The following is a 54,977-nucleotide window of genomic DNA, read 5'->3' as shown; positions in this document are numbered from 1 at the left end:
ACGGACGGAATTTTCGCTCCACTCACGTGTCGAATTCCTCGAGCAGGCGGTTTTTCCGGTAGAAATCGCACAGTTCGGCGAGCGCCGGATGGGAAAGGGCGCGGCCGAGATAGTCGCGGATGCGCGGCAAGTGCTTCAGATATTGCGGCTTGCCATCGCGCCGGTCGAGGCGGACGAAGATGCCGAGTATCTTCGAATTGCGCTGCGCCGCCATGATGGCATAAGCTTCTCGGAAGGCCGCCTCGTCGAAGTTGCCAGCGGCATGGCGGGCGGCGACATAGGCATCGATGGTGCTGTGTTCGAGATCTTCGGCAACGGTTACCCGCGCGTCCATGGCGAGCGAGGCGACGTCATAGGCAACCGGGCCAATCAGCGCATCCTGGAAATCGATGATGCCGAGCCGGTCGTGGCCCTTGCGGTCGCCGCGCCAGATGATGTTGGGCGAATGGTAGTCGCGCAGGACCAGCCCGTATTGCTTGTCCGCGAGGCGATCGAAAACAGAGTTCCAGGCGGCACGGTAGCCTTCGCGCAGCGCTTCGGACGCCGGCGCGCCTGTGACAGCCGGCACATACCAGTCGACCAGCAGCTCGACCTCGATCATCAAGGCGTCGCGATCGAAAGGCGGCACGTCGTGGAAGACGGCGGGGGCAGCCTCCATGTGATCGGGAAAATGTTTCCCGTGAATCATTGCCAGCACTTCGGCGGCGGCAGCATAGCGCTCGGCGATGGGATTGCCATCCGGGTCGAGGAAGGCACCATTGCCGAGGTGTTCGAGGAGCAAAAAGCCCCGGTCGAGATCCTGGGCAACGATGCCGGGCACCGAGACACCGCCTGCGGCGAGCGCCCGGTCAATGCCAACGAAAGCTGTCACCGACTGCGCCGTGTGGGCGATTTCGGCGTAGGGCTTGCCATCGCGCACCGGTGGCCCGAGCACCAGCCGTGGCGAGTTCATCAGCACCAGCGGATCGCTGCCGTCGCGTGCGACCGTTTCGTAAGCTCGGGCCGAGGCGTCGCCCATGAAACGGGCGCGGCGAGCCTCGCCCCAGCCGGAGGCGACGAGAAATGCACGCGTGGCAAGCGAGCGGGCAACACGATCGAAGGCGGTACCTGTGCCCGATATCGTCACTCTGCGGCCATCGCCCTGATGGTCGAGCGCCACGCGCAGGCTGGTCGCGGGCATGGCGTCCGCCGCGCGCTCGGGCCATTCGACCAGCGCCACGCCAGAGGAGATTGCTTCATCAAAACCGAGTTCTTCAAGCTCGTCGGCCGAAGACAGTCGATACAGATCGAAATGATGGACAGGCAGCGGCGTGTCGTAGCTCTGCACCAGCGTGAAGGTCGGGCTCGGCACCTCGTGCATCGGGTCGTCGGCCAGCGCGCGGATCAGGCCACGCGCCAATGTCGTCTTGCCCGCCCCCAGATCGCCGTCGAGCAGAAGCACGTCGCCGGCTTTGAGCGCCAGCGCCAGGTCCTCGCCCAGCCGCGTGGTCGCGACATCGTCGGGGAGGAAAAGCTCCAGCGATCTGGCCGTCATCAAAGGTGCTACTCCGCCGCGACGCGGACGCCGGCGGGCACGTCTGGGAACAGGCAGACGACAGTGGTGCCGAGGTCCTTGCCGCTGTCGATGCGGACCGAGCCGCCATGCAGTTCGACGAAGCTCTTGACGATCGACAGGCCGAGGCCGGCACCGCGCTTGCGGCCGCCATTGACGCGGGATTCAAAGCGCTGGAACATCGTGTCGAGCACTTCCGGCGGCATGCCGGGACCGTCGTCATGAATCGAGAACTCGACGCCCTCGGCACGCTGGCGACAGGCGAGCGTGATGGTGCTCGCGGCGGGCGCGTAATTCACGGCATTGCTGAGCAGATTGTAGAGGATCTGGCGCACGCGCGTTTCGTCGCCATTGAAGCTCTTGGGCGCGCTTCTGGTGTCGATGGCAAGCTTGATCGAATGCTCTTCCAGCCGGTCGGCGACGAGGTCGGCTGCGGCCTCGATGGAGCGATCGACATGCACCTCGGCGATCTCGAGCTGCATGATGCCGGCATCGACGGTGGCGAGGTCGAGGATGTCGTTGACGATGGTCAAAAGCACGCCCGACGACGAGCCAATATGCTCGACATATTCGCGCTGGCGCTGCGACAGCGGCCCGGTGCCGGGCAGCGACAGCAGCTCGGTGAAGCCGATGATATTGGTGAGCGGCGAACGCAGCTCGTAGGAAACGTGCTGGACGAACTCGTTCTTGATCTGGTCGGCGCGTTGCAGCGCCTCGTTTTTGTCCTTCAGTGCGCGCTCGACATTGACGCTGTCGGTGACGTCGACAAAGGTCAGCATCACCTGGCCGTTGGGCAGGTGGATGACGGCGTGCTGAAGCACCGAACCGTTCCTGAGTTCGGTCTGGCCGTGGCGATCGCTGCGCTCGTCGAAGCCGGTGACGGCAGCGACGAAATCACCCCAAGGGCTATTTTCGGCGCGCGTGTCGCATTCGGCGCGAATGGCCGAGATATGCGTGCTCTGGCGAAGCGCATCAGGCGAGACGCCCCAGAGCTGGCCGAAGGCCGGATTGAACAGGCGGATACGGCCGTCGGGACCAAAAACGACCACGCCTTCGGCGAGATTATCGAGCGTTTCGCCCTGCACGCGCACCGCTGTTGTGTAGCGGCTTTCGAGATCGATCTTCTCGGTCAGGTTCTCAAACACCCAGGTCACGCCGCCCTTGGGCTGCGGGTTGGCGACGACGCGGATGGTGCGGCCATCGGGTAGATGCCACAGATGCTCCTGCGGATCGACGGTGCGATAGGCGGAAAGAAGGTTCTCCTTCCAGCGGCGCCATTCCGGCTGCTCCGGCAGCTTGCGTTCGCTGCGCAGCCGGTCGAGCAGCAGCGCATTGTCGGGCGCGCTCGAGATGTAACCGGCGTCGAGGTCCCAGAGCTTCTGGAAGGCATTGTTGTAGAAGCGCAGCTTCTGGTTGGCGTCGAAGGTGGCAACAGCGGTCGCGACCTGATCGAGCGTGTCAGCGTGGCTGCGCACGACCTGGCTGTATTCCTCGCGGATGGCTTCGGCAGCGCTCATGTCGGCAGCGATGCCGGCCGAGCCTTCCTTGCCAACGACGTCCGTCACGGCGAACATCTTGCGGTCACCGTCGATGACTGTCGACAGCGTCTGCTGGAACACAGGCCGCGAGATGTGCTGCTGGGCGATTGCTTCGCGGGACTGGGTACCCAGAAACTCCTTGCCGTCTCGGATGGCTGCGGCGGAATCCACTGCTTCGACGGCTCTGGCAAAAGCCTTGTTGACCCATTTCAGACGTCCATCGGCGTCGCGCATCCAAAACGGCATGTCGACTGCGTCGATCAGGGCGACCAGCGTTTCGAATTCCGAGCTGAGGCGCTGGTTGTCGAGTTTCAGCCGCGCCTGGCCACGCTGTGCCTCGGAAATCGAAATGAACCGGACGATGACATGGGCGCCGCTCTTGCGTCCCTGGACTTCAAGAGCTGCGCCAGCATGGGTCTCGGCGATCAATTCGAAAGCGGTGCCCTTGTCGCGCAGGGCAGCGATGGCGTTTTCGAGTGCTGCCGCCGAACGCGGCATCAGCCAGCGGCCAAAGCCGAGAAAGGCTGCGCGTTCGTCCGGCGCTCCGGTATCGATCGGCAGCGAACCTACCAGTTCAGGCTTCTTGTTTTCGCTGGCCCAGACAATGACGCGCTGGTCGCGCAGATTGAGCAGGGCTTCGGAACGTTGCAACGAAGCGTTGAGGTCGGCAACGCGTCCGCGAAGCTCGGCATTCTCCGCGCCGGTACGCGCTTTTTCGCGGATCAGCGCGACGGCAGAGATCAAGGCAGCGCCCATGACGCCGACGAACGTGGCGATCTGGATGACATCGGCGGTGCCGACGGGCAGGCCGGCGACGGCTGCCTGCTGGGCATGAGCAAATCCGAACGGCGTGCAAAGAGCGGTGGCACCGAGCAGGGCCACGGCGGCGCCGCTGCCGAGCCGGCGCACGGTCTGCCATCTGCCGCTCGAAGGGGCCATCTGCGAATCCTGGTGGCCGCCGGAAACGGCCTGTCCCGCTAGAAGCGGGTATTCCCCCGGCATGTCTTGTTCCTCTCCGCCGCCTGAATGCAAGACCGCCCTGATGCGCCCCAAAATTCCCGCCGAGAACGGGCGCGTGGCGAATCACGCCACAATAGCCGCTGGGCGAATCGCCGTGAAGAAGGCGTTTGCGCAAAAAGAGAAGCCGGGCGAAAGTCAATCGCCCGGCTTCAACATCTTGTATGTTTATGCGCTATGGTTAATAGCGGTAGTGTTCCGGCTTGAACGGGCCTTTCGGCGTGACGCCGATATAGGAGGCCTGTTCGTCGCTCAGCGTGGTGAGCTTGGCGCCGAGCTTGTCGAGATGCAGACGCGCGACCTTCTCGTCGAGGTGCTTGGGCAGCACATAGACTTCGTTCTTGTACTGGCCCGGCTTGGTCCAGAGCTCGATCTGCGCCAGCGTCTGGTTGGTGAAGGACGCCGACATGACGAAGCTCGGATGGCCGGTTGCGTTGCCGAGATTGAGCAGACGGCCTTCCGACAACAGGATCATGCGCTTGCCACCCGGGAAGGTGATCATGTCGACCTGCGGCTTGACGTTGGTCCACTTCAGGTTGCGCAGTGCCGCGACCTGGATCTCGTTGTCGAAGTGGCCGATGTTGCCGACGATGACCATGTCCTTCATCAGGCGCATGTGGTCGAGGGTGATGACGTCCTTGTTACCGGTCGTGGTGATGACGATGTCGGCGGTCGGCGCGGCATCCTCAAGCGTGACGACTTCAAAGCCGTCCATCGCCGCCTGAAGCGCGCAGATAGGATCGACTTCGGTGACCTTGACGCGGGCGCCAGCACCCTGGAGCGAGGCTGCCGAGCCCTTGCCGACGTCGCCGTAACCGCAGACGACGGCGACCTTGCCGGCCATCATGACGTCGGTGCCGCGGCGGATGCCGTCGACCAGCGATTCCTTGCAGCCATACTTGTTGTCGAACTTCGACTTGGTAACGCTGTCGTTGACGTTGATCGCCGGGAAGGGCAGCAGGCCCTTCTTCTGCAGCTGGTAGAGACGGTTGACGCCAGTCGTGGTCTCTTCGGTGACGCCACGGATAGCGGCCTTGTGCTTGGCAAAGAAGCCCGGCGTCTCAGCCATGCGCTTCTTGATCTGGGCAAACAGGATTTCTTCTTCTTCGCTGCCCGGGTTGGACAGAACGTCCTCGCCAGCCTCGGCGCGGGCGCCGATCAGGATGTACATGGTGGCGTCGCCGCCATCGTCGAGGATCATGTTGGTGGCGCCGCCATCGGTCCACTGGAAGATCTGGTCGGTGTACTGCCAGTATTCCTCAAGCGTCTCGCCCTTGACGGCGAAGACCGGAATGCCGGCGTCGGCGATGGCAGCCGCCGCGTGATCCTGGGTCGAGAAGATGTTGCACGAGGCCCAGCGGATATCGGCGCCGAGTTCCTTCAGTGTCTCGATCAGCACCGCCGTCTGGATTGTCATGTGCAGCGAGCCGGAGATACGTGCGCCCTTGAGCGGCTTTTTCTCGCCGAACTCCTCGCGGCAGGCCATCAGGCCCGGCATTTCAGTTTCGGCGATCTCGATTTCCTTGCGACCCCAGCCGGCGAGCGAAATGTCGGCGACCAGATAATCCTTGCTACCCGTCATGGCTTGCTCCGATTCCTGTTACTGCGCGCCGGCGCGGGAGGCCTGATGAGGGCGCGCGAAAGAGCGGCCTGACTACCAGATCAGGCAGCAATCGTAAATGGGACATAAAGAAATCTTTATTCGTGCATATCGCTCGGACCTGATACCTGGCGATCAGCACTCCTCGCCGAAGCGCGCGGCGACCAGTGCCGCGAGCGCTTCCATCGCCTCATTGGCTTCGGGGCCGCTGGCGGTAACCCGAATGGTGCAGCCGGGGCTTGCGGCCAGCATCATCAGGCCCATGATCGAGGTGCCGCCTACGGAAATGCCGTCCTTCTCGACGCTGACCGAGGCCTGGAACTCGCCAGCGATCTGCACAAACTTGGCCGAGGCGCGCGCATGCAGGCCACGCTGGTTGACGATGGCGAGGTCGCGGACGACGTGGCCCTCTTCGGGCGAGAAGGGCATACCGCTCATTTGCCGCTCAGCACCTGGCTTGCCACATTGATGTATTTACGTCCCGCCGCCTGTGCCTCGTCGAGAGCGCCCGCCATGTTGTCGGCCTTGCGCACGCTGGTCAGCTTGATCAGCATCGGCAGGTTCATGCCGGCGATGACCTCGACTCGCCCCGCTTCCATCACCGAAATGGCAAGGTTTGAGGGCGTACCGCCGAACATGTCGGTCAAAACGACCACGCCCGTGCCAGTGTCGGCGCGCTCGACAGCATTGATGATGTCGCTGCGGCGCTGCGCCATGTCATCATCGGCACCGATCGAAACGGTCTCGAAATTCTCCTGCGGTCCGACGACGTGTTCCACCGCGTGGCGGAACTCTTCAGCCAGTTGACCGTGCGTTACAAGCACGAGTCCGATCATTCTGTCATGGCTCCCGTCATGGCACTTTCACAGCCGCGCAGTATTTTTGCCGCCTTCGCGGAGGGCGGGAGCGCTATCTTGTCGAGGCGGAGGGCGTTTACAAGCCCCAATTTTCGGCACGACATGCCATTTTGACGCAATGCAGCAAGAATAACGGGCAACCTCAAGTGAACAGCCCGATGCCGAGCAGGGCAAGTATGGCGGGCACAGCCGCGCCTGTTTCTCGCTCTGCGAGCATGACCTTGGGGACGCTGCAACCCAAGAGAAGTTCGCTCGTGGCCTCGGGCAATCGCTCCGTCTCGGCGGCCGGAACAAGCCTGACCAGCAGGTCGACCGCGGCAGCCGGCTCATACGCGACAGGGACGGGGCCGAGCCCGCGAACTTCGGCGAGGCCGGCGATCGTTGGCGGTGCGTGGCACACAAGCCTGCTCCGGTGCGCCGAAAGAAAGACCTGGTCGTCGGCGACCAGCCGGGCGAAACGACCCGAGCTGCGAAGTTTCTCGACCAGTGCCAAAGCCAGCGCGGTCTTGCCGGACCCCGACGGGCCCGACACCAGCACACCGCGATCGCCAAGCACGACCGCTGTGGCATGCATGTTGGTTGGCTGCACGGATCAGTTTTCCGCCGGGAAGGCGACAACAAAGCGGGCGCCCTTGATCTCGCCCGGCTTGGTGCCGGCGATGTTTTCGGCCGTCAGCGTGCCACCATGGGCTTCAACGATCTGTCGGCTGATCGACAAGCCAAGACCCGAATTCTGACCGAAGGCCTCGCCGGCCGGTCGGTCGGTGTAGAAGCGCTCGAAGATTCGGTCGATGTTTTCCGCTCGGATACCCGGACCGTTGTCTTCGACGGTGACGACATTGAACTTGCTGACCCGCGCCAGCGAAATGGCGACATGGCCATGTTCGTCCGGCACGAAGGAACGGGCGTTCTCGATCAGGTTGGTGATGACCTGGCCGATGCGCAGATCGTGGCCGGCAACATTGTAGTTCCTCACCCCGGCCGGCAGCTTGGCGACATTGAACGCGATCTCGACCGGCTTCTTGTGGCGGCTGGTCTCGCGCGACACCGAAACCAGGTCGCCGATGAACTTCTTGAGGTCGACCTTGCCGGCATCCTCGCGCGCCAGTTCGGCGTCGAGGCGGGATGCGTCGGAGATGTCGGTGATCAACCGGTCGAGGCGACGGACGTCGTGCTGGATGATCTCCATCAGGCGCTCGCGCGAGCTTTCATTCTTGGCCAGCGGCAACGTCTCGACCGCGCTGCGCAGCGAGGTCAGCGGGTTCTTGAGTTCATGCGAGACATCCGCGGCGAAACTCTCGATCGCCTCGATGCGCGCATAAAGCGCGTTGGTCATGTCGCGTATGGCGACCGACAGATTGCCGATCTCGTCCTGGCGGTCGGAGAAATCGGGAATCTCCTCGCGGCTCTTGCCGCCGCGCCGGACCCGATTTGCTGCCGCGGAAAGACGGCGCAGCGGGTTGGCGATGGTGGAAGCGAGCAGCATCGACAAGATGGCCGTCACCAGCGCCGCCACGCCGAACACGCGCAGGATGGCCTTTTGTTCGGCGGCAACGATCTTGTCGATGTCGCCGCCTTCGGTCGACAGCATGAGCACGCCGAGGACCGCGCGGAAACGCTGGATCGGGATCGCGACGGAAACGATCTGCTCGCCCTGCTCGCTGACCCTGACGATGGTTGCCGGGCTGCCAGTCAACGCCTGCATAACTTCGGGGAAGGCAGCGCCATTGCCGCCTGGCTGTTCCTTGTAGACCGGCAGCGCGCTGTCACGAAAAAAGCCGAAAACAAACTTCTGCGCCCGTTCCAAGAAGGTCGGCTGCTCTTCCTCGACAGGGGGGAGGTCGTAGCGAAGGATCTGGCCGCGCGAGTAGAGGTGGCGGGAATCGAGCAATGGGTTGGCGTCGCGATCGTAAATCCGGGCACGGGTCTGGGTCGGCGAGATCAGCCGCCGCAACAGCGGCGCGACGCGCTCCGGATTGATCGGAAAGTCGAGGCTGTCGAGCTGGTCCGAACTGGGTCCCAAGGTTTCTCCCGCCTGCAGCTCGAGAAGCTTCTCGGGATCGATGCTGATCGAGTCGGTCTCGACCGTCGCCGAAGAGGCGATGGCGCCAGCGATGATCTCGCCCTGCGTCATCAGGCTTTCGACGCGAGCGCCGATCAGGCCGTCGCGGAAGGTGTTGAGGTAGAGGATGCCGCCGACGAGAACCGCCAGTCCGGCTAGGTTGAGAAACAGGATGCGGCGGGTGAGGCTCGAAAAGAAGTAGTGGCCGAGAAACCGGCTTAGCCGGATCCTCGCCCGGTCGAGAAACAGCAGGCGTCCGCGCGTCCGCTTTGAGGCGGCCGCCGGTTTGCTGATCTCTGCTTCCATCGCCATGTGATCTCAGCCCCCGCCGATATCACGCTTCGCGGAATCTGTAGCCGACACCATAGAGCGTTTCGATCATCTCGAAGTCGTCATCGACGGCCTTGAACTTCTTGCGCAGCCGCTTGATGTGGCTGTCGATGGTACGGTCATCGACATAGACCTGCTCATCATAAGCCGAATCCATCAATGCGTCGCGGCTTTTGACGACGCCGGGGCGCTGCGCCAGCGAGTGCAGGATCAGGAATTCGGTGACGGTGAGCACGACCGGCTCGCCCTTCCAGGTGCAGGTGTGGCGTTCCTGGTCCATCACCAGCTGGCCACGTTCGAGCGAACGCGCCTGCTGGGTCGGCGCCTTGGTCGCTGCCTCACGCGCACTTGCCCGCCGCAGCACCGCACGCACGCGTTCGACCAGCAAGCGCTGCGAGAATGGTTTGCGGATGAAGTCGTCCGCGCCCATCTTGAGACCGAACAGTTCGTCGATCTCGTCATCCTTGGATGTCAGGAAGATCACGGGAAGGTCGGTCTTCTGGCGCAGCCTGCGCAACAGCTCCATACCGTCCATGCGCGGCATCTTGATGTCGAGGATAGCAAGGTTCGGCGGACGCGCGGCCAGGCCTTCGAGTGCCGAAGCACCGTCGGTGTAGGTCTCGACGCGGTAGCCCTCGGACTCGAGCGCGATCGAGACCGATGTCAAAATATTGCGGTCGTCATCGACAAGCGCGATCGTTGCCATTTCCAGTGGCTCCCTCATGAGCGGGGTGTCCCTTCCTGCTTTCGAGCAGGGCTTCTGCAGGACAAATTAGGTACAAAATGTGGCATACCCTCCGATCGCCAGGAGCGCAACCGCCACTACCGGTGCCCTTGCTATATGGGGTGCCGGAGCGGAACCTCGAACAAAAAACCTTCCCCCTGCTTGGTCGATGTTCGGCTCTCTCTCCCCTTTTAAACGATTTAGATAGATTTCAAAATTTTTAAATCGATTAATGATTTGAAATCGCTCGTCTTTTCTGTTTCTGGCTGGCTTCAGTCCCTCGGGACAGCGGCGTCCGGCCCGCAGACCGGACATTGGCGTCAAATCGAACGAGGGTTCCCGAATGTCGGAAATCGGTAAGCGCAATCCCAACTGCGGGATTGAAACGGCAGGGCTCAAAACCTCAGGCACCGTCCGTTACAACTTTCGCCCGGCACTGCTCGTCGAAGAGGCGATCCGCCGCGGCGAGGCCCAGCTGACCGCACATGGCGCGCTCGTCGCCGACACCGGCCAGTACACCGGCCGCTCGCCCAAGGACAAATTCGTCGTGCGCGACGAAAACACCGAGGCACAGGTCTGGTGGGACAACAATAACGCGATGACGAGGGCGCAGTTCGACGCCCTGCACGCCGACTTCCTGGCCCATGCGGCCGACAAGGACCTGTTCGTCCAGGACCTGATCGGCGGCGCCGACCGCTCGCTGTGCCTACCGACGCGCGTCGTCACCGAATATGCCTGGCATTCGATGTTCATTCGCAACCTGCTGATCCGTCCCGACGAGGCGGAGCTTGCGGGCTTCGTGCCGAAGATGACGATCATCGACCTGCCGTCGTTCCGCGCCGACAAGGCTCGGCATGGCGGCCGCAGCGAAACGCTGATCGCCGTCGACCTGACGCGCATGATCGTTCTGATCGGCGGCACCCAATATGCCGGCGAAATGAAAAAGTCGGTGTTCACCGCGCTCAATTACATCCTGCCGGCGGGCGGCGTAATGCCGATGCACTGCTCGGCCAATGAAGGCCCCGACGGCGACGCCGCCGTGTTCTTCGGTCTTTCGGGCACCGGCAAGACGACTCTGTCGGCCGATCCCACGCGCACGCTGATCGGCGACGACGAGCATGGCTGGGGCCCGGATGGCATCTTCAACTTCGAAGGCGGCTGCTACGCCAAGACCATTCGCCTGTCGGAAGAAGCCGAGCCGGAAATCTTCGCAACGACGCAGCGCTTCGGCACCGTGCTCGAAAACGTCGTTCTGGACGAAAACCGCGTTCCCGACTTCAACGACGGATCGCGCACGGAAAACACCCGCTGCGCCTATCCGCTCGACTTCATTCCGAATGCCAGCGCCACTGGCCAGGCCAGCCACCCCAAGAACATCATCATGCTGACGGCGGACGCCTTCGGCGTGATGCCGCCGATCGCCAAGCTGACCCCGGCGCAGGCGATGTACCACTTCTTATCTGGTTACACCGCCAAGGTTGCCGGCACCGAACGCGGCGTGACTGAGCCGGAAGCTACCTTTTCGACCTGCTTCGGCGCACCCTTCATGCCGCGCCACCCGTCCGAATACGGTAATCTGCTGCGCCAGTTGATCGCCGATCACGGCGTCGACTGCTGGCTGGTCAACACCGGCTGGACCGGCGGCGCCTACGGCGTTGGCTCGCGCATGCCGATCAAGGCGACGCGCGCGCTTTTGTCGGCAGCCCTCGATGGCTCGCTGAATTCGGTCGAGTTCCGCACCGACGCCAATTTCGGCTTTGCCGTGCCGGTTTCGGTTCCCGGCGTCGACGCCAAGATCCTCGATCCGCGCTCGACCTGGGCAGATGTTGCCGCCTATGACCGCCAGGCCAAGAAGCTCGTGTCGATGTTCATCGACAATTTCGGCAAGTTCGAAGGCCATGTCGATGCTGCCGTCCGCGGTGCTGCCCCGTATGCGCGGCAAGCAGCCGAGTAATCGGCGCTAAGTTAGGAACCTCAGTCGGGCCCGGCCAAAAGCCGGGCCTTTTCTTTTTGGCCCCGCCACGGCATGACTTGGCGCATGAGCGCCGACGACAAGATCATCATAGCCAACGACGTGGTCATCCACCCCGATGACATCGAGGAGAACTTCATCCGCTCCTCAGGCCCGGGTGGCCAGAACGTCAACAAGGTGGCGACGGCGGTACAACTGCGCTTCGATGCATTGAATGCGCCCGGCCTCCCGGATCGAGTGCGCGAACGCACCATCAAGCTAGCTGGCCAGCGCGCCACCAAGGACGGCGTCATCGTCATCGAGGCCGGGCGCTACCGCACCCAGGAGCAAAACCGGGCCGACGCAAGGGCAAGGCTCACGGCACTTGTCGCCAAGGCGGCCGAACCGCCGCCGCCGCCGCGCAAGAAGACCAGGCCCACGAAAGGCTCGGTCGAACGGCGCCTCAAGTCCAAGTCGGGGCGTTCGACAGTCAAGAAGCTGCGCGGCAGGGTCGACGGCGAATAGATCAAAGCTGCTTCCAATTTGGATTTGCAGGTGCCAAGCTCGGATGATTGTCACAGCAAGGGAGACCACGAATGGGCATGTTCGATTTCGTGAAAAATGTCGGCAAGAAGCTTGGTTTCGGCGATGACGAAGCGCCGAGTGCCGACACGCTGAAGAAGGAACTCGACTCGCACAAGCTCGGCACCGACAACGTCCAGGTCGTGGTCAAGGGCGACACGGCTGTTCTAACCGGCGTGGTCAAGGACCAGTCGATATTCGAAAAGGCCGTCATCGCGGTGGGCAACACGCTGGGCGTTTCCAAGGTCCAGGCCGACGAACTCAAGGTCGTGGCGCCGGATTCCGGCCTCAAGCTCGACGGCAAGGTCGACATGACCGAACTGGTCAAGGCCGCGACCCCGGCCAAGGCTCCGGTGTTCTACACGGTCAAGAAGGGCGACAACCTGTCGAAAATCGCCGAAGCACAGTACGGCAAGGGCAAGGCATCGAAGTACACGGTCATCTTCGAGGCCAACAAACTGATGCTGACGCACCCCGACAAGATCTATCCCGGCCAGGTGCTGCGCATCCCCGACATCGCAACCGCCTGACCCAAAATTTCACCTCGATGCGGAACGGCGGCTTTCGGGTCGCCGTTTTGCATTTCAGCTGGCATTCTGGACGACCAGATCAGGCGAGGTAGGTAGCCGTGCTCGTATTGCCCAAAGGCGTTCGCCATATGCCCGGCTTTCTCTCGCGGGAAGTGCAGGAGGGCCTGGTCGAAACCATACGCGAGGTGGTGAAAGCGGCACCGCTTTATACGCCGGCCATGCCGAAAACCGGCAAGGAAATGAGCGTGCGCATGACCAATTGCGGCTCGCTCGGCTGGGTCACCGACAAGGAGCGCGGATATCGCTACCAGCCCGAGCATCCCGTGACGGGCGAACCATGGCCGCCGATCCCCAAAGCGCTTCTGGCGCTATGGCGCGAGGTTGCCGGCTATCCGCATCCGCCTGAAGCCTGCCTGGTCAACTTCTACACCGACGCCGCCAAGATGGGCCTTCACCAGGACCGCGACGAACGCGAGTTCGCCGCACCGGTGGTATCGGTGTCGCTGGGCGATGCCTGCCTGTTCCGCGTCGGCGGAACCAGGCGCGACGACCGGACCGTTTCATTCAGGCTGGAAAGCGGCGATGTCGTGGTACTGGGCGGGGAAGGGCGACTTGCCTTCCACGGCGTCGGCCGCATCTATCCGATGACTTCGGGGCTCTTGAAGCAGGGCGGGCGGATCAACCTGACGCTGAGGCGCGTGACGGAACCGGCGGCGTGACCGCCGGGCGCAGCCTCAGAGCTTGCGGATCGCCACTTCCTCGACCAGATGGCCGGCGCCCTTCTTGAGGATCAGGTCGGCGCGCGGACGCGTGGGAAGAATGTTCTCGCGCAGGTTCTTGAGATTGATGTTGGCCCAAAGCCCCTCGGCGATGGCGCGCGCGGCGTCTTCCGACAGCTGCGAGTAGCGATGGAAGAATGATTGCGGGTTGCGGAAGGCGGTCTCGCGCAGCCGCATGAAGCGATCGATGTACCACTCGTGGATCAGCTGTTCCTCGGCATCGATATAGATCGAGAAGTCGAAGAAGTCGGACACGAAGGGCACGAACTTGCCGTCCTTGGGCAATTCGCGCGGCTGCAGCACGTTGATGCCCTCGAAGATCAGGATGTCCGGCCGGTCGACCGTGACGAATTCGCCGGGCATGACGTCATAGGTCAGGTGCGAATAAACGGGTGCCCGCACATTTGGCTGGCCCGACTTGATGCCCGAGAGAAAGCGCAACAGGGCGCCGACATCGTAGCTGTCGGGGAAACCCTTGCGCTCCATCAGGTTGTCGCGCCGCAAAACATCGTTTGGGTAGAGGAAGCCGTCTGTGGTGACCAGGTCGACCTTCGGGCTCGACGGCCAACGCGTGAGCAGTTCCTGAAGAATACGCGCGGTGGTGGACTTGCCGACCGCGACCGAGCCGGCCATGCCGATGATAAAAGGTGTCTTGGTGCCTTTCTTCTCGGAATTGAAAAAGCGCTGGCGCTGGCGGAAGAGCTGCTGGCTGGTCTCGACATGGGCCGACAGGAGACGCGACAGCGACAGATAGATTCGCCTGACTTCCTCAAGGTCGATCGGCTCGTACATCGAACTCAACCGGCTGACCTCGTCCTTGGTCAGGGTCATCGACATATCCGCGCCGAAGCCGGCCCAGTGCTCGGCCGAGAAGAACCAGTATGGAGAATATTTCTCCGCCGGCGCGAGCTGATCCATCGAACCTCCCCTGCGGGACCTGACCAGCGGTCAGCCCTCGTTCTTCCGCGAGGCCTTTTCGGCAATTCCGGATTGCGACGTGCGGCGCTCGAGTTCAGCCATCACATCCGCCATCGGAATGCCGGCAATGGCCAGCACGACGAGCCAATGATAAAGGAGATCGGCACTTTCCGAAACGAGGGCGCTGTCGTCACCCTTGACTGCGGCTATGACGGTTTCGACCGCCTCTTCGCCGAGCTTCTTGGCCGCCCGCTCCATTCCGCTCTGGTAGAGCTTCGCCGTCCATGAATTGGCGTCGCCCGAACGCGCGCGCTCGGAAACAATCTTCTCAAGATCGGAAAGGGAGAATGCGCTCATCATTGCCTCGGCAGGTCAGCCAATGGGATCGAGCCGCATCGGCAAGCCCGCTTTTGCCATGTGGGCCTTGGCCTCGGCAATGGTGTAGGTGCCAAAATGGAAGATCGAGGCGGCAAGCACCGCGGTCGCGTGGCCCTCGCGGATACCATCGACCATGTGGTCGAGATTGCCGACGCCGCCCGAAGCGATGACCGGCGCGCGTACAGCGTCCGCTACAGCGCGGGTGAGCGCGATGTCGTAACCGATCTTGGTCCCGTCGCGGTCCATCGAGGTGAGCAGGATTTCGCCGGCGCCGAGGTCGACGACCTTGCGGGCGAATTCGACGGCGTCGATGCCGGTACGCTCGCGCCCCCCGTGGGTGAAGATTTCCCAGCGGTCGGCCTCGTTGGCTGCCGAAACCTTCTTGGCGTCGATGGCAACGACGATGCACTGGTTGCCGAACTTGTCGGCCGCCTCGGCAACGAAGGAGGGGTTCTTCACCGCCGCCGTGTTGATCGAAACCTTGTCGGCACCTGCCAGGAGCAGCTTGCGGATGTCGGCAACCTGACGCAGGCCGCCGCCGACGGTCAGCGGCATGAAGCACTGTTCGGCCGTGCGGGCGATGACGTCGAAGATGGTCTCGCGATTGTCCGACGAGGCGGTGATGTCAAGGAAACAGAGTTCGTCCGCACCGGCGGCGTCATAAGCCTTGGCCGCCTCGACCGGATCGCCGGCGTCGATCAGGTCGACGAATTGGACGCCCTTGACGACGCGGCCGTCCTTGACGTCGAGACAGGGAATCACGCGGGCTTTGAGGGTCATGTCCGTTCCTCGAACAGGCCGGGCTCTGGTTTCAACTCGCGGCGCAGGATCGCGAGCGCCTGAGTTGGATCGATGCGACCGTCATAGAGCGCGCGGCCGGAGATGGCACCTTCGAGCTTCTTGGCGTCAGGCATCGTCATGCGCACGATATCGGCAAGCGAGGCAAGGCCGCCCGAGGCGATGACGGGGATCGATACGGCTTCGGCGAGATCGATGGTCGAATCCCAGTTGATGCCGGCCAGTACGCCGTCACGGTCGATGTCGGTGTAGATGATCGCGGCAACGCCTGCGCCCTCGAACTTCTTCGCCAGCTCGATGACGCCGAGGCTGGAGGCCTCGGCCCAGCCTTCGACGGCAACCTTGCCGCCCTTGGCGTCGATTCCGACGGCGACCTTGCCGGGGAATTTTTTGCAGGCTTGCCTGACCAGTTCCGGATCGCGCACAGCGACCGTGCCCAAGATGACGCGGGCGAGGCCCTTGGAAAGCCAGCTCTCGATATGGTCGAGCGTGCGGATACCGCCGCCGAGCTGCACCGGGTTCCTTGTCACCTTGAGGATCGCCTCGACGGCTGCGCCATTGACGCTCTCGCCGGCGAAGGCGCCGTTGAGGTCGACCACATGCAGCCACTCAAAGCCCTGGTCCTCGAAGGCTTTCGCCTGAGCGCCGGGGTCGTCATTGTAGACGGTTGCCTGATCCATGTCGCCGAGCTTGAGGCGCACGCACTGGCCGTCCTTGAGGTCGATGGCCGGAAAAAGGATCATGGCTTCCACCTCAGGAAATTGGCGATGAGGGCCAGGCCCAGCGCCTGGCTCTTTTCGGGATGAAACTGCGTGCCGACAAGGTTGTCGCGCGAAACCGCAGCGGTGACCTGGCCGCCATAGTCGGCGGTCGCCAGCACCTGCTTCTCGTTTGTCGCGTCGAGATGGTAGGAATGCACGAAATAGGCGTGCAGGCCCGTGGGGCCGGTGGCGATGCCATCGAACACCGGATGGGCATGTTTCACGTGAATCGTGTTCCAGCCGATCTGCGGAATCTTGAGCGACGGGTCGGAGGGCGTGATCTCCTTGACGTCGCCCGCAATCCAGCCAAAGCCTTGCGTGACGGTCTTTTCGAGCCCGTGCTCCGACATCAGCTGCATGCCGACGCAGATCCCGAGGAAGGGATGCGCCCTGCGGATGGCGACTTCCTCGACCGCCTCCCACATGCCGTCAACGGCGCGCAGGCCACGCGCGCAATCGGCATAGGCACCGACGCCGGGCAGCACGATGCGGTCGGCTGTGAGCACGCGGTTCGCATCGGCGGTGAGATCGATCTCGGCCGTTATGCCGGCTTCCCGAGCGGCTCGCTCGAAGGCCTTGGTCGCCGAGCGCAGATTGCCCGAGCCGTAGTCAATGATGGCAACACGCATGTCAGTGTCTTCCGGGATAGTGCAGCAGGCCGAGCGCTCCGCCAGCAGGTTGAGGCCGGGGCGTGGCAGGGGAGGCGATGGCGACCGCCGCCGGGGCCGGGGCGTCGTCAGTTTCACCGTTGAATAGGTAGCGCGTCTCGGCATCCTCAAGGTTATCAGCCTCGATCACCCCCCACTGGCGCCAGCCGGCACGGCGCAGGGCGGCGATACGCAAGGCACCGCCTTCGAGCCCGACGTAAAGCGAGATCAAGAGCGGCAGCAGCGGCGCGGCGAAAGTCAGTCCGGCAGCCTCGCTTGCGACGGCGAGCGCCATGGTGACGGCAAGCGTGACTGCGGCTTCGAGCCAGAGCCGGTGCCACAACAGCCAAAGCAGCGGCACGATGAAACCCAGGACATAAAAGCCGTCGCGGATGAAGACGGCAGCTTCCGAAGCGTTTTTTCCCGCTGAGGCGGGCGGCTCCATGACGACATGGATGGCCATGGCTATCCCTTCAGGCTGCCCTTGGTCGAGGGTACTGCGTCAGGCTGGCGCGGGTCGCTTTCAAGGGCCATGCGCAGCGCGCGCGCAACGGCCTTGAAGCAGGTTTCGGCGATATGATGGTTGTTGGCGCCGTAATGGTTGGTGACATGCAAGGTGATGCCGGCGTTCTGGGCCAAGGCCTGGAAGAATTCGCGCACCAGCTCGGTGTCGAAGGTGCCGATCTTGGGTGCTGAGAAATTCACGTTCCAGACCAGGAACGGGCGGCCCGACACATCGATCGCCGCACGTGTCAGCGTCTCGTCCATGGCAAGGTCGATCGAGGCGTAGCGCATGATGCCACGACGCTCGCCGAGCGCCTTGGACAACGCCTGGCCAATGGCGATCCCGCAATCTTCGACGGTGTGGTGGTCGTCGATGTGCAGATCGCCCTTGGCCTCGACCTTCATATCGATCAGCGAATGCCTGGAGAGCTGGTCGAGCATATGGTCGAAGAAGCCGACGCCGGTCGACATTTCCGAACGGCCGGTGCCGTCGACATGGACCGAGACGGTGATCTCGGTTTCCTTGGTCTTGCGGCTGACTTCGGCGGAACGGGGGGCCATTGGCGGATCCTTGTCCTTAAAAACGTCAGCCTAATAACAGCATGAACGCCCCATTGCCAATCGCCGCTAAAGGGCATTTCGTCATAGCCGCCGAGGATTTGCATTCCTTGCGCCGCGTCATACATAAGATCGAACTTCCACTCGTAACGCGCAAGCTGCCGCAAAGGGGCCGCGCGCCATCGGAGCAACATATGTCCAGTGAACAGAGCATGCACGCCACGACCATCGTGACCGTGCGCAAGGGCAACAAGGTGGTCATCGCCGGCGACGGCCAGGTCAGCCTCGGCCAGACCATCATGAAGGGCAATGCCCGCAAGGTCCGCCGCCTCGGCAAGGGCAATGTCATCGCCGGTTTCGCCGGCGCCACCGCCGACGCCTTCACCCTTCTCGAACGCCTCGAGGCCAAGCTCGAACAGTATCCCGACCAGCTGACGCGCGCCTGCGTCGAGCTCGCCAAGGACTGGCGCACCGACCGCTATTTGCGCCGCCTCGAAGCGATGATGCTGGTCGCCGACAAGAATGTTTCGCTGGCGCTGACCGGCACCGGCGACGTGCTGGAGCCGGAATTCGGCGTCATGGCCATCGGCTCGGGCGGCAACTACGCGCTGGCCGCGGCCCGCGCCCTGATGGACACCGACAAGGACGCCGAAGAGATCGCCCGCAAGGCGATGCAGATCGCGGCCGACATTTGCGTCTACACCAACCACAGCTTCGTGATCGAAACGCTCGATGCCGATTGAGGCAACCGCGCGCTACGACTTCCGTCCGGTGACCAGGGCCGACCTGCCGATGATCAGGGTATGGTTGGCCCAGCCGCATGTCTCCGAATGGTGGGGCCGTCCAGAAGACGAGATCGCCGCGATCGAGGAGCATATCGACAGCATCTCGGTCGAGCCGCTGATCGTCGAGCTGAACGGCAAGCCCATCGGCTACCTCCAGAGCTACGACCCCCACATGGAGGACGATCACCCCTACCAGGACCAGCCATTCGGCACGCTCGGCATCGACTTGTCGATCGGCGTGCCGGATCTGATCGGCAAGGGTCATGGTTCGGCGATCATCCGGCAGTTCGTCGAAGAGCTGTTCGAAGAAGGCGTGCCGCGGGTGATCATAGATCCGAACCCCGCCAACAAACGCGCCATCCGCGCCTACGAAAAGGCTGGCTTCGTGGCCTTCGATACGCGAACGTCGATCTATGGTCCCGCGCTGATGATGGCGCGCGATGCCGAAGAGGGGGATTTCGACGAATGATGCTTGCGCAGGGGGAGGAGACAGCCCGGCAACGCGAGAAGCTGGGCTGGTGGCTGCTGGCCGCGGCCGTGCTGATCGCAGGGCAGGCCGTGGCTCTTTACTGGATGGGCCACCCGGCAATCTGCAAATGCGGCTACGTCAAGCTGTGGCATGGCGTGGTGATGAGCTCGGAGAACTCCCAGCACATCTCCGACTGGTACACCTTCTCGCACATCATCCACGGTTTCCTTTTTTACGCGCTGCTCACCTGGCTCGCGCCCAAAAGCTCGCTCGGCTTCCGCCTGGCCGTCGCCATCGGCATCGAAGTGGCGTGGGAATTGGTCGAAAACAGCGACTTCATCATCAACCGTTACCGCGAGGGCACCATTTCCCTCGACTATTACGGCGACAGCGTCGTGAATTCGGTGTTCGACACGCTGGCCATGGTGCTGGGTTTTTTCATGGCCGCGCGGCTTCCGGTGTGGAGTGTCGTTGCCTTGGCCCTCATCTTCGAAATCGGCGTCGGCCACGTCATCCGTGACAACCTGACGCTCAACGTCATCATGCTGGTTTATCCGCTCGATACGATCAAGCATTGGCAGGCAGGGATCCTGTAGTGACCAAGTCTTCGACGCCGCCTGACATGCTGGCCATTTCACCCGAGGCGCTGGGCGCCGCCGTTGCAAGCGGACTTGTGAGCGCCGACCAGGCGCAAGGCTTGCGCGATCTGGAAAGCGCCAGGACGCCCGCCTTCGACGGGGAACCGCATGACGACGAGAGGTTTCGTTTCATCAGCGGTTTCAGCGACATCTTCGTAACGATCGGCCTCGGGCTGTTTTTGAGCGCGCTTGGCTATTTCTCCGGCGACATGGTCGGCAACGCCGGCATGTTCGCCGTCATCGCCGTAGCAAGCTGGCTTCTGGCCGAGTACTTCACCCGCAAGCAGCGCATGGCGCTGCCCAGCATCGTGCTGTTGCTGGTCTATGCGGGAGCAGTCTTTTCGGCGGTAGCGGAAGCCTTCAACCCCAGCCAGAGCTTCGGCATGGGCCTGGGTAACCACGGAGGCTTGCCGATTGTCGTCGCCGGTCTGGTAACCGCCGGGGCAACCGTGTTGCACTACCGACGATTCCGCGTGCCCGTAACGATCGCAGCCGGCGTTGCGGCCCTTGTCGCCTCTGCGGTGGGGCTCCTTTTCATGGCCGCGCCGGATTTCGCCGCCCAGGCGGCCAAGCCTCTGCTGCTGGCCTGCGGCCTTGCCGTATTCACGCTTGCCATGCGTTTCGACCTGAGCGATCCGCAGCGCCAGACCCGGCGCACCGACATCGCATTTTGGCTGCACATGCTGGCGGCACCGCTGATCGTGCATCCGCTTGTCAGCGGCCTCGTCGGCGAGGGCGGTTCCGAAACGGTCTCGGCCTGGAGCATCCTGGCGATCTTCGTCGGGCTGGCCTTCGTTGCCCTTGTGGTCGACAGGCGGGCCATTTTGGTCTCGGGCCTGTCTTATGCCGGCTTCGCCTTCGGTGCGCTGGTCGTCAAGGCAGGCCTTTCGGACAGCGTCGTGCCGCTCACCATGCTGGTGCTCGGCGCTCTTGTGCTGCTGCTCAGCGCCGGCTGGCATACGCTACGCCGGGGCCTTGTACCGCTGGTGCCCGGTGCCCTTGCGCGCCGGCTTCCAGCCCATACATAAGCCACAACCGAGTATTCAAGAGTATCGCTATGTCCACATTCTCTCCCCGTGAGATCGTTTCCGAACTCGACCGCTTCATCATCGGCCAGAAGGACGCCAAGCGCGCCGTGGCCATCGCCCTGCGCAACCGCTGGCGCCGCCAGCAGCTGGAAGGCCAGATGCGCGAAGAGGTCATGCCCAAGAACATCCTGATGATCGGACCCACCGGCGTCGGCAAGACCGAGATTTCGCGTCGACTGGCCAAGCTCGCCGGCGCGCCCTTCGTCAAGGTCGAGGCGACCAAGTTCACCGAGGTCGGCTATGTCGGCCGCGACGTCGAGCAGATCATCCGCGACCTGGTGGAAATCGCCATTGGCCTGGTGCGCGAAAAGATGCGCGAAGACGTCAAGGCGCGCGCCCATGTCAATGCCGAGGAGCGCGTGCTTGAGGCTCTCGTCGGGAAGACGGCAAGCCCGGCGACGCGTGACTCGTTCCGCAAGAAGCTGCGCGACGGCGAGCTCGACGACAAGGAAATCGAGGTCGATGTCGCCGATACCGGCAACGGCGGCATGCCCGGCTTCGACATCCCCGGCATGCCCGGCGGCAATATCGGCGTGCTCAACATCAACGACATGCTGCAGAAGGCGATGGGCGGCCAGCGCACCAAGACGCGCAAGACCACCGTCAAGGAATCCTACGCGCTGCTGATCGGCGACGAGTCCGACAAGCTGCTCGATCAGGACGAGGTCGTGCGGCGGGCGCTAGAGGTGACCGAAAACGAAGGCATCGTCTTCCTCGACGAGATCGACAAGATCGCGCGTGGCGACGTCCATGGCGGTCCCTCGCGTGAAGGCGTCCAGCGTGACCTGCTGCCGCTTGTAGAAGGCACGACGGTTGCAACCAAATACGGGCCGGTGAAGACCGATCATATCCTGTTCATCGCTTCCGGTGCCTTCCACGTCTCCAAGCCTTCCGACCTCCTGCCGGAGTTGCAGGGCCGCCTCCCGATCCGTGTCGAACTGCGGGCACTGGAGAAGGATGACTTCCGCCGCATCCTGACGGAGACGGAAGCCAGCCTGATCAAGCAGTATATCGCGCTCATGGCGACCGAAGGCGTCAACCTCGAATTCACCGACAACGCCATCGATGCGCTTGCTGGCATAGCTGTCGACCTCAACGCCAGCGTCGAGAATATCGGCGCACGGCGTCTGCAGACGGTGATGGAGCGTGTGCTCGACGAGATTTCCTACGATGCGCCCGATCGCAACGGCACGACTGTCAAGATCGATGCCGACTATGTCGAAAAGCACGTCGGCGATCTCTCCAGGAACACAGATTTGTCGCGTTTTATCCTTTAAAGCGCGGTTCCGGCGCGGGTTACGGCCCGCGCCGGCAGCCAGCGACATGTGGCCGAATGGAACCATCTGACCACCTTTCGCGACCGCCGGGCGATATCGCCCTCGACTAAGCCGGGTGCTTTTTCTAGTTTGCCCCCGGTAACGCTTGGGCAACATCAGCATATGAAACGCGTATTTCTCTCGGCAATTCTTCTGGCGACGGCCCTTGGCTTTACCCATGCATCGGCCACGACCATGGTCGCGGCCGGCAATGTCCACGCCGAACAGCCCGACGTGCCCGGTGCTTCGTCCAAGCGCACCAAGGCAGGCAGGACCACTTTCGACGCCAAGTACCGCAAGGTCTACGCGCTGCTGAAAAGCGACGCCGAGCTGCGCGGCAAGATCAAGACGGTCGCGCGCGCCTATGACATCGAACCGATCCACATCGTCGGCGCCATCGTTGGCGAGCACACCTACAATGTCGATGCCTACGACCGGCTGCAGACCTACTACGTCAAGGCAGTATCCTACCTCACCAGCAATCTGCGCTTTGCCTACAATGGCGAAGACATTACCGACTTCATCAAGCGCCCGGAATTCGCCGAATGCGCCGGGAAATCGGACAGCTACGACCTTTGGGAATGCCGCGAAACGGTTTGGAACAACAGTTTCCGCGGCACCACAGTCGGTGGCGCCAGTTTTCCCAATGACCGCTTCAGCGCTACCTTCTTCCAGCCGTTTTATGCCGGCCAGACCTTTGGCATCGGTCAGCTCAATCCGCTGACCGCGCTGCAGATGAGCGATCTCGTCCACAAGGTCTCGCGGCTGCCCAGGCTCGATGCCGGCGATCCGAACGACGTCTACAAGACCATCATGGATCCCGACCTGACGCTGCCTTACGTCGCAGCGACCATCAAGACCTCCATCGAGGCCTACAAAAGCATTGCCGGCTTCGATATTTCAGGCAATCCAGGGCTTACCGCCACGCTCTACAATGTCGGCAGTCCCGAGGCGCGCGCCCATGCGCTCAAGGCCGAAAACGAAAGGCGCGCCGCCGCCGGCGAGCCAGCCAAGCAACCGGAGGAGAATTATTACGGCTGGCTGGTCAACGACAAGCTGGCCGAGCTCGAGGCGCTGTTTTAGATTTGAGCATGATCTTGTCCGAAAACCGGCTCTAGCTAGCCGCGCTTCTTTCGGGCGATCGCTTCACGCACCTGGGCATTGAGGGCGGCGAGCTCGGCCTCGTTCAACTCTCCCACAGCTTGAGCCATCAGATTGGCAAGCTCGGTGGCGGCGGGCGAAAGCCCGGCCGTATCGACCACGACGCGTGGACGAGAGCCTTCGGCCAGCTTCTGCAGCTCCTCGGCATCGTCCCAGATGACATTGAAGTAGCCGATGATCTTCTGGATCATCGCCCAGGTCGGCACGCCGCGATGTCCGTGCTCGAGCGCCGAGAGATAGGCGGCACTGACGCCCATGCTTGCGGCCATGTCCTTCTGGCTGACGCCGCGTTCACGTCTCAGCTCGCGGATACGTTCGCCGAGCGGGGTCAAATTCCCGTCCTCCGCCGCAGCCTTATATAGATCGCGCCCGAGCCGCCATGATGGCGGGCGGCATGGTCATGGCTGGAGACAAGCATGCGGAACGGCGCTGTGTTCAGCCAGGCCGGAACCATGCGGCGCAAAACGCCGTCACCGCCCTTGGAATTGCCCTTGCCGGTGATGACCAGCACGTAACGCACGCCGCCGGCATGCGCCCGCGCCAGGAAATGCAAAAGCAGCGAATAGGCCTCGTCCTGGGTCATGCCGTGGAGATCGACCCGGCCTTCGATCGGCAGTCGGCCTTTCGACAGCTTGTCGCGCGTCGGCTCGTCGAGCGAATGGGCGACATATTGGCGTTTCGGTGGTGTCAGGCTCGCCGGAGTGAGAACCTGGGCCGACTGAACCGGCGTGGCGGGCAGCTTTTCCGGTGCGGGTGTCGGCAATTCGGGTATCTCGACCGCCCGCCGGCCCTTGAGCGGCGAGGTCGTGCGGGCAATGACGTTCCACAGCACGCGCTCTTCTTCGCTTAGCTTGCGGTCGCGGCGTGTGCTCATTGTGCCCCACCGGCAAACAGGGGCAGCAAAGCAAAGAAGTCCGCGTCGTTGCGGACCACGCCAGCAACCTCGCCGGCGTCGGAGCCCGATCCGGCAAACAGGTCGCCCCGCGCGGGGCCGGTGATCGCCGAGCCGGTATCCTGGGCGATCATCAGCCGGGCAAAGGGCTTGCCATCAAATGCGGTGAGGGCAGGGGCAGCAATGAAGAATGGCGTGCCAAACGTATGCAGCAGGCGATCGACGGCGACGGAGCGCCCCGGCGTCAGCGGAACTTTTGCTGCTGCGATCGGCCCAAGCGTCGGGTCGTCGACCTCCGCATCGCGGAAGAAGATGTAGGAGCGGTTGCGCCACAAAATCTCGTCGACGCGGTGCAAATTGGCTTTGAACCAGGCGCGGATCGATTGCATCGTCACTTTTTCCAGCGGAATCTCACCGATTTCGGCCAGAACCCCGCCTGGGCCGGTGAACCGTTGGCCGGATTTGGCGGCATAGGTGACCCGCCGGCGCGAGCCATCGGTCATGTTCAGCCGGGCAGCGCCCTGGACATGGACGAAGAACGCATCGACGGGATCGGCAAGCCAGGCGATCTCCAGACCCTTGCCCGAAAGCACGCCCTGTTCGATCGCGGGACGGTCGAAATATTCGACCAGCCCGTCAGCCGTCTGCCGGGCGAATGCGAGATAAGGATCCATGCCGGCGGGGCGGTTTTGATCGTCAATGTCGATCAAGTCGGCCGGTCGCGAGAAAAGCGGAACCCGGAAGACCTCCGTCCTGACGGAAGAGGCCTCGACTTCAGGTTCATAAAACCCGGTGACAAAACCCCTCTCGCGGCCTTCCGGAACGACAAAAGCAGGCTGGAAATGACGTTCGAAGAACGCACGGGCATCGACGACACTAGTCACCGGCCGCTCGCGCGCCTCGGTGTAGGCAGCGTCAAATGCGTCGAAAGCGACGCCAAGGGCGCCGCTTCGATATGGCTTGATCAGGGCATGAAAGGCGGAGCGCCGGAAGGCCTCGAAGGCTGCCAGATGGTCATCTTCCAGCCAGCCCGGCAGGTCGGCGAAACCGACCGGGGCAAATGCAGGCGAGAGCAACACGGGCTTCGCCCGCCAGGCGCGGTCAGTCTTCTTCCTCGGTGGCGACAAGCTTCCAGTTCGGGTCGCGCGAACGAGTATCGCGGGCAAAGGTCCAGACATCCTTGACCTCGGCAACGGTCTCGGGATCGCCATCGATGACCTCACCTGCCTTGTCGCGCGTCGCTGAAATCAGCTCGCTGACGATGCGCAAGGTGACATGGGCCTCGCCGCCCTTCATCTCCGCCGAAACGATATCGGCCTTGTCGATGCCGACGAAAGACGACTGGATCTTTTCCGAACGGCCTTCGCGATCGGCGATCGCGGCAACGAAGCCGTCGAAGACTTCACGCGACAGCAGGTTCTTGAGCGTCTTCCTGTCGCCGTCGGCATAGGCCATGACGATCATTTCGTAGGCCATCTTTGCACCTTCTACGAAGCCCTTGGGCTCGAAGGAAGGATCAGCGTCCTTGATCGCGCGCAGGCCCTTGTTCAGGTCGGTGCCTGGCTTGGCAAATGCGTCGATCGCAACATAGGCGTCCTCAGCCGGCTCGCCGGCAGCACGCTTGCGCTGCGGCAGGGAGACCACGTTCTCTGGCTTGCCGTTGGCGTCCTGCGGCTTGGTGCGGGCCGCCGTATAGGGATCGAACGGCGGACGTTCATTGCCTGTGCGGCGTCCAAGCACGTTGCGCAGCTGGAAAAAGATCACCACTGCTGCGATCAGAAAGAAAATCGTGCCTAAATCGAAGAATTCCATATCTTCCGCCGATCCGTCCCTTGTTCGCGGCCGAAGCCAGCTTATGTGCCATTCGCCGGCGCCGCATCTGTGCGGTGCCCGTTAGCCTTGCATATAGAACGCATGCGCCGATCATTCAAATCAAAGGCGCAGCGTCCTATCTAAAGATGTATGCGCTATGCCTGTGACCGCATATGACTGTCACGTCAACTCAAACCGGATCGGATCGACGCTCTAGATGCTGCCCCTCCTGCTTCTTGCCCTGCCTTTGCTCGAAATAGCCGGCTTTGTGCTGGTGGGCAGCGAAATCGGCGTGCTGTCGACCATTGGGCTTGTCCTGCTCAGTGCTGTCGTGGGCTCTGTCCTGCTTCGCGTGCAGGGTTTTGGCGTCATGACCCGTATCCGAACCGAAATGGAAGCCGGCCGCGATCCGTCGAAGGAACTCGCCAACGGTGCGATGATCGTGCTCGCCGGCATACTGCTGGTCATCCCCGGGTTCATCAGCGACATCGTCGGCATCCTGTTGTTCCTGCCGCCTGTGCGGGCTCTAGCCTGGCGATTCCTCAGCAAGCGGGTACGTTTCAGCTCCAACATCGGCGGGTTTGCCCGCCGTGGCGGCCCCGCCGGCGGCAAGACCATCGATCTCGACGAGGACGACTTTTCGCGCCAGCCCAACCCGAATTCACCCTGGCGCTCCATCCGCGACGAGTAGGCTGCGGGCCTCTGCAACAGGCAAAACCTTGTCTTGACGGGCCGAGCATGGTAGCCAACGCGCCACTTCCAATAGGCCGCGCGCGGCCGAGCCAAGAGGACATGGGCTTATGGCCACTAATGAAGCGCCGGAAGGCGCCAACGGCAACGGTAACGCAACTCAGCCGACGCTCAACGTGCTGGCCCAGTATGTGAAGGATCTGTCCTTCGAGAGCCCTGGCGCGCCTAACTCGCTGCGCGGCCGCGACAAGGCTCCTGGCATCAACATCAATGTCAACGTCAACGCCAACCCGATGACGGACAAGCAGTTCGACGTCAACCTGACGTTGAGCGCCAAGGCCGCCTTCGACAAGGACGTGCTGTTCAACGTCGAGCTGGTCTATGGCGGCGTGTTCCGCATCGACGGCTTCCCGCAGGAGCACATGCTGCCGCTGCTCTTCATCGAGTGCCCGCGCTTGCTGTTCCCCTTCGCACGCCAGATCATTGCCGAAGCGACCCGCAACGGTGGCTTCCCGCCGCTGATGCTCGACCCGATCGATTTCGCGCAGATGTTCCAGCAGAAGATCGCCGAGGAACAGGCCGCCTCCAAGGTCAAGGTCAGCTAAGACCGTCCTTGCGACATCGCATTCGAAAGCCCGGCCTCGTGCCGGGCTTTTTCATTTCTGGCTGAAGGTTACTGGATTTCGGTCGGTTCGGCGGGCGCAAGCAGCTTTGCCCAGATCGCCTTTTCGCCGAGCGATCCCACCAGCTTTTCATGCGCCGCCAGCTCAGCCTCGCTGAGGCGCGAGGGTAGGGGCTCCGGTCGCGGCAAGATTGCGATCTCGATCTGCCTGGTGTTGCCGCCGCCATTCGCAGACGAAAAGCTTTCCAGCACCAGTGCCGACTGCTTGCCGCCGATCAGCTCGATATAGACCTCGGCCAACAGCTCGGAGTCGAGAAGCGCGCCGTGCTTGGTGCGGCGGCCATTGTCGATGCCATAGCGACGGCACAGTGCGTCGAGCGAATTCGGACCCATCGGATGCTTGCGGCGGGCGAGCGCCAAGGTATCGATCAGGCGACTTGGATCGACGGCCGGCTGGTCGAGCCTGGCAAACTCGGCATTGATGAAGCCAAGGTCGAAGTTGCCGTTATGCGCGACAAGCTTGGCCCCATCGATGAAGTCGATGAACTCGTCGACGATCTCCGGGAAGGTCGGCTTGCCCTCGAGGTCGGCATTGGAGATGCCATGCACCTCCTGGGCGTCCGGATGGACCTGGCGCCCCTGCGGATTGATGTATTTGTGGAAGGTGTTGCCGGTCGGGAAGCGGTTGATCATCTCGATGGCGCCGATCTCGATCACGCGATCCTCGCGTGAATCCAGCCCGGTCGTTTCGGTATCGAAAATGATCTCGCGCAATTTGTTGATTCTCCTTGGCGCAAGCATGGCCCCGCCACTTGCGCCTGAACAGACCTAGGCTACCTACGACGCCGGCTTTCCCACCGTCAAATCGTTGATCACAGCCAGGACTGCCTGACGCGCCGCGGCAAGGCCGTTGCCAGTATCGACCACGTAGTCAGCCAGCTTGCGCTTTTCAGCGTCGGGAACCTGCTTGGCGAGAATCGCTGCGAATTTCTGTTCGGTCATGCCGGGCCGCGCGAGCACGCGTTCGCGCTGGACCTCGTCCGATGCCGTGACCACCACCACCTTGTCGACGCGACTCCGGCCGTTGGTCTCGAACAAAAGCGGTATATCGAGGAGTGCAATCGGCGCACCGGCAGCACGGCTACGGTCGAGAAACGCGCTGGCATCTGCCCGGACAAGTGGATGAATGATCGCTTCGAGTTTCTTCAGGGCAGCTGCATCGCCGAGCACATGGTGGGAAAGCTCGGTGCGGTCGACGACCCCGTTCTTCACTGTTCCCGGGAAAGCCTCTTCGATCAAATGAGCAGCCTCGCCGGCATATAGCCGATGCACCGCCTCATCGGAATCGTGAACCGGAACACCAGCGTCGGCGAACATCTTCGCCGTGGTCGACTTGCCCATTCCGATCGACCCGGTCAGCCCAAGAACGATCATTTTGCCTTGTCCAGATCGGCGACAATGAGGTCGCGCAGTTTAGCGCTCACTTCTGGCCGATGGCCGAACCAGAGTTCGAAACCAGGAACGGCCTGGTGCAACAGCATGCCCAGCCCGTCCACAGTCTTCAGCCCGCGCGCCTTGGCAGCGGCAAGCAGTGGGGTTTCGAGCGGCACATAGACGATGTCGGTGACGATAGCGTGGCCGGGCAGTGAGGCTGGATCGGCGGGCAGGCCCTCATTGCCGTGCATGCCGAGTGCCGTCGTGTTGACCAGCAGGGAGGCATCGACAAGCAATTCCGTCGTTGCCGCCTGCGCATGTGCGCTGACGCCCGCTCCAAACTGGTCAACAAGTTCCCTGGCGCGGCCAACCGTCCGGTTGACGATGCGGATATCCTTGAAACCGCGCTGCTTGAGCGCATGGATGATCGCCCGCGACGCGCCACCGGCGCCTAGCACGACCGCCACATCGCCCTTCGTCCAGCCGGGCGCCAGATGATCGAGATTGGCGGCAAAACCGTAGGCGTCAGTGTTGCCTCCCCACAGAACGCCATCCTCGAACCACAGCGTGTTGACCGCTCCGATCTGTTCGGCCGCTTCGTCGCGGCGCTGGACCGAAGCGAACGCAACTTCCTTGTGCGGAATGGTGACATTACCGCCGCGATATCCCGCTGCGGCCAGTCCTCCCAGGAAGTTCAACAAATCAGCCGGCGCCACATCGATCGCGGCATAGCTGCCGTCGATGCCATAGCTATCCAGCCAATGGCCGTGAATGATCGGCGAGCGGGAATGCGCGATTGGATGGCCGCAAACAAATGCCTTCAAGTCCGGTTCACCCATCAATCGCGCCCAATTTCCTCAGTTCCGCCAGTACCGCCAACAGCGGCAGCCCGACGATCGTAAAATAATCGCCCTCGATCTTTTCGAAGAGCTGGATCCCTTCACCTTCGATCTGAAAGGCGCCGACGCTCGATAGCGCCTTGTCGCCAACGCGAGCAAGGTGGCGACCGATGAAGGCGGGCTCCAGGTGGCGCATGGTCATCGATGCGACAGCCACGTGACGCCAAAGCGGCTCGCCGTCGCGGACAAGAACGGCGGCGCTGTTCAACTGGTGCGTCCGTCCCGACAGCTTGAGCAGATGGCGACGTGCGGCCTCCATGTCGGCCGGCTTGTGAAAAACCTCGTCGTCCAGAGAAAGCGTCTGGTCGCAGCCGAGCACCAGGCGGCCAGGATGCGCCTCGCTAACCGCGACAGCCTTGGCTTCGGCCAGGACCAGCGCCAGGTCCTCGGGTGATGCCCCGCTCTCGGCAAGCGGCGCCTCCAGTGCGCGCTCATCGAGTTCAGCCGGGATCGCTTCAACCTCGACGCCGGCACTTTCAAGCATCTTTTTGCGGAAGGGACTTCCAGAGGCCAGGATCAATTTCTCGGTCACGGCATTTCTCCCGATTTCTTTGCAGGCAAGCTGGTGAACTCACCGAAACAGGATTGGTCCTAGCGTATCGATCCGTAAAGCGGAATCGATTTTCGACCACGCATAGCGCCGCCGGTTCGCGCCTAGCCCTTCGCCTATCTGCTCTTGTTGCGCAACGCGACGATCGCGGCCGCAGTCTCTTCGATCGAACGGCGACTGACATCGATCATCGGCCAGTTGTGCCTCGTGCAGATCTTGCGGGCATAAGCCAGCTCTTCCGTGATCGATGCTCGATCTACATATTCCTGGGCGTCGAATGCCATGGTCGTGCCCAGTATCCGGTTCTGGCGCACATGCGAGATGCGCTCGGCGGTGGCGATCAAACCCACGACCAGCGGTTTTTCGGCCTTGACCAGACTGTCGGGTACGGGAACGCCCAGCACGATCGGGATATTGGCCGTCTTGATGCCGCGATTGGCGAGATAGATGCTGGTCGGCGTCTTTGATGTCCTGGAAATACCGATCAGGACCACGTCGGCCTGCTCCATGTCGATCGGCAATTGGCCGTCATCGTGCTCCATGGTGAAGTTGAGCGCATCGATGCGACGGAAATACTCAGCGTCAAGAACGTGCTGGGCACCGACACGGCGGCCCGCCGGCGTGCCGAGATAAGACTGGAAGACCGTCAGCACCGGCTCGAGCACGGAAACGCACGGCAGTCCCATCGACGCGCAGCGGCTGTCGATGATGCCGGCAAGGTGCTGGTCGACGACAGTGTAGAGCACAATGCCCGGCTCTTCCTCGATGTCGTCGAACACCTTCATCAGCTGCTTTTCGGTGCGGATCAGCGGGTAGATGTGCTCGATCGCGCGTGCGTCCTTGTATTGGGCCGAGGCAGCACGCCCCGCAGCCAACAGCGTCTCGCCGGTAGCGTCCGAAATCAGGTGCAGATGGAAGAAGCTTTGGGGTTTGTTCACAGCGGGCGCCTGGGTCTGTGGTCAAATGTGGATAAACGGCGGGTTTGGCTCGAAGCAGCCGGCGCGACTGTATCAGATGCCGACTTGTCCACAATTCGCCTCGCTGTCTGTTTTGAATCCGGGGTGAGGAGTATTGTGGGGATAGTTTTTTTGTCCCTGTCCATCCACAGATTCGGCAGATGGTACGCGCCGGGCTAGATTCCTGATTCAAATCGACGAATCCGCCTCTTGCCCAACGTTTTCCATGCTGGCGAAAACGGCTGCGCGTCACTATGACAAGTGGATATCTCAGGCCGCCTATGGACAGTTCGTAATTCTCGATTCCAACAGACTCTAAGAATTAGAAGAATCCTTCGATATAAATTTTTGTTTATAGAAGGCTCAAGGAAAGGCAGACCTGATGCCCGTGAAACGCGCTCTGCTCCAAGTCCTGAAAGGCGAGAGCCTGGAGGTTCCCCCGCTCTGGATGATGCGCCAGGCAGGCCGCTATCTCCCTGAGTATCGCGAAGCGCGGAAGAAGGCCGGAAGCTTCCTCGACCTCTGCTACAATCCCGATTTCGCCGTTGAGGTGACGCTGCAGCCGATCCGCCGCTTCGACTTCGACGCCTCGATCCTTTTTTCGGACATTCTGGTCGTTCCGCATGCGCTCGGCCGCGACCTGCGCTTCGAGGAAGGCAGGGGTCCGATGATGACGCCAATTACTGCCGACGGTGTCGCGGCCCTCGACGGCTCAAAGTTTCACGTGAATCTCGAACCTGTCTACGAAACCGTGCGTCGGTTGCGCCGCGAATTGCCCGAGAAAACGACGCTGATCGGCTTCTGTGGCGCGCCCTGGACGGTTGCCACCTACATGATCGCCGGGCATGGCACGCCGGACCAGGCCCCGGCGCGGCTCTTTGCATATCGCGAGCCCGAAGCGATGGCGCGTCTGCTGTCGATACTCGCCAACCATTCGGCTGCCTATCTCATCCGCCAGATCGAAGCCGGCGCGGACGTGGTGCAGATCTTCGATTCCTGGTCGGGTGTGCTTGACGAGGCGACTTTCGAGGTCTGCTGCGTCAAGCCGGTCGCGGAAATCGTGCGCAAGGTTCGTGCGGTCTATCCGGACGTTCCGATCATCGGCTTCCCGAAGGGAGCCGGGGCTCAGCTCGACAGCTACAGGCAGCGCACCGGCGTCACCGGCCTTGGCCTCGACTGGACGGTACCCTTGTCGCAGGCGCAGCGACTGCAGGCCGCTGGGGCCGTGCAAGGCAATCTCGACCCGCTCAGGCTCGTTGTTGGCGGTAAGGCTCTGGAAGAGGGCGTGGACGCCATCCTCAACGCGCTTGGCTCCGGTCCGCTGATCTTCAACCTTGGCCACGGTATCACGCCTGAGACGCCGGTGGCGCATGTCGAGGCGATGGTACGCCAGGTGCGAAAGGCAACCCAGCGATGAGCGGTCAAAGCGCCCGGTCGTCGAGCGGTGCCACGGCCGGAAAAAGGGCGGTCATCTCCGTCATCATCCTGGCCGCACTGACGGCGCTGCTTTTCGCTGTTGCGCCCGACGGCTTCTATCTCTGGGCCAAGGCGATCCATGTCATCGCGGTGATTTCGTGGATGGCCGGCATGCTCTATCTGCCGCGGCTGTTCGTCTATCATGCCGAGGCGGAAACCGGCTCTGCTCAATCAGAGACCTTCAAGGTCATGGAGCGACGTCTGCTGCGTGCGATCATCAATCCGGCGATGATCGTCACTTGGGTGTTCGGACTGTGGCTGGCCTGGAAAGGCTTTGGCTTTGCCGGCGGCTGGCTGCATGCCAAGATCGCGGCCGTACTGCTGCTTTCAGGCGTGCACGGCTATCTCTCGGCGTCGGTTCGCCGTTTTACCGAGGACCGCAACGAAAAACCGTCGCGGCATTGGCGCATCGTCAACGAGGTTCCGACCGTGCTGATGATCGTCATCGTCATCTTGGTGGTTGTAAAGCCGTTCTGAACGCCTTAAATTTCATGGACTGTGCCTTGCTCTTTCATTTCGGGAGAGCTAAAAGGCAATTCTTCCTTCCCGCCATGCGCCGCCCCATTTCCATTGACTGGCCGCGCTCGGCGCTTATCGCAAAACGCCGATAGCCAACTTCCCCACGCTCAGAGTCCGTCCATGCAGGAAATGAAACTACAAGATTTCAAGAACAAGAAGCCGACCGACCTGATCGCGTTCGCCGAATCGCTTGAAGTCGAAAACGCCAGCGTCATGCGCAAGCAGGAACTGATGTTCGCGATCCTCAAGAAGCTGGCGGCGCAGGACATCGAGATCATCGGCGATGGCGTCGTCGAGGTGCTGCAGGACGGCTTCGGCTTCCTGCGTTCGGCCAACGCCAACTACCTTCCGGGTCCCGACGACATCTACATTTCGCCTTCGCAGATCCGGCGCTTTTCGCTGAAGACCGGCGATACGGTTGAAGGTCCGATCCGCAGCCCGAAGGAAGGCGAACGCTATTTCGCGCTGCTGAAGGTCAACACCATCAATTTCGACGATCCCGAAAAGATCCGTCACAAGATCCATTTCGACAATCTGACGCCGCTATACCCGACTTCGCGGCTCAAGATGGAGGTCGAGAACCCGACGACGAAGGACATTTCGCCCCGCGTCATCGACCTGGTGGCACCGCTCGGCAAGGGCCAGCGCGCCCTGATCGTGGCGCAGCCGCGCACCGGTAAGACCGTGCTGCTGCAGAACATCGCGCACTCGATCACCACCAATCACCCCGAATGCTACCTGATCGTGCTTCTGATCGACGAGCGTCCGGAAGAAGTGACCGACATGCAGCGCTCGGTGAAGGGCGAGGTCGTGTCCTCGACCTTCGACGAACCGGCCGTCCGCCACGTGCAGGTTGCCGAAATGGTCATCGAAAAGGCCAAGCGGCTGGTCGAGCATGGCCGCGACGTCGTCATCCTGCTCGATTCGATCACCCGCCTCGGCCGCGCTTACAACACCGTTGTGCCTTCATCCGGCAAGGTCCTGACCGGCGGTGTCGACGCCAACGCGTTGCAGCGCCCGAAGCGCTTCTTCGGTGCCGCCCGTAACATCGAAGAGGGTGGTTCGCTGACCATCATCGCAACGGCGCTGATCGACACCGGCAGCCGCATGGACGAAGTCATCTTCGAAGAGTTCAAGGGTACCGGCAACTCGGAAATCGTGCTCGACCGCAAGGTTGCCGACAAGCGCATCTATCCGGCGATGGACATCCTCAAGTCCGGAACTCGTAAGGAAGATCTGCTGGTCGCACGCCAAGACCTGCAGAAGATCTTCGTGCTGCGTCGTATCCTGGCGCCGATGGGCACCACCGATGCGATCGAGTTCCTTATCGACAAGCTGAAGCAGACCAAGACCAACGCCGACTTCTTCGATTCGATGAATACCTGATAAAGTCCGGTCAGCGGCGGCGGAGCGCTTCTTCAAGCTTCGCCGGGTCGCTGATCACAGGCAGACAGATGAGGCCGGTGCACAGATAGGCACCTGCCTTTTTCGTGTCCGGCAGAGCGTCGCCAGGCAGTTTTGCGAGCGTCGCGTCTTGGCCAAGCGCCAAGAAAATATAGACACGGCGCGGATCTGGATTCCGATTCGCTACCGAAACAAGTACCGGCTTTGCTGGATCCTCCACGACAATCAGCTTGGACGGTTCGAGCGCGAGAACACAGGCGTTAACGATGCCGGCCTGGCCATATTGCTGGTTCTGGATGCGACCGGAGGCGTGTTCGGCGATCGTCCAGGCGCGCTGCTGCAGCTCGATGTCGCCGGTGATGTTCGCCAGCCGTACCACGGCTTCAATAATCTGGCTGGTTGCCGAAGGAATCGCTTCGTCGATATCGCCACGAATACGCATCGGCACGTCGGCGCTGTCGGACGCAGTAAGATAATGGCCCGTCTTGTCGGCATCCGCGTGCCAGCTTTCAAGCATCTTTAGGAAATGGGCTCCGTGATCGAGATATCGCGTATCGCTGGTCGCCTCGAAGAGCGAGATGGACGCATTGATCATAGCGGCATAATCGCTCGACAAGGCCGGGTAGAGCCGCTTTTCACCGAGAGTTGAATGCGGCAACCGGCCCTCAGGCGTCGAGGAAGCCCAAATCGCGTCAAATGCGGTTGCCGCCGCATCCACCCAATCCTTCCGCTCGAGGCTCCGGCCGGCCTCGGCGAGTGCGACGATGGCAAGGCCGTTCCAATCGGTCAGGGCCTTGTCATCTCGGCCTGGCCGTACACGCGCTTCTCGCGCCTCCAGCAGACGCGATGTGATCTTGGAAACGAGCTCGCGGTTTTCAACTGACTGCACGGCCTGGATCGCTGTTTGGTGAATGATCGGATCGCCTTCCCAGCTATCGGGCTTGGTGATCGTGAAGTATTTGAAAAATATAGGGGAATCGTCACCCAGGACGGCAGAGACGCCATCGGCTGTCCAGGTATAGAACAGGCCTTCCTCGCCTTCGCTGTCGGCGTCAAGGCTTGATGCGAATGTACCGTCGGGCAGGCGCATTTCGCGCAGCAGCCAGTCGATGCTGTCTTCGATTCGCATCCGGAACAGTTGGTTGCCAGTTGCGGCAAACGCCCAATTGGCCTGACGGATCAGCTGGGCATTGTCATACAGCATCTTTTCGAAATGGGGGACCAGCCATTGGGCATCGGTCGAATAGCGTGCCAAGCCCCCGCCGACATGGTCGTAAATGCCGCCGCCGAGCATATGTTGCATGCTGTCAGTGACGGCATCGCGGTGGTCGCGATTGTCGGAGCGCAAGCACGATAGCCACAGGGCCTGCATATAAGGTGCATTCGGAAATTTTGGCGCACCCCGAAGTCCGCCCAGATCGCGGTCGATCATGTCGTAGATGCCTGCAGCCAGCGTCCTGGCCGTGTCGATCGAGATCTGGCCCGGGGCGCTGCTGCTACCAAGGCGCTTGCCGACATGCTGGGCAAGCTCTGTAGCGCTCTGCAAGATGCTGGCGCGCTTGCCGCGCCATGCAGCATCAACGGCATTGAGCACCTGGATGAAGCCTGGTCTTCCGTAACGTGCTTCGCGCGGAAAATAGGTTCCGCCCCAGAACGGCTTGGCATCGGGGGTCAAGAACATCGTCAGCGGCCAGCCGCCTTGTTCCCCCATGCTGGCCAACGCAGCCATATAGATTTGGTCGATATCGGGCCGCTCCTCGCGGTCGACCTTGATATTGACGAAGAGGCGGTTCATGACCTCGGCAACTTCTTCGTTTTCGAAGCTCTCATGGGCCATGACGTGGCACCAGTGGCAGGCAGCGTAACCAACCGACAGCAGGATCGGCCGATCAAGCCGCTTCGCTTCGGCTAGGGCCGCCGGGGACCATGGGCGCCAATGCACCGGGTTGTCTCCGTGCTGGCGCAAATAGGGGCTACCTTCGTCGCGAAGCAGGTTGTCTTGCGCAAGCATGCGTAATCGGCCCAAACAGTGATATCTGGCCCCAATCTAGGGCGCTTCCGAGAGACCGGCAAATGCTATTCACCGATTCGATCGCCGCACTTTCCAGCGGTCATCTGCCATCCGGGGTGGCCATCGTGCGTATCTCCGGCCCGAATGTTCGATTCGCCCTCGAAATGATTTCCGGATTGGTCCCTAAACCACGCCAAGCGCATTATGGCGCCTTGCGGGCAGGGGGCGGGGGTCTGATCGACCATGGGCTGACATTGTTTTTTCCGGGCCCCAACAGTTTTACCGGAGAGGATTGCGGAGAATTCCAGGTCCATGGTGGCCGAGCCGTGGTGGCTTCGTTGCTCGCCGAGCTTGGCAAGCTGGCCGGTTTCAGGCAGGCGGACGCCGGCGAATTTACCAAACGTGCCTTTCTCAACGGCAAGATGGACCTCCTGGAGGCCGAAGCACTTGCCGATCTGATCAATGCCGAGACCGAAGCCCAGCGTCAATTCGCCGTGATGAATTCGAGCGGTGCGCAGAGCGAGCTCTATCTGGGATGGCGCAAGCGCCTCATTCATGCGCGGGCGATGATTGAAGCCGAGATGGACTTTGCCGATGAGGCTGACGTACCGGGCTCGGTGTCGGGCGAGGTGTGGGATGATGTCCGGTTGCTCATCGAAGAGATTAACGGCCATGCCAACAGTTACAGTAAGGCCGAGATGATCCGTGATGGCTTCGACGTCGTCATCCTAGGCGCGCCAAATGCTGGAAAATCGAGCCTCCTTAACGCGCTATTGCAACGTGAAGCGGCGATCGTAACCGACGAACCCGGTACCACGCGCGACCTGGTTGAAGCCATTCTTGATCTCAACGGTCTAAAGGTGCGCATTACCGATACCGCGGGCTTGCGCGAACCCGCAGGTAAGGTGGAAGCGATTGGTATCGAGCGTGCCAAGGAGCGCGCAAGGGGCGCTGATCTGGTGCTTTTCCTGGAAGACATCTCAGCGCCGGGTGAATTGAATCCCCCATCGGACGTGCCTTTTATTGCAATAGGCACCAAGCTCGACCGTTTTCCAAATGCCGGCCAGGACGACCGTTATGCGCTTATGATCTCCAGTGCGACGGGACAAGGGATTGACGATTTGCTGGAAATGATCAGCAAGAGGGCTGGCGACGCGGTTGGAAAACGCGGCGATGTGCTACCTTCGCGGCTACGCCACGTTGAGTTGCTCAACGAGGCACAAGACTATCTTGGCTCAGCACTTCAGGCTTCGGACGCGATGCTGGAGCTGAAGGCAGAAAATCTTCGCCTTGCCAGCGACCGAATCGGTAAGTTGTCCGGGGCGGTTGACGTAGAAGACCTGCTCGACGTGATATTTTCGCAATTCTGCATTGGAAAATGATTCACGTGAAACATCCTGGCAGTGGATGGCCATGATTCACGTGAAACATGGAGGTTGACTCGCCCGTCGCGCGGCCAGGTTGTTTCACGTGAAACCACCACCCCAGCGATTCTCTTGACATAAGGCTGAGATGGAGACATCTGTCTCGGCAAATGTTTCCTGGAGACCGTGATGAGTGAAAGCTACGACGTCGTCGTGGTTGGCGGAGGCCATGCCGGTTGCGAAGCGGCTTCTGCTTCAGCACGAGCTGGCGCCAAAACTGCGCTGGTAACCCTTCGTCAGGACACGATCGGGGTGATGTCCTGCAATCCGGCGATCGGTGGTCTCGGCAAGGGGCATCTTGTCCGCGAAATCGACGCGCTTGATGGGCTGATGGGCCGTGTGGCTGACGCTGCCGGCATTCAGTTTCGCCTGCTCAATCGTCGCAAAGGTCCGGCGGTGCGCGGGCCACGCACTCAAGCCGATCGCAAGCTCTATCGGCTTGCAATGCAGGAGGCCATTGCCGCGCAACCTAATCTTACCGTGGTTGAGGCGGAAGTATCTGATTTTATTATAGATAATGGCCGGCTGAGCGCTGTCGCCCTCGGTGACGGCCGCCTGCTTCCCTGCGCGGCTGTCGTTCTGACCACCGGCACGTTCCTGCGCGGGTTGATCCACATTGGCGAGCGCAAGTTTCCCGCTGGTCGTATGAATGAACAGGCATCGACGGGGCTTTCCGAAACATTGAAGCGTGCGGGCTTGCGGCTCGGTCGCCTGAAGACTGGAACGCCACCGCGACTCGACGGGCGAACGATCGACTGGGCGTCGCTCGAAACGCAGGCGGCGGACGAAGATCCGGTACCCTTCTCGCTGCTTACTGAGAAGATCACCAATCGGCAGATCGAATGCGGCATCACGCGTACGACAGGCGCCACGCACCAGATCATTCGCGAGAATCTTGGCCGATCAGCGATGTATTCGGGCTCCATTGAAGGTATCGGGCCACGCTATTGTCCGTCGATCGAAGACAAGATCGTCAAGTTCGGGGATCGCGAGGGACATCAGATCTTCCTCGAGCCTGAAGGACTTGATGACCATACGGTCTATCCGAACGGAATTTCGACCTCGTTGCCAGAAGATGTCCAACTGGAAATCCTCAAATCGATTCCGGGTCTGGAGCGAGCGGCGATGCTTCAGCCCGGCTACGCGATCGAGTACGACCATATTGATCCGCGTGAACTGGAGCCGACGCTTGAATGCAAGCGCGTAGGCGGCCTCTTTCTCGCCGGACAGATCAATGGCACGACGGGTTATGAGGAAGCCGGCGCGCAAGGCCTGCTTGCAGGCATCAATGCGGCCCGTCTTGCTGGCAATAGCGAGCAGCTGATCCTAAGCCGTGCTCAGGCCTATATCGGTGTGATGATCGATGATCTGACGAGCCGCGGGATCAGTGAACCTTACCGTATGTTCACGTCGCGGGCCGAGTTCCGCCTCTCGCTCCGCGCCGACAATGCCGACGTGCGGTTGACGCCCTTGGCAAGGGAACTGGGCATCGCTTCGTCGACACGCGAGAAGCGCTTTGACGAAATGACCACACGCATCGATGCCGCCAGGATGTTGGCCAAGTCTCATACGCTGTCTCCCAATGAGGCGCGGCGCCATGGCATTGAAGTCAACCTCGATGGGGTCAAGCGCTCACTATACGAGCTCCTGGCTTACCCCGATATGCAGCTCACCCAACTTGTTAAGATCTTACCAGAACTGGCGTCGATTGACGCCAAGACGGCGGAAGCCATTGAAACGGAAGCGAAATATGCCGTCTACCTGGATCGGCAGAAGGCCGATGCAGCCTTGATGCTCAAGGAAGAGGAGAGGGTGATCCCCGAAGCTCTTGATTTTGAGTCGGTTCCTGGCCTTTCGAACGAATTGCGCCAGAAAATGCGGTTGCGTCGCCCGCGTTCCCTGGCTGAAGCACAGCGTATCGACGGCATGACGCCGGCTGCTTTGGCCATCATCCTGGCCCATGTTCGCAATTCAGAAGCACAGTCACGCAGGGGCGTCGCTTGAAAACTGACGCCTATGCAAGGTTGCAAGAAGTCGCAGGTCCCGTTTCACGTGAAACATTTGACAAGCTGATCGCATTCCAAACCGTGTTGCGTAAGTGGGCGCAGCGCATCAATCTCGTTGCACCGTCCACCTTGGACGATGTCTGGGAGCGCCATATCCTCGACAGTGCCCAGGTCGTGAAACTTGGTGGCGACGCAAAAAACTGGCTCGATATCGGCTCCGGTGGCGGGTTCCCGGGACTTATCATCGGCTCGATGATTGCAGAGCGCGCAGGGGCCTCCATCGATCTCGTAGAAAGCAATCGCAAGAAGGCGGGGTTCCTACAGGCCGTAGTGGGGGAGCTTCGCTTGCCGGCGCGAGTTCATGCCAAGCGAATCGAAGACGTCCATGGCAGCATCCGCGCGCCTGAGATCTTGAGCGCCCGGGCATTGGCGCCACTTCCGCTGTTACTGGAGTTGTCGGCGCCCTGGTTGCAAGGGGGAACCAAGGCGCTTTTCCACAAAGGCCGGGATTACCGCCAGGAAATCGAAGATAGCTCTCATCAGTGGGGATTCGATCTGGTAGAACATCCGAGCCTGACCGACGCGCAGGGAGTCATCCTCGAGATTCGGAACCTGCGCCGCCTCTGATTGTGGCGCCAAGTGACGAGACGGAAAACAGCAGTCGAGCCATGAAGATCACACCTAGAATCATCACAGTCGCCAATCAGAAGGGCGGGGTCGGTAAAACCACCACGGCAATCAATCTGGCGACGGCACTTGCTGCCATCGGCGAGCGCGTGCTCATCATCGACCTCGACCCACAAGGCAACGCCAGCACGGGTCTCGGCATCGACCGCAAGGATCGCAGCGTGTCCTCATATGACGTGCTGACGGGCGAACTCGAGATCGAGCAGGCCGCGCTGGAAACGGCGGTGCCGGGGCTTTCGATCATCCCGTCGACGCTCGATCTGCTTGGAATCGAAATGGAAATCGCTTCAGCGCCGGATCGGGTGCTGAAGCTGCGCAACGCCTTGCGCGCCTCGTCGGAGCGCTCCGCTGGCTACAGCTATGTGCTGATCGATTGCCCGCCATCGCTCAACCTATTGACGTTGAACTCGATGGCCGCGGCGGATTCCGTCCTGGTGCCGTTGCAGTGCGAATTCTTTGCGCTCGAAGGCTTGAGTCAGTTGCTCGAGACGGTGGATCAGGTGCGTAGGTCCATCAATCCGGATCTGACGATCCAGGGCATCGTGCTGACGATGTTCGATGGCCGTAACAATTTGGCCAACCAGGTGGTCGAAGACGTGCGCGCCCATATGGGTGAAAAGGTCTACGACACGGTGATTCCGCGTAATGTGCGCATCTCGGAGGCACCATCCTATGGCAAGCCGGCGATCCTCTACGATTTGAAGTGCTCCGGCAGTCAAGCCTATCTGCAGCTCGCCTCGGAAGTCATCAGGCGCGAACGTAAACTCCGGGCGGCATGAATCGATTCGGACTCGAAACAAGCTGGACTAGACATGAACGAAGACCTTTCCAGAAAGCGCCTTGGGCGAGGACTCGCCGCCCTTATCGGCGAGATGGACAAGCCAGCCGCACCGGAAAAGCCGGCTGCACCGGCCGACGGACGCGTACCTATCGAGTTCGTCAGTCCGAACCCGCGCAACCCACGCCGGCATTTTGCCGAGGCCGATCTCGCCGATCTCGCTCAGTCGATCCGCGAGCATGGGCTGGTTCAGCCTGTCGTTGTCCGCCCCGCAGCACAGTCCGGCCGTTACGAGATCATCGCTGGGGAGCGGCGCTGGCGCGCAGCGCAGCGCGCAGGGGTCAACGAGATCCCGGTCCTTGTTCGCGATGTCAATGATCGGACCGCGCTCGAACTCGCCATCATCGAGAACGTGCAACGTACCGATCTCAACGCCATCGAAGAGGCGATGGGCTATCAGCAACTGATCGACGATCACAGCTATACCCAGGCGGATCTCGGCCAGGTCATCGGCAAGAGCCGTAGCCACGTGGCCAACACGCTGCGGCTGCTTAAGCTGCCGGATGTCGTGCGCGATATGCTGATTAACGGCGAATTGTCCGCCGGTCACGCGCGCGCGCTGATCACGGCGCAGGATCCGGCCGGTCTTGCCAAGAGGATCGTGGAAGAAGGCCTGTCGGTTCGCCAGGCCGAGGCCTTGGCGCAGTTGCCGGCGGATGCGATCGTGGAAAAGCAGCCAACGCGTCCTGTGGAGAAGGATCCGGATACAATCGCGCTGGAAAAGCTTCTGACCGATGTCGTCGGCATGAAGATTTCGATCGCCCACAAGGAAAAAGGCGGCGAACTACGCATAAGCTACCGGTCGCTCGAACAGCTGGACGATCTTTGCCGCCGCCTGAAAAGCGAACATATGTGATTGATTCTATTGATGTTTGAAGATGGAGACGCCGGCTTGTTAGCCGGCGTTTTTGTTTTCAGCGCCGGCCGCCGGCGAGACGAGCACCTTCGACAGCGATGCCCAGCATCGCCTGCCGGGCCAGTGCGACCGCAAGGTCTGGCCTGCGCCGTGTCTGAAGCGTCGTCGACTGCAGCCGCGCCAACGCACGGGTGAGGGCGGCCGAGTTCCATGACGTCAGAGTTCGCTCCACTGCACGGCGGCGAGCGAAGAACACCGGCGGCCTTGCGGCTGCTATGATCGCTGCGGCATTGCGGCCCCCGCCTTCCATCTCGCCGCGCATCAGATGGATGTTCTGCAGGTGGCGAGTGGCAGTAGCCAGCAATTGTGCTGCCTGGCTTCCGGTCTGACACTGTTTGGTGAAGGCGGCGTCGAACTCGGCGATGTTGCCGCCAAGGGCTGCGTCGATGGCGTCGTCTAGAGACAGCGCGGAGACGTCACCGGTCATGTCCCTGACGTCTTCGAGACTGATTGCGCCGCGTCCCATGGCATAAAGCGTCAGTTTCTGGACTTCGCCCCGCGTGGCCAAGCGGTCGCCGCCGAGACTGCGGCGCAACGCATTGCGGGCGTCCATCGCCATCGTCAGTCCGGCGGCGCGGAGTTCGTCGTCGATGACGGACTCGATGTCGCGCGCTTCGTCGCCATAGCAAGGCAAGGCCATGCCGGCAAAGGCGCCTTCAATGACCGTGCGCAGTGGCGCACCCTTCTTCAGATCCTGCGCCTCGATCAGGATGATGGCGTCTCGTGGCGGCTCTGCGACCAGCGCCTTGACGTCGTCGGCCAGGCTCTTCTGCGCTGCCGCATTGCGCACCCAGATCAGGCGGCGCGGCGAAAACATCGGCACCGTACGGGCTTCGTCGACAAGGCGGCCGCTGTCGCGTTCGACATCGGCGGCGTCGATCTTCACCACGGAGAACGGATCGTCGAGGGGAAGGCCCGTCTTGGCGGCGAAAGCTGCCGCCCGCTCGGAAACAAGGCCGCGATCAGGGCCATAGATAAGCACGATCACCGCCTCGGGGGCTGGGCGTGCGAGCCAGGAATCGACCTCGTGAGCTTTCTTTTGCGCCATGCCGTTCTGTTAGCACAGGCATTTGCAGTGCCGCAGCATTTTTGTCCGCGCTGGCGCACCGGCAAGGCCGAACGAAATTGCCCTAGTCGTCGTCGACCAGAATGCGCTCGGCAGCTCCATCCATGTCGTCATACTGGCCGCTGCGCAGCGACCAGAGGAAGGCTGCAAGGCCAAGGCCGCCGAGAAACAGCGCGACCGGTAGAAGAAACAGCAGATTGGTCATGACGCCATGGCCTCCTTGCCTGGAAAGGCTTGCCCCTTGGTTGCGGCAGGCTTCGGCGCACTGTCCTTGCCCGCACTGAGCCGCAACCCATTTGCGATGACAATAACCGATGACAGCGACATCGCCAACGCGGCTACCAGTGGTGTCACATAGCCAAACAGGGCAATGGGCACGGCGATTGCGTTGTAGACCACGGCCAGCACGAGGTTTTGCCGGATCAGCTGGTTCGCTTTCCTGGATGTTGCCAGGGTCAGGGGAATGGCAGACAGGCTTTCGCGCAGGAAGACGAAGTCGGCGGCGGCGCGGCCGATGTCGGCAGCACTCGCCGGCGCCATGGAGATGTGGGCGGCAGCCAGGGCCGGCGCGTCGTTGAGACCATCGCCGACCATCAGCACCTTGCGGCCCTGCGCCTTGAGCGCGGTGAGTCTGTCGACCTTGCCGCTCGGCAGGACCTGGGCAGAGGTCTGTTCAATGCCCAGTGTCGCGGCGACGGAAGCTACGGCTTCGGGGCGATCGCCGGAGACGATCTCGACGGCGAGGCCCTGCTTGCGCAATTCGGCGACAGCCGCGGCCGCACCCGCGCGAGGCCGGTCGTCGAACGCGAATTCGGCGATCCCCGAGCCATTCTGCGACAGCACCGTGCCGCCGATCGAACCTTCCTGGCCAAGTGCCCAGGGCGCCCGTCCAAGCCGGTAGATGTCGGAGCCGAGCCGGGCCTGCAGTCCGAAGCCGGGGATCTCTTCGACGCTGTCGAAGGCCCATTGGCGCGTTGACGCATTGCCGCCAGCTTCGGCGAGAGCCCGCGACACAGGATGGCGCGAATGCAGCGCCATGGCCCCGGCGAGGGAGAGTATTTCGGGAGAGATCTTGCTCGCATTGACGAGCCTGGGCATGCCCAACGTCAATGTTCCGGTCTTGTCGAAAACGACTGTGTCGATCTCGGCGAGCCGTTCCATGGCGGAGCCGTCCTTGACCATGATGCCGTTCTCGAACAGGCGCCGGGCTGCAGCGACCTGAACGATCGGTACAGCTAGGCCGAGTGCGCAGGGACAGGTGATGATGAGCACCGCAATGGCGATGGTGATGGCCTGATGCCAGTTGCCGGCGGCGACCATCCAGCCAATGAACGCCAGGAACGCGGTCAGATGCACGACTGGAGCATAAAGTGCCGACGCGCGGTCGGCGATGCGGCGGTATCCGCCTCGCCCGCTTTCGGCGGCCTCCATCAGGCGCATCATTTCGGCAAGGAACGAATCCTGCGCTGCAGCGGTCGCCTCGATGGTCAGAGGTCCGGTCAGGTTCAGCGTGCCGGCACGCAGCTCAGCACCTGACCCTACCGCAACGGGATCGCTTTCGCCCGATACGATGGCGCAATCGAGCTCCGAACGGCCCTTGAGCACCTTGGCGTCGACAGGCACGCGATCGCCGGCCGAAAGCAGTATGTGTGTGCCCGGCTTGATGTCGCTCACCGGGACATAGGCACTGGTGCCGTCGGGCAGAAGCACCGTCGCGCCACGGGCGGCAAGCCGCGCCAAGCCCTTGACCGCGACACGGGCGCGCTCGCGCATGACATGGTCTAGTGTGCGGCCGATGAGCAAAAAGAAGAGCAGCGACGCCGAAGCGTCGAAATAGGCATGCGGGCCGTGATTGGCCGTCTCATAGAGGCTCATGCCGTAGGCGAGGAGGACGCCGATCGAGATCGGCACGTCCATGTTGGTGCGGCCATTGCGTAGCGCACCCCAGGCGGAACGGAAGAAGATGCGACCGGAGTAGGCGAGCGCCGGAAGCGCGATCAGCGCGGAAAGCCAGTGAAACAGATCACGGGTGGAATCTTGCGCGCCCGACCAAACCGAGACCGAAAGCAACATGACGTTGCCGGCGGCGAAGCCGGCGATACCGAGGCCGCGGATCAATTCGGCCAGTGTTTCGTCCCTTTCGTCGGCGTCCTGCTCAAACAAATGGCTCTCGTAGCCAAGCTTGCCTAGTGCTTCGGCAATGGGTGGCGCCCCCGCGTTTTCGCGCCAGCGAATGGAAACCCGCTTGGTCGAAAGATTGACCCGCGCCTGTTCGACGCCGTCGAGCTTGCCAAGCGCCGACTCGATATTGGTCATGCAGGCGCCGCAATGCACGCCCGGAACGGAAAGGTCGGTCTGACGCAGGCCGCCGGGAAGGCTGCGGCTCGACAGCGTCAGCTCGTCGCGGGACGGCCCCTTGGGTGCACTTGCCGCAAGCCCGAGCGCGGCGTCGACGTCAGGCGCGCAGCAGCTCATTTCGCGTCTCCCGCGGTAACGATGAGGCGCCGCGCCTCGTGATATGGCGTGCCATCGCTCAGCTTGGCTTCGGTGTTGACGATCCAGATGCCGTCGCGGATGGCGGCGGTGGCCGAGAAGGTACTGTCGGTGTTGCGTTTAAGCGTTGCCTGCCAGTCCTCGGCCTCGTAAGCGGGCCGGCGGAAGGTCACTGTGACGCTCTCGGCATGAATCGGCGTGCCCGATGCGTCGACCAGACCATAGCGAATCTCGCCATTGGCGATGGTCAGCGTTCCCTTCCAGCCAAGTGCCGCCTGGGCCCGGGCTTCTGCCACTTGTTCATTGAACTGCTGGCTGGCGACATAGGTGTTTTGCACGACGAGGCCCGTCCAGCTCGTATTGGCCAGGGTGGCCATGAGCAGATTGACGGCGATGATGACGCCGAAGAACGCGACCATGATGGCCAGCATATGCCAACCAGTGAATGGCTTGGGCTGAGCGGCGCGAGAGCTCATCGACCTGTCTCCGGAACATTGAACTTTGCGACATAAGAGGCTCTTTCGGAACCCGCCTTGTCCACGACGACGAACTTGAAGCTCTGCCCCTCCGCCAGGTTTTCGAGCGGCTGGCGGACATAAACCCTGATCGTCTTCAGCTTGTCGGCCTCAACCTCGGTGGTGATGGAACGGCTCTCGGGCTGGTCAAGGCCCACGACGCTCATGTTGGCACCGGCCAAGCCTTCGATGCTGAGTTCGAAATTGCGCGGCTGCGGCACCATGTTGAGCAGCTTGACGGTATAGCCGTTTCGGATCGAACCGTCTGACAGGCGGACATATTGCGGATTGCGGTCCTGCAGCACGTTGACCTCGAGCCGGTCGCGGCTGAGCAGGGCAAACAGCAAGGCAATGCCAATCAGGCTCCAGGCGGCTGCGTAGACGAACGTGCGCGGGCGGAATATCCGGCTGAGCCGGAAGTGCGCAATTGCCGCGCTGAGCTTGCCTTTGTCGTCGCGCACCCGCTTCGGGTCGATGGTCTTGGTTGCCGGATCCGTGGCGATTGCCATGTTCGACTGGTAATCGGCGAGGGTGGCATAGGAGATGAGGCCGCGCTCCTTGCCGATCTTGTCCATGACACTGTCACAGGCGTCGATGCAGAGCGCGCAGGTAATGCATTCGAGCTGCTGGCCATCGCGAATGTCGATGCCCATCGGACAGACGGCAACGCAAGCGTTGCAGTCGACGCAATCGCCAACGGTAAGGCCTTCGGCGGCAGCCTTCTTGGCATGGCGCGAACGGGGTTCGCCACGCCAGTCGTTATAGGTGACCGTCAGCGAGTTTTCGTCGAGCATCGCAGCCTGGATTCGCGGCCACGGGCACATGTAGGTGCAGACCTGTTCGCGCATCAGCCCGCCGAAGAGATAGGTGGTGGCGGTGAGGATGGCGACGGTGATGTAGGCGACAGGCTCGGCGTGGCCGGTAACGAAGTCCGCGAGCAGGGTAGGCGCGTCGGCGAAATAGAAGATCCAGGCGCCGCCGGTGGCAACCGCGATGACGAGCCAGACGGCGTGCTTGGCGACGCGCTTGGCGAGCTTGCTTGCGGACATCGGCGCCGCGTCGAGCTTGATGCGGGCATTGCGGTCGCCTTCGATGCCACGTTCGACGACGAGGAACAGGTCGACCCATACCGTCTGCGGGCAGGTGTATCCGCACCAGGCGCGGCCGACCGTCGAGGTGACTAGGAAAAGCCCGATGCCGGCCATGACCAGCAGGCCGGCGACGTAGTAGAATTCCTGGGGCCAGATTTCGATTGCGAAGAAGTAGAAACGCCTGTTTGCGATGTCGAGCAGAACCGCCTGGTCGGGTGCGTAGGGACCGCGATCCCACCTGATCCACGGTGTCAGATAGTAGATGCCGAGGGTGATCGCCATGATCAGCCACTTGAACTGACGGAAACGACCGGAGGCACGCTTGGGAAAGACCTTCTTGCGCGCAGTGTAAAGCGGTTGGCGGGTCTTGGCGGAGTTGACCGCCTCTACTTCGAGCCTCTCGACTTCCGTGTCGTCAAGCATTTTTATCTCCTGCACCCCCGAACTCCGGGTATGCCCGTTATGCTTGGTCGGCTGGCAACCGGCCTTGACCCAGGTCAACCCCGGGGTTTTCTACGCGGCGAGACCCGGCATTGCTGCCGAGCCCCCATCTTGCCTTTCGCCCATTCCCCCGTCGGCGAATAGAGGACTATTCGCCGCCGCCCAGCGAATAGACGAAGACGGCAAGCTCCTTGACCTTCACGTCGCCAAGCCGCGAACCCCAGGCGGGCATGACTCCGTGCTTGGGATGGCGCACCTGCTGGGCGATCGCGTTCTGCCCGGAGGCATAAAGGAAGATCGCGTCGGTCAGGTCCGGGGCGCCCAACTCCTTGTTGCCCTTGGCATTTTCGCCGTGGCATGCGGCGCAATTGTCGGCGAAGACCTTGGCGCCGGCACGCACCAGATCGGGCGTGTCGGCCGTGCCGGCAAGACTTGCGACATAGGCCGCAACCTCGTTGATCTGCTGCGGTTCGAGGACCTCGGCGAAAGCCGGCATCTCCGATACATGCGTCTCTTCGTCGCCGGCGAAGCGGACGCCATGGGAAATTGTCTGGTAGATCTGGTCGACCTTGCCGCCCCAAAGCCATTCGTCATCGTTCAGGTTGGGAAAGCCGGGCGAACCCTGAGCACCCGAGCCGTGGCACTGGATGCAGTTGACCTTGAACGCCGCCGAACCCGCAGCCGTTGCGAACTGGCGCAGGTTCTCGTCGGCCATGATCTCGTCGACGCTCTTGCTCTTCACCGCCTCGACATAGGCGCTCTTGGCGTCTTCGGCGGCTGTCAGGTCGGCCTGGACGTCGGCGCGGCTGGAATAGCCCAGGACGCCAGTGGTCGCGCTGCGAAGCATCGGCCAGGCAGGGTAGGCGATGGTGTAAGCCAACGCCCAGACGATGGTGGCGTAGAAAGTCCACAACCACCAGCGCGGCATCGGATTGTTGAGTTCCTGGATGCCATCCCATTCATGTCCGGTGGTCTCGACGCCGGACAGTTCGTCGATATGCTTTTCGCTCACAGATCAGTCCTCCTTGAGCGGAATTTGTGCGGCCTGTTCGGCCGATTCTCGGCTGCCGGGGCGAAGCGCGAAAAGAACCGCGCCGATGAAGAAGACGGTCATCGCCAGCAGCCCCCAGCTGTCGGCGAAATGCCTCAAGGTATTGTAGTCCATGACAGATCTCCTAGCGGTAGCCTTTGGCCGGGTCGTAGGTCGAGAAGTCGACCAACGTGCCGAGCATCTGCAGATAGGCGACAAGCGCGTCCATCTCGGTCAGCGCTGCCGGGTTGCCGTCGAAATCGCCAAGCTTGGCCTTGGGATAGCGCGCCAGAAGACCTGACGTATCGGCATTGGGGTCAGCCTGGGCCTTCATGTCAGCCTCGGCATTGGCGATCATGTCGTCGCTGTAAGGCACGCCGACGCGGCGATTGGCGATCAGGTCGTAGCTGATGTTCTTCACCTCGACCGGCGTCTCCTTGAGGAAGGCATAACGCGGCATGATCGATTCAGGCACCACCGAGCGCGGCTCGATGAGATGCTGGACGTGCCATTCGTTGGAGTAGCGGTCGCCCACACGGGCGAGGTCCGGGCCGGTGCGCTTCGATCCCCACTGGAAGGGATGGTCGTACATCGACTCGGCCGCCAGGCTGTAGTGGCCGTAACGCTCCACCTCGTCACGGAACGGGCGGATCATCTGGCTGTGGCAGAGGTAGCAGCCTTCGCGGATGTAGATGTTGCGCCCCGCCAGCTCCAATGGCGAGTAGGGGCGCATGCCTTCGACTTTTTCGATGGTGTTTTCGAGATAGAAGAGGGGCGCGATCTGGACGATACCACCGATGCTGACGACCAGCAGCGTGCCGACCAGCAGGAGCGTCGCGTTCTTCTCGATGATCTTGTGTTTGTCGAGCAGTGCCATGTCGGGCTCCTTACTGGGCAGGCTGGAGGACTGGTGCGGCGCCGGGCATCGGCTCTTCCTCGCGCACGTGTCCGCGGATCGTCATGTAGATGTTCCAGGCCATGACCAGCGCGCCGGCGAGGTACATCAGGCCGCCGATGGTGCGGACGATGTAGTAGGGCTTCATGGCGGCCACGCTTTCGGCGATGGAATAGACCAGGAAACCCTGCTCGTTGTACTCGCGCCACATCAGCCCCTGCGTGATGCCGGCGACCCACATGACGGCGGCGTAGACGACGATGCCGAGGGTTGCGAGCCAGAAGTGCCAGGTCACCATCCGCATCGAATAGAGCCGTTCGCGGCCCCAAAGACGCGGAACAAGGAAGTAGATGGCGCCGAAGGTGATCATGCCGTTCCAGCCAAGCGCGCCGGAATGGACGTGGCCGATGGTCCACTCGGTATAGTGGCTGAGCGAGTTGACCGCCTTGATCGACATCATCGGGCCTTCGAAGGTCGACATGCCGTAGAAGGCGATGGCGATGACCATCATGCGGATGATCGGATCGGTGCGGATCTTGTCCCATGCGCCGGACAGCGTCATCAGGCCGTTGATCATGCCACCCCATGAAGGCATCCACAGCATGATCGAAAACACCATGCCGAGCGTCTGCGCCCAGTCGGGCAGGGCGGTGTAGTGCAGATGGTGCGGACCAGCCCAGATGTAGAGGAAGATCAGCGACCAGAAGTGGATGATCGACAGGCGGTACGAATAGACCGGGCGGTTGGCCTGCTTGGGCACGAAATAGTACATCATGCCGAGGAAGCCGGCGGTCAGGAAGAAGCCGACGGCGTTATGGCCGTACCACCATTGCGTCAGCGCGTCCTGCACGCCAGCGAACAGCGAATAACTCTTCGAGCCGAGGAAAGACGCCGGCACGGCGAGGTTGTTGACGACGTGCAGCATCGCGATGGTGATGATGAAGGACAGATAGAACCAGTTGGCCACATAGATATGCGGCTCCTTGCGGTTCAGGATCGTGCCCAGGAAGACGATGAGATAGGCGACCCAGACGATCGTCAGGAAGATGTCGACATACCATTCGGGCTCGGCATATTCGCGGCTCTGGGTGATGCCGAGCAGATAACCTGTCGCCGCCATGACGATGAACAGCTGGTAACCCCAGAACACGTACCAGGCGAGGTCGCCGCCGAAGAGGCGGGCACGCGAGGTACGCTGGACGACGTAGAAGGACGTAGCGATCAGAGCGTTGCCGCCGAAGGCGAAGATGACCGCCGACGTGTGCAGCGGGCGCAGGCGTCCCAGGTTCAGCCACGGCTCGATGTTGAGGTCGGGGAACGCAAGCTGGGCTGCGACGATCACGCCAACGAGCAGGCCCGCGACGCCCCAGAAAACGGTGGCGACGACGCCATAGCGCACGGGCCCGTCCATGTAGGCCGACTTGTCCTCGGCCAGAATATCGACAGGCGAGTAGCTGCTGGTGCGCATCAAGACGATGGCGCCTGCCGCCAGCGCAAAAAACAGCACCCACATATGGGCGCCGAACTGGCTGTCATGCGCGAAAGCGACACCCAGTAAGGCGATGAACGCCCCCAGTGCCAGCAAGATGACTTCGAATCCGTATTTCATGAGCGATCCCCGACGGTAGCTGAGCGCCGAAAGCTCGCGTCGGCGCCAGACGGCACACATCCATGACAATTACACACACTGCCTTGATCTGGATCAAGGTCAAGCGGCGCGTGCCAGAACAGCCTTAGGGTACGAAGGGAAAAACAAGACAATATGAATGCGCGTGACGAAATAACGGCCGGATCGGAGCAAGCAGCCATGCTCGACGCTGTTGCCGTCATGCGGCGCGCCCATGTGGCAAAGCTTGCCCTTTGCGACAGGCTGGAGGCGATTGCCGACTCGTTGCCTGCAGGGCTCAACCGTCGCGAATGCCTGCTGGCGGCGCGCGCGCTTGGGCCCGGGATGGCCGAGACCCACCGCTTCGAGGAGATCGAGATCTATCCGCACTTCGCTGCAAGCCTCGGCCAAAGCGCCGAAGCGCGAAAGACTGTCGCGCGGCTGAAGCACGAGCATTTCGAAGACGAAGGGTATGCCGCCGAATTGCGCGATGCCTTGCGGTTCGCTGCGCGCTGGCGCCGGGCGCAGAATCCCGAAACCCTTGGTTTCATGCTGCGCGGCTTTTTCGGCGCGGTGCGCCGACACGTCGCCTTCGAGCGCGACCACGTGCTGGCCCAGCTGTCGCCGCCGGGTTGACCTTTCTGGTCAGACGTTGGCGCGGCGTTCCAGCTTGGTTACGTCGAAGACGGTGATGTGTCGGTTGTTTTCGACCGTGATCAGCCCGTCCTTGCGCAGCTTGGTCAATTGCCGGCTTACAGTCTCGATGGTCAGCCCGAGAAAATCGGCGATGTCGGCGCGTGTCAACGGCAAGTCGAAACTGACCTTGCCTTCACTTTCAGCTTCCGGATTCCCGTGTCGGGCGATGAGATATAGGAATGAGGCGACGCGCTCTGCCGCCGTCTTGCGGCCGAGCGTCAGCATCCAGTCGCGCGCCTCGTCGAGTTCGTCGAGCGCCTGCAGGTGCAGCCGGTGGCCGAGTTCAGGCGCCCGCTCGATCATCCGGTCGAGCGATGTCTTTGGAAACGCGCAGACGGAAACGGTGGTAGCGGCCTCGGCGCTGATCGTGCTTTCGCGCTTGAACGGCCGGCCGATGAAATCGGGTGCGAACTGCAGGCCGACGATCTGCTGACGGCCATCGGGCAGGGTCTTGGTCAGCTTGACGACACCAGCCAGGATGTTGGCATAGCTGTCGATGCTGCCGGCATCAGAAACGAGTTCGGTACCGGACTCGATCTTGCGCTTGGTCGAGTGGCGGCTGAGTTCCATCAGCTGCTCGGGCGACAATGCCCCGCAAACGCCGCGGTGCCGCGCCTCGCAAGCTCGGCACAGCACGGGTATCTCCGAATTATGTATGTCCTGCCGAAGGGTCATCGCGTTGTCCGACCGTCTGATTTGCCCAACCTAGGGATCAAGGACGGTAAAAGGAACGTGTCATTGTGTCCGCTGACGACGAGCTATTGATCCAGGTCAAGGCGCTGACGCAGCGTGCGTCCGATCCTTGGTCGTTGATGGAGACGATCATGGACAGGACACTCGTCGAAAAATATGCCGCGCCGGTACCGCGCTACACCAGCTATCCGACAGCGCCGCATTTCAACGCGGCAATCTCGGCGACCACCTATGGCAGCTGGCTGCGCGCGCTGCCGAAGGGCGCCTCCGCATCGCTCTATGTCCATATTCCCTATTGCGACCGGCTGTGCTGGTTCTGTGCCTGCCACACCAAGCAGACGCGGAAATACGATCCGCTCGTCAGCTACCTCACAGCTCTGGCCGCCGAGATCGACACCGTGGCGGCACTTTGCGGAAGCCGGCTGAAGGTCAACGCGCTGCACTTCGGAGGCGGATCGCCGACGATGCTCAAGGCGGAGCACATCCTTTCGCTTGGGCGGAGGCTGCGGGACAGGTTTGCCTTTACATCCGATGCCGAGATCAGCGTCGAGATGGATCCTAACGACATGGACGAAGCGCGCTTCGATGCGCTGGCCAGCATCGGCATGACGCGTGCCAGCCTCGGCGTGCAGGATTTCGACGAGCGCGTGCAGCAGGCGATCAACCGCGAACAGACTTTCGAGCAGACGAAGTCGGTGGTCGACGGGGTTCGCGCGCGCAGCGTGCGTTCGGTCAATCTGGACATGCTCTACGGCTTGCCGCACCAGACGCTCGAAAGCATCGTTTCGACGACGGACAAGCTCCTTTCATTACGGCCGGACCGCATCGCGCTGTTCGGCTATGCCCACGTACCGTGGATGAAAAAGCACCAGACGATGATCGACGAGGCGCTGCTTCCCGATGCCTGCGCCAGGCTCGAGCAGGCCGAAGCGGCGACACAACTCATTCTGGCCGCTGGTTACGAGGCCGTCGGCATGGACCATTTCGCGCTGCCCACGGACAGCCTCGCGGTTGCCGCGCGCTCCGGCGCCTTGCGGCGCAATTTCCAGGGCTATACCACCGACCAGGCCGATGCGCTGATCGGCCTCGGCGCATCCTCGATCGGCCTGCTGCCGCAAGGCTATGTCCAGAACATGCCGGCGACCGGCGAGTATGAGCGCCGCGTGCTGGCTGGCGGCCTCGCCACGGTGCGTGGCTTCGCGCTTTCGAATGCCGACCGCATGCGCGCATGGGTCATCGAGCGGCTCATGTGCGATTTTTCCTTCTCGCGCTGTGAACTGCTCGACCTGTTCGGCGAGGCGGCGCGAAACGTCGTCGCCGAGGCCGAGCTGCTTGCCGCCAGCGATCGCGACGGCGTCTTTGTCCGCGCCGGCAACCGCTTTGTCGTCACCGAACCGGGCAAACCCTTCGTCCGTTCGATCTCCGCTGCCTTCGACTCCTATCTGGGCGAGGGTACGGCACGTCATTCGATTGCGGTATGAGGCGAACCAACGTTCCGATTGGTGGGCCGTAGCAAATCCTGTATCACCGCCATGCATGGCGGTGGTCGGTAGCAGGATTTGACGGGATGAACTTGACGGTATTTGGAATTGGCTATGTCGGGCTTGTGCAGGCTGCGGTTCTGGCCGAGGTCGGCCATGACGTGGTCTGCGTCGATGTCGATGCGGCCAAGGTCGTGCGGCTGAACCAGGGGTTCATCCCGATCTTCGAGCCGGGGCTCGAGGCGCTGGTGCGCGAAAACCATGCGGCGGGGCGCATCGTCTTCACCACCG

Annotated in this window: 57 protein-coding genes and 1 pseudogene; 23 read left to right on the top strand and 35 right to left on the bottom strand. The window is 62.0% G+C overall.

All coding sequences use genetic code 11. The features are described 5' to 3' along the window. Positions 1 to 22: 22 nt before the first annotated feature. The 8 genes from tsaE to C8K44_RS23915 form a co-directional block, all read right to left on the bottom strand. Complete coding sequence (gene tsaE / locus C8K44_RS23950) at positions 23 to 1,534, bottom strand: tRNA (adenosine(37)-N6)-threonylcarbamoyltransferase complex ATPase subunit type 1 TsaE (protein ID WP_109578285.1); 1,512 nt, start codon at positions 1,532 to 1,534, stop codon at positions 23 to 25. A gap of 8 nt (positions 1,535 to 1,542) precedes the next feature. Beyond that, on the bottom strand, positions 1,543 to 4,092 hold the full coding sequence (locus C8K44_RS23945; protein WP_109578284.1) for an ATP-binding protein: 2,550 nt from the start codon (positions 4,090 to 4,092) through the stop codon (positions 1,543 to 1,545). 196 nt (positions 4,093 to 4,288) lie between these two features. Beyond that, positions 4,289 to 5,689 carry an adenosylhomocysteinase gene (ahcY, locus tag C8K44_RS23940; RefSeq protein WP_109578283.1) on the bottom strand — a complete coding sequence of 467 codons (1,401 nt, stop codon included), beginning with the start codon at positions 5,687 to 5,689 and terminating at the stop codon, positions 4,289 to 4,291. A gap of 153 nt (positions 5,690 to 5,842) precedes the next feature. After that, the gene (locus C8K44_RS23935; RefSeq protein WP_109578282.1) at positions 5,843 to 6,145 is read right to left on the bottom strand and encodes an HPr family phosphocarrier protein; all 303 of its coding nucleotides are present in this window, start codon (positions 6,143 to 6,145) and stop codon (positions 5,843 to 5,845) included. After that, positions 6,142 to 6,543, bottom strand: coding sequence for a PTS sugar transporter subunit IIA (locus C8K44_RS23930; RefSeq protein ID WP_109578281.1), 402 nt, complete (start codon positions 6,541 to 6,543; stop codon positions 6,142 to 6,144). Before C8K44_RS23930 ends, C8K44_RS23935 begins: the two co-directional genes overlap by 4 nt. A gap of 163 nt (positions 6,544 to 6,706) precedes the next feature. Beyond that, positions 6,707 to 7,153, bottom strand: a complete 447-nt coding sequence (locus C8K44_RS23925) for a RuvB-like domain-containing protein (protein ID WP_109578280.1) — start codon at positions 7,151 to 7,153, stop codon at positions 6,707 to 6,709. A 3-nt stretch (positions 7,154 to 7,156) separates the two neighbouring features. Next, positions 7,157 to 8,938 carry a sensor histidine kinase gene (locus tag C8K44_RS23920; RefSeq protein ID WP_109578279.1) on the bottom strand — a complete coding sequence of 594 codons (1,782 nt, stop codon included), beginning with the start codon at positions 8,936 to 8,938 and terminating at the stop codon, positions 7,157 to 7,159. 22 nt (positions 8,939 to 8,960) lie between these two features. Next, complete coding sequence (locus C8K44_RS23915) at positions 8,961 to 9,662, bottom strand: response regulator transcription factor (protein WP_109578295.1); 702 nt, start codon at positions 9,660 to 9,662, stop codon at positions 8,961 to 8,963. 361 nt (positions 9,663 to 10,023) lie between these two features. On the opposite strand from C8K44_RS23915, the gene C8K44_RS23910 reads away from it, so the two are divergent. The 4 genes from C8K44_RS23910 to C8K44_RS23895 all read left to right on the top strand — a co-directional run bounded on the left by C8K44_RS23910 (position 10,024) and on the right by C8K44_RS23895 (position 13,462). Further along, positions 10,024 to 11,634, top strand: a complete 1,611-nt coding sequence (locus C8K44_RS23910) for a phosphoenolpyruvate carboxykinase (protein ID WP_109578278.1) — start codon at positions 10,024 to 10,026, stop codon at positions 11,632 to 11,634. Between the two features lie 84 nt (positions 11,635 to 11,718). Beyond that, positions 11,719 to 12,156, top strand: a complete 438-nt coding sequence (arfB, locus tag C8K44_RS23905; protein WP_109578277.1) for an alternative ribosome rescue aminoacyl-tRNA hydrolase ArfB — start codon at positions 11,719 to 11,721, stop codon at positions 12,154 to 12,156. A 71-nt stretch (positions 12,157 to 12,227) separates the two neighbouring features. After that, the gene (gene lysM, locus C8K44_RS23900; RefSeq protein ID WP_109578276.1) at positions 12,228 to 12,743 is read left to right on the top strand and encodes a peptidoglycan-binding protein LysM; all 516 of its coding nucleotides are present in this window, start codon (positions 12,228 to 12,230) and stop codon (positions 12,741 to 12,743) included. Positions 12,744 to 12,841: 98 nt separating this feature from the next. Further along, positions 12,842 to 13,462 carry an alpha-ketoglutarate-dependent dioxygenase AlkB gene (locus C8K44_RS23895; protein ID WP_109578275.1) on the top strand — a complete coding sequence of 207 codons (621 nt, stop codon included), beginning with the start codon at positions 12,842 to 12,844 and terminating at the stop codon, positions 13,460 to 13,462. A gap of 15 nt (positions 13,463 to 13,477) precedes the next feature. On the opposite strand, the gene coaA is transcribed toward C8K44_RS23895, so the two are convergent. Genes coaA through hisB form a run of 7 tightly spaced genes read right to left on the bottom strand, consistent with a single transcriptional unit; the run spans position 13,478 to position 18,089 of the window. Further along, entirely contained in the window at positions 13,478 to 14,440 is a 963-nt protein-coding gene (gene coaA, locus C8K44_RS23890; protein ID WP_109578274.1) for a type I pantothenate kinase, read from the bottom strand. Between the two features lie 30 nt (positions 14,441 to 14,470). Beyond that, complete coding sequence (locus C8K44_RS23885) at positions 14,471 to 14,797, bottom strand: phosphoribosyl-ATP diphosphatase (RefSeq protein WP_109578273.1); 327 nt, start codon at positions 14,795 to 14,797, stop codon at positions 14,471 to 14,473. A 15-nt stretch (positions 14,798 to 14,812) separates the two neighbouring features. Next, entirely contained in the window at positions 14,813 to 15,598 is a 786-nt protein-coding gene (hisF, locus tag C8K44_RS23880) for an imidazole glycerol phosphate synthase subunit HisF (protein ID WP_109578272.1), read from the bottom strand. Next, positions 15,595 to 16,359, bottom strand: a complete 765-nt coding sequence (hisA, locus tag C8K44_RS23875) for a 1-(5-phosphoribosyl)-5-[(5-phosphoribosylamino)methylideneamino]imidazole-4-carboxamide isomerase (RefSeq protein ID WP_109578271.1) — start codon at positions 16,357 to 16,359, stop codon at positions 15,595 to 15,597. The genes hisF and hisA overlap by 4 nt, the downstream gene beginning before the upstream one ends. Further along, entirely contained in the window at positions 16,356 to 17,006 is a 651-nt protein-coding gene (gene hisH / locus C8K44_RS23870) for an imidazole glycerol phosphate synthase subunit HisH (RefSeq protein WP_109578270.1), read from the bottom strand. The genes hisA and hisH overlap by 4 nt, the downstream gene beginning before the upstream one ends. 1 nt (position 17,007) lies before the next feature. After that, positions 17,008 to 17,487 (bottom strand): DUF2628 domain-containing protein, encoded by a 480-nt coding sequence (locus C8K44_RS23865; RefSeq protein ID WP_109578269.1) that lies wholly within the window; start codon positions 17,485 to 17,487, stop codon positions 17,008 to 17,010. A gap of 2 nt (positions 17,488 to 17,489) precedes the next feature. After that, positions 17,490 to 18,089, bottom strand: coding sequence for an imidazoleglycerol-phosphate dehydratase HisB (gene hisB, locus C8K44_RS23860; RefSeq protein WP_109578268.1), 600 nt, complete (start codon positions 18,087 to 18,089; stop codon positions 17,490 to 17,492). 191 nt (positions 18,090 to 18,280) lie between these two features. Here hisB and hslV point away from each other — a divergent pair, with 191 nt between their 5' ends. From hslV to C8K44_RS23830, 6 genes are all read left to right on the top strand, one after another. Next, positions 18,281 to 18,829, top strand: coding sequence for an ATP-dependent protease subunit HslV (gene hslV / locus C8K44_RS23855; protein ID WP_109578294.1), 549 nt, complete (start codon positions 18,281 to 18,283; stop codon positions 18,827 to 18,829). Next, positions 18,819 to 19,340, top strand: coding sequence for a GNAT family N-acetyltransferase (locus C8K44_RS23850; protein ID WP_109578267.1), 522 nt, complete (start codon positions 18,819 to 18,821; stop codon positions 19,338 to 19,340). Before hslV ends, C8K44_RS23850 begins: the two co-directional genes overlap by 11 nt. Then, the gene (locus tag C8K44_RS23845; RefSeq protein WP_109578266.1) at positions 19,337 to 19,936 is read left to right on the top strand and encodes a DUF2585 domain-containing protein; all 600 of its coding nucleotides are present in this window, start codon (positions 19,337 to 19,339) and stop codon (positions 19,934 to 19,936) included. The genes C8K44_RS23850 and C8K44_RS23845 overlap by 4 nt, the downstream gene beginning before the upstream one ends. Then, the gene (locus C8K44_RS23840; protein WP_245417607.1) at positions 19,936 to 21,006 is read left to right on the top strand and encodes a hypothetical protein; all 1,071 of its coding nucleotides are present in this window, start codon (positions 19,936 to 19,938) and stop codon (positions 21,004 to 21,006) included. Before C8K44_RS23845 ends, C8K44_RS23840 begins: the two co-directional genes overlap by 1 nt. Positions 21,007 to 21,035: 29 nt before the next feature. Continuing rightward, entirely contained in the window at positions 21,036 to 22,343 is a 1,308-nt protein-coding gene (gene hslU / locus C8K44_RS23835) for an ATP-dependent protease ATPase subunit HslU (RefSeq protein ID WP_109578265.1), read from the top strand. Between the two features lie 162 nt (positions 22,344 to 22,505). Continuing rightward, positions 22,506 to 23,465, top strand: a complete 960-nt coding sequence (locus C8K44_RS23830; protein ID WP_109578264.1) for a DUF1402 family protein — start codon at positions 22,506 to 22,508, stop codon at positions 23,463 to 23,465. 35 nt (positions 23,466 to 23,500) lie between these two features. On the opposite strand, the gene C8K44_RS23825 is transcribed toward C8K44_RS23830, so the two are convergent. Genes C8K44_RS23825 through C8K44_RS23810 form a run of 4 tightly spaced genes read right to left on the bottom strand, consistent with a single transcriptional unit; the run spans position 23,501 to position 26,247 of the window. Next, on the bottom strand, positions 23,501 to 23,875 hold the full coding sequence (locus tag C8K44_RS23825) for a helix-turn-helix domain-containing protein (protein WP_109578263.1): 375 nt from the start codon (positions 23,873 to 23,875) through the stop codon (positions 23,501 to 23,503). After that, the gene (locus C8K44_RS23820) at positions 23,872 to 24,417 is read right to left on the bottom strand and encodes a Smr/MutS family protein (protein WP_109578262.1); all 546 of its coding nucleotides are present in this window, start codon (positions 24,415 to 24,417) and stop codon (positions 23,872 to 23,874) included. The genes C8K44_RS23825 and C8K44_RS23820 overlap by 4 nt, the downstream gene beginning before the upstream one ends. Then, entirely contained in the window at positions 24,414 to 25,514 is a 1,101-nt protein-coding gene (locus C8K44_RS23815) for a murein transglycosylase A (protein WP_245417606.1), read from the bottom strand. Before C8K44_RS23815 ends, C8K44_RS23820 begins: the two co-directional genes overlap by 4 nt. Positions 25,515 to 25,536: 22 nt before the next feature. Beyond that, positions 25,537 to 26,247, bottom strand: a complete 711-nt coding sequence (locus C8K44_RS23810) for a Tim44/TimA family putative adaptor protein (protein WP_109578260.1) — start codon at positions 26,245 to 26,247, stop codon at positions 25,537 to 25,539. Positions 26,248 to 26,464: 217 nt separating this feature from the next. On the opposite strand from C8K44_RS23810, the gene C8K44_RS23805 reads away from it, so the two are divergent. Next, positions 26,465 to 26,938, top strand: coding sequence for an FxsA family protein (locus tag C8K44_RS23805; RefSeq protein ID WP_109578259.1), 474 nt, complete (start codon positions 26,465 to 26,467; stop codon positions 26,936 to 26,938). 109 nt (positions 26,939 to 27,047) lie between these two features. Next, the gene (gene secB / locus C8K44_RS23800; RefSeq protein ID WP_109578258.1) at positions 27,048 to 27,542 is read left to right on the top strand and encodes a protein-export chaperone SecB; all 495 of its coding nucleotides are present in this window, start codon (positions 27,048 to 27,050) and stop codon (positions 27,540 to 27,542) included. A gap of 68 nt (positions 27,543 to 27,610) precedes the next feature. Here the strand turns inward: secB and dnaQ are convergent, their stop codons facing one another. From dnaQ to C8K44_RS23775, 5 genes are all read right to left on the bottom strand, one after another. After that, a complete protein-coding gene (dnaQ, locus tag C8K44_RS23795) occupies positions 27,611 to 28,360 on the bottom strand; it encodes a DNA polymerase III subunit epsilon (RefSeq protein ID WP_281063009.1) in 750 nt (249 codons plus the stop codon). A 36-nt stretch (positions 28,361 to 28,396) separates the two neighbouring features. Then, the gene (coaE, locus tag C8K44_RS23790) at positions 28,397 to 28,993 is read right to left on the bottom strand and encodes a dephospho-CoA kinase (protein WP_109578257.1); all 597 of its coding nucleotides are present in this window, start codon (positions 28,991 to 28,993) and stop codon (positions 28,397 to 28,399) included. Continuing rightward, positions 28,990 to 29,832 carry a shikimate dehydrogenase gene (locus C8K44_RS23785; protein WP_109578256.1) on the bottom strand — a complete coding sequence of 281 codons (843 nt, stop codon included), beginning with the start codon at positions 29,830 to 29,832 and terminating at the stop codon, positions 28,990 to 28,992. The genes coaE and C8K44_RS23785 overlap by 4 nt, the downstream gene beginning before the upstream one ends. Continuing rightward, complete coding sequence (locus C8K44_RS23780; RefSeq protein WP_109578255.1) at positions 29,825 to 30,424, bottom strand: Maf-like protein; 600 nt, start codon at positions 30,422 to 30,424, stop codon at positions 29,825 to 29,827. The genes C8K44_RS23785 and C8K44_RS23780 overlap by 8 nt, the downstream gene beginning before the upstream one ends. A 134-nt stretch (positions 30,425 to 30,558) precedes the next feature. After that, the gene (locus C8K44_RS23775; RefSeq protein ID WP_109578254.1) at positions 30,559 to 31,380 is read right to left on the bottom strand and encodes a pyruvate, water dikinase regulatory protein; all 822 of its coding nucleotides are present in this window, start codon (positions 31,378 to 31,380) and stop codon (positions 30,559 to 30,561) included. Between the two features lie 400 nt (positions 31,381 to 31,780). Here C8K44_RS23775 and hemE point away from each other — a divergent pair, with 400 nt between their 5' ends. The 3 genes from hemE (at position 31,781) to rho (ending at position 34,779) form a co-directional block, all read left to right on the top strand. Then, positions 31,781 to 32,815: a uroporphyrinogen decarboxylase gene (gene hemE, locus C8K44_RS23770; protein ID WP_109578253.1), complete on the top strand. Its 1,035-nt coding sequence runs from the start codon at positions 31,781 to 31,783 to the stop codon at positions 32,813 to 32,815. Next, positions 32,812 to 33,351, top strand: a complete 540-nt coding sequence (gene hemJ / locus C8K44_RS23765; protein WP_109578252.1) for a protoporphyrinogen oxidase HemJ — start codon at positions 32,812 to 32,814, stop codon at positions 33,349 to 33,351. Before hemE ends, hemJ begins: the two co-directional genes overlap by 4 nt. Positions 33,352 to 33,513: 162 nt before the next feature. Then, entirely contained in the window at positions 33,514 to 34,779 is a 1,266-nt protein-coding gene (gene rho / locus C8K44_RS23760; protein ID WP_109578251.1) for a transcription termination factor Rho, read from the top strand. Between the two features lie 10 nt (positions 34,780 to 34,789). Here the strand turns inward: rho and C8K44_RS23755 are convergent, their stop codons facing one another. Then, a complete protein-coding gene (locus C8K44_RS23755) occupies positions 34,790 to 36,808 on the bottom strand; it encodes a thioredoxin domain-containing protein (protein WP_109578250.1) in 2,019 nt (672 codons plus the stop codon). Between the two features lie 62 nt (positions 36,809 to 36,870). On the opposite strand from C8K44_RS23755, the gene mnmE reads away from it, so the two are divergent. The 5 genes from mnmE (at position 36,871) to C8K44_RS23730 (ending at position 42,619) form a co-directional block, all read left to right on the top strand. Further along, positions 36,871 to 38,190 carry a tRNA uridine-5-carboxymethylaminomethyl(34) synthesis GTPase MnmE gene (gene mnmE, locus C8K44_RS23750; RefSeq protein WP_109578249.1) on the top strand — a complete coding sequence of 440 codons (1,320 nt, stop codon included), beginning with the start codon at positions 36,871 to 36,873 and terminating at the stop codon, positions 38,188 to 38,190. Between the two features lie 171 nt (positions 38,191 to 38,361). Then, a complete protein-coding gene (gene mnmG, locus C8K44_RS23745; RefSeq protein WP_109578248.1) occupies positions 38,362 to 40,236 on the top strand; it encodes a tRNA uridine-5-carboxymethylaminomethyl(34) synthesis enzyme MnmG in 1,875 nt (624 codons plus the stop codon). Further along, a complete protein-coding gene (gene rsmG / locus C8K44_RS23740; protein ID WP_199227191.1) occupies positions 40,233 to 40,865 on the top strand; it encodes a 16S rRNA (guanine(527)-N(7))-methyltransferase RsmG in 633 nt (210 codons plus the stop codon). Before mnmG ends, rsmG begins: the two co-directional genes overlap by 4 nt. 41 nt (positions 40,866 to 40,906) lie before the next feature. Next, positions 40,907 to 41,704: a ParA family protein gene (locus tag C8K44_RS23735; RefSeq protein ID WP_109578247.1), complete on the top strand. Its 798-nt coding sequence runs from the start codon at positions 40,907 to 40,909 to the stop codon at positions 41,702 to 41,704. A gap of 33 nt (positions 41,705 to 41,737) precedes the next feature. Continuing rightward, positions 41,738 to 42,619: a ParB/RepB/Spo0J family partition protein gene (locus tag C8K44_RS23730; RefSeq protein WP_109578246.1), complete on the top strand. Its 882-nt coding sequence runs from the start codon at positions 41,738 to 41,740 to the stop codon at positions 42,617 to 42,619. A 58-nt stretch (positions 42,620 to 42,677) separates the two neighbouring features. On the opposite strand, the gene holA is transcribed toward C8K44_RS23730, so the two are convergent. The 9 genes from holA to ccoN form a co-directional block, all read right to left on the bottom strand. After that, positions 42,678 to 43,727 (bottom strand): DNA polymerase III subunit delta, encoded by a 1,050-nt coding sequence (gene holA / locus C8K44_RS23725; protein ID WP_109578245.1) that lies wholly within the window; start codon positions 43,725 to 43,727, stop codon positions 42,678 to 42,680. An 82-nt stretch (positions 43,728 to 43,809) separates the two neighbouring features. Further along, the gene (ccoS, locus tag C8K44_RS23720; protein WP_109578244.1) at positions 43,810 to 43,950 is read right to left on the bottom strand and encodes a cbb3-type cytochrome oxidase assembly protein CcoS; all 141 of its coding nucleotides are present in this window, start codon (positions 43,948 to 43,950) and stop codon (positions 43,810 to 43,812) included. Continuing rightward, a complete protein-coding gene (locus C8K44_RS23715; RefSeq protein ID WP_109578243.1) occupies positions 43,947 to 46,220 on the bottom strand; it encodes a cation-translocating P-type ATPase in 2,274 nt (757 codons plus the stop codon). Before C8K44_RS23715 ends, ccoS begins: the two co-directional genes overlap by 4 nt. Then, the gene (locus tag C8K44_RS23710) at positions 46,217 to 46,714 is read right to left on the bottom strand and encodes a FixH family protein (RefSeq protein ID WP_109578242.1); all 498 of its coding nucleotides are present in this window, start codon (positions 46,712 to 46,714) and stop codon (positions 46,217 to 46,219) included. The genes C8K44_RS23715 and C8K44_RS23710 overlap by 4 nt, the downstream gene beginning before the upstream one ends. Beyond that, entirely contained in the window at positions 46,711 to 48,267 is a 1,557-nt protein-coding gene (ccoG, locus tag C8K44_RS23705; protein WP_109578241.1) for a cytochrome c oxidase accessory protein CcoG, read from the bottom strand. Before ccoG ends, C8K44_RS23710 begins: the two co-directional genes overlap by 4 nt. Before the next feature lie 166 nt (positions 48,268 to 48,433). Then, positions 48,434 to 49,297: a cytochrome-c oxidase, cbb3-type subunit III gene (gene ccoP / locus C8K44_RS23700; protein ID WP_109578240.1), complete on the bottom strand. Its 864-nt coding sequence runs from the start codon at positions 49,295 to 49,297 to the stop codon at positions 48,434 to 48,436. A gap of 3 nt (positions 49,298 to 49,300) precedes the next feature. Beyond that, the gene (locus tag C8K44_RS23695) at positions 49,301 to 49,450 is read right to left on the bottom strand and encodes a cbb3-type cytochrome c oxidase subunit 3 (RefSeq protein ID WP_109578239.1); all 150 of its coding nucleotides are present in this window, start codon (positions 49,448 to 49,450) and stop codon (positions 49,301 to 49,303) included. Between the two features lie 10 nt (positions 49,451 to 49,460). Next, complete coding sequence (gene ccoO / locus C8K44_RS23690) at positions 49,461 to 50,192, bottom strand: cytochrome-c oxidase, cbb3-type subunit II (protein WP_109578238.1); 732 nt, start codon at positions 50,190 to 50,192, stop codon at positions 49,461 to 49,463. 10 nt (positions 50,193 to 50,202) lie between these two features. Beyond that, positions 50,203 to 51,819, bottom strand: a complete 1,617-nt coding sequence (gene ccoN / locus C8K44_RS23685; RefSeq protein WP_109578237.1) for a cytochrome-c oxidase, cbb3-type subunit I — start codon at positions 51,817 to 51,819, stop codon at positions 50,203 to 50,205. A 198-nt stretch (positions 51,820 to 52,017) separates the two neighbouring features. On the opposite strand from ccoN, the gene C8K44_RS23680 reads away from it, so the two are divergent. Further along, entirely contained in the window at positions 52,018 to 52,452 is a 435-nt protein-coding gene (locus tag C8K44_RS23680; protein WP_158282784.1) for a hemerythrin domain-containing protein, read from the top strand. Positions 52,453 to 52,461: 9 nt separating this feature from the next. Here C8K44_RS23680 and C8K44_RS23675 read toward each other — a convergent pair whose 3' ends face one another. Further along, a complete protein-coding gene (locus C8K44_RS23675; protein ID WP_109578235.1) occupies positions 52,462 to 53,187 on the bottom strand; it encodes a Crp/Fnr family transcriptional regulator in 726 nt (241 codons plus the stop codon). A gap of 149 nt (positions 53,188 to 53,336) precedes the next feature. Between C8K44_RS23675 and hemN the strand changes: the two genes are divergently transcribed. Both hemN and C8K44_RS23665 read left to right on the top strand, forming a co-directional pair. Then, positions 53,337 to 54,686, top strand: coding sequence for an oxygen-independent coproporphyrinogen III oxidase (gene hemN, locus C8K44_RS23670; protein ID WP_109578290.1), 1,350 nt, complete (start codon positions 53,337 to 53,339; stop codon positions 54,684 to 54,686). An 86-nt stretch (positions 54,687 to 54,772) separates the two neighbouring features. After that, positions 54,773 to 54,977, top strand: a pseudogene (locus C8K44_RS23665) (UDP-glucose 6-dehydrogenase); the annotation flags it as partial.

Source organism: Aminobacter sp. AP02 (assembly GCF_003148805.1).
Classification (GTDB): Bacteria; Pseudomonadota; Alphaproteobacteria; order Rhizobiales; family Rhizobiaceae; genus Aminobacter.
The sequence above is the reverse complement of the archived record's forward strand: the minus strand, read 5'-3'. Positions and strand labels throughout refer to the sequence as shown.

Excerpts from the sequence above, each read along its gene's own strand:
- tsaE (WP_109578285.1), bottom strand. The coding sequence starts at position 1,534 with ATGACGGCCAGATCGCTGGAGCTTTTCCTCCCCGACGATGTCGCGACC.
- C8K44_RS23945 (WP_109578284.1), bottom strand. The coding sequence starts at position 4,092 with ATGCCGGGGGAATACCCGCTTCTAGCGGGACAGGCCGTTTCCGGCGGC.
- ahcY (WP_109578283.1), bottom strand. The coding sequence starts at position 5,689 with ATGACGGGTAGCAAGGATTATCTGGTCGCCGACATTTCGCTCGCCGGC.
- C8K44_RS23935 (WP_109578282.1), bottom strand. The coding sequence starts at position 6,145 with ATGAGCGGTATGCCCTTCTCGCCCGAAGAGGGCCACGTCGTCCGCGAC.
- C8K44_RS23930 (WP_109578281.1), bottom strand. The coding sequence starts at position 6,543 with ATGATCGGACTCGTGCTTGTAACGCACGGTCAACTGGCTGAAGAGTTC.
- C8K44_RS23920 (WP_109578279.1), bottom strand. The coding sequence starts at position 8,938 with ATGGCGATGGAAGCAGAGATCAGCAAACCGGCGGCCGCCTCAAAGCGG.
- C8K44_RS23915 (WP_109578295.1), bottom strand. The coding sequence starts at position 9,662 with ATGGCAACGATCGCGCTTGTCGATGACGACCGCAATATTTTGACATCG.
- C8K44_RS23910 (WP_109578278.1), top strand. The coding sequence starts at position 10,024 with ATGTCGGAAATCGGTAAGCGCAATCCCAACTGCGGGATTGAAACGGCA.
- arfB (WP_109578277.1), top strand. The coding sequence starts at position 11,719 with ATGAGCGCCGACGACAAGATCATCATAGCCAACGACGTGGTCATCCAC.
- lysM (WP_109578276.1), top strand. The coding sequence starts at position 12,228 with ATGGGCATGTTCGATTTCGTGAAAAATGTCGGCAAGAAGCTTGGTTTC.
- coaA (WP_109578274.1), bottom strand. The coding sequence starts at position 14,440 with ATGGATCAGCTCGCGCCGGCGGAGAAATATTCTCCATACTGGTTCTTC.
- C8K44_RS23885 (WP_109578273.1), bottom strand. The coding sequence starts at position 14,797 with ATGAGCGCATTCTCCCTTTCCGATCTTGAGAAGATTGTTTCCGAGCGC.
- hisF (WP_109578272.1), bottom strand. The coding sequence starts at position 15,598 with ATGACCCTCAAAGCCCGCGTGATTCCCTGTCTCGACGTCAAGGACGGC.
- hisA (WP_109578271.1), bottom strand. The coding sequence starts at position 16,359 with ATGATCCTTTTTCCGGCCATCGACCTCAAGGACGGCCAGTGCGTGCGC.
- hisH (WP_109578270.1), bottom strand. The coding sequence starts at position 17,006 with ATGCGTGTTGCCATCATTGACTACGGCTCGGGCAATCTGCGCTCGGCG.
- C8K44_RS23865 (WP_109578269.1), bottom strand. The coding sequence starts at position 17,487 with ATGGCCATCCATGTCGTCATGGAGCCGCCCGCCTCAGCGGGAAAAAAC.
- hisB (WP_109578268.1), bottom strand. The coding sequence starts at position 18,089 with ATGGCCCCCCGTTCCGCCGAAGTCAGCCGCAAGACCAAGGAAACCGAG.
- hslV (WP_109578294.1), top strand. The coding sequence starts at position 18,281 with ATGTCCAGTGAACAGAGCATGCACGCCACGACCATCGTGACCGTGCGC.
- C8K44_RS23850 (WP_109578267.1), top strand. The coding sequence starts at position 18,819 with ATGCCGATTGAGGCAACCGCGCGCTACGACTTCCGTCCGGTGACCAGG.
- C8K44_RS23845 (WP_109578266.1), top strand. The coding sequence starts at position 19,337 with ATGATGCTTGCGCAGGGGGAGGAGACAGCCCGGCAACGCGAGAAGCTG.
- hslU (WP_109578265.1), top strand. The coding sequence starts at position 21,036 with ATGTCCACATTCTCTCCCCGTGAGATCGTTTCCGAACTCGACCGCTTC.
- C8K44_RS23830 (WP_109578264.1), top strand. The coding sequence starts at position 22,506 with ATGAAACGCGTATTTCTCTCGGCAATTCTTCTGGCGACGGCCCTTGGC.
- C8K44_RS23820 (WP_109578262.1), bottom strand. The coding sequence starts at position 24,417 with ATGAGCACACGCCGCGACCGCAAGCTAAGCGAAGAAGAGCGCGTGCTG.
- C8K44_RS23810 (WP_109578260.1), bottom strand. The coding sequence starts at position 26,247 with ATGGAATTCTTCGATTTAGGCACGATTTTCTTTCTGATCGCAGCAGTG.
- C8K44_RS23805 (WP_109578259.1), top strand. The coding sequence starts at position 26,465 with ATGCTGCCCCTCCTGCTTCTTGCCCTGCCTTTGCTCGAAATAGCCGGC.
- secB (WP_109578258.1), top strand. The coding sequence starts at position 27,048 with ATGGCCACTAATGAAGCGCCGGAAGGCGCCAACGGCAACGGTAACGCA.
- dnaQ (WP_281063009.1), bottom strand. The coding sequence starts at position 28,360 with ATGCTTGCGCCAAGGAGAATCAACAAATTGCGCGAGATCATTTTCGAT.
- coaE (WP_109578257.1), bottom strand. The coding sequence starts at position 28,993 with ATGATCGTTCTTGGGCTGACCGGGTCGATCGGAATGGGCAAGTCGACC.
- C8K44_RS23785 (WP_109578256.1), bottom strand. The coding sequence starts at position 29,832 with ATGGGTGAACCGGACTTGAAGGCATTTGTTTGCGGCCATCCAATCGCG.
- hemE (WP_109578253.1), top strand. The coding sequence starts at position 31,781 with ATGCCCGTGAAACGCGCTCTGCTCCAAGTCCTGAAAGGCGAGAGCCTG.
- hemJ (WP_109578252.1), top strand. The coding sequence starts at position 32,812 with ATGAGCGGTCAAAGCGCCCGGTCGTCGAGCGGTGCCACGGCCGGAAAA.
- rho (WP_109578251.1), top strand. The coding sequence starts at position 33,514 with ATGCAGGAAATGAAACTACAAGATTTCAAGAACAAGAAGCCGACCGAC.
- C8K44_RS23755 (WP_109578250.1), bottom strand. The coding sequence starts at position 36,808 with ATGCTTGCGCAAGACAACCTGCTTCGCGACGAAGGTAGCCCCTATTTG.
- mnmE (WP_109578249.1), top strand. The coding sequence starts at position 36,871 with ATGCTATTCACCGATTCGATCGCCGCACTTTCCAGCGGTCATCTGCCA.
- mnmG (WP_109578248.1), top strand. The coding sequence starts at position 38,362 with ATGAGTGAAAGCTACGACGTCGTCGTGGTTGGCGGAGGCCATGCCGGT.
- C8K44_RS23735 (WP_109578247.1), top strand. The coding sequence starts at position 40,907 with ATGAAGATCACACCTAGAATCATCACAGTCGCCAATCAGAAGGGCGGG.
- C8K44_RS23730 (WP_109578246.1), top strand. The coding sequence starts at position 41,738 with ATGAACGAAGACCTTTCCAGAAAGCGCCTTGGGCGAGGACTCGCCGCC.
- holA (WP_109578245.1), bottom strand. The coding sequence starts at position 43,727 with ATGGCGCAAAAGAAAGCTCACGAGGTCGATTCCTGGCTCGCACGCCCA.
- ccoS (WP_109578244.1), bottom strand. The coding sequence starts at position 43,950 with ATGACCAATCTGCTGTTTCTTCTACCGGTCGCGCTGTTTCTCGGCGGC.
- C8K44_RS23715 (WP_109578243.1), bottom strand. The coding sequence starts at position 46,220 with ATGAGCTGCTGCGCGCCTGACGTCGACGCCGCGCTCGGGCTTGCGGCA.
- C8K44_RS23710 (WP_109578242.1), bottom strand. The coding sequence starts at position 46,714 with ATGAGCTCTCGCGCCGCTCAGCCCAAGCCATTCACTGGTTGGCATATG.
- ccoG (WP_109578241.1), bottom strand. The coding sequence starts at position 48,267 with ATGCTTGACGACACGGAAGTCGAGAGGCTCGAAGTAGAGGCGGTCAAC.
- C8K44_RS23695 (WP_109578239.1), bottom strand. The coding sequence starts at position 49,450 with ATGGACTACAATACCTTGAGGCATTTCGCCGACAGCTGGGGGCTGCTG.
- ccoO (WP_109578238.1), bottom strand. The coding sequence starts at position 50,192 with ATGGCACTGCTCGACAAACACAAGATCATCGAGAAGAACGCGACGCTC.
- ccoN (WP_109578237.1), bottom strand. The coding sequence starts at position 51,819 with ATGAAATACGGATTCGAAGTCATCTTGCTGGCACTGGGGGCGTTCATC.
- C8K44_RS23680 (WP_158282784.1), top strand. The coding sequence starts at position 52,018 with ATGCTCGACGCTGTTGCCGTCATGCGGCGCGCCCATGTGGCAAAGCTT.
- C8K44_RS23675 (WP_109578235.1), bottom strand. The coding sequence starts at position 53,187 with ATGACCCTTCGGCAGGACATACATAATTCGGAGATACCCGTGCTGTGC.
- hemN (WP_109578290.1), top strand. The coding sequence starts at position 53,337 with ATGGACAGGACACTCGTCGAAAAATATGCCGCGCCGGTACCGCGCTAC.